This is a genomic window from Neobacillus niacini NBRC 15566, from assembly GCF_001591505.1.
GTDB lineage: Bacteria > Bacillota > Bacilli > Bacillales > Cytobacillaceae > Neobacillus > Neobacillus niacini.
This window is the reverse complement of record NZ_BCVA01000005.1, coordinates 173,014-228,602: the sequence shown is the minus strand read 5'-3', so window position 1 is coordinate 228,602 and position 55,589 is coordinate 173,014. Positions and strand designations below refer to the sequence as shown.

The 55,589-nt window shown below is 39.0% G+C and carries 55 protein-coding genes, 2 pseudogenes and 2 other annotated features; of the genes and pseudogenes, 12 read left to right on the top strand and 45 right to left on the bottom strand.

All coding sequences use genetic code 11. The annotated features are described in order from the left end of the window. Positions 1 to 80: 80 nt before the first annotated feature. The 5 genes from BANA01_RS07215 to BANA01_RS07195 form a co-directional block, all read right to left on the bottom strand. Positions 81 to 722 (bottom strand): response regulator, encoded by a 642-nt coding sequence (locus tag BANA01_RS07215; protein ID WP_034674923.1) that lies wholly within the window; start codon positions 720 to 722, stop codon positions 81 to 83. Between the two features lie 12 nt (positions 723 to 734). Continuing rightward, a complete protein-coding gene (locus tag BANA01_RS07210; protein ID WP_034674927.1) occupies positions 735 to 1,844 on the bottom strand; it encodes a GAF domain-containing sensor histidine kinase in 1,110 nt (369 codons plus the stop codon). A gap of 91 nt (positions 1,845 to 1,935) precedes the next feature. After that, entirely contained in the window at positions 1,936 to 2,307 is a 372-nt protein-coding gene (locus BANA01_RS07205) for a VOC family protein (RefSeq protein ID WP_034674930.1), read from the bottom strand. Positions 2,308 to 2,319: 12 nt separating this feature from the next. Continuing rightward, the gene (locus BANA01_RS07200) at positions 2,320 to 3,348 is read right to left on the bottom strand and encodes an S-adenosylmethionine:tRNA ribosyltransferase-isomerase (RefSeq protein ID WP_034674933.1); all 1,029 of its coding nucleotides are present in this window, start codon (positions 3,346 to 3,348) and stop codon (positions 2,320 to 2,322) included. Further along, positions 3,348 to 4,070, bottom strand: a complete 723-nt coding sequence (locus BANA01_RS07195) for an SDR family NAD(P)-dependent oxidoreductase (protein WP_411833780.1) — start codon at positions 4,068 to 4,070, stop codon at positions 3,348 to 3,350. Before BANA01_RS07195 ends, BANA01_RS07200 begins: the two co-directional genes overlap by 1 nt. 98 nt (positions 4,071 to 4,168) lie before the next feature. Here BANA01_RS07195 and BANA01_RS30525 point away from each other — a divergent pair, with 98 nt between their 5' ends. Beyond that, positions 4,169 to 4,303, top strand: coding sequence for a hypothetical protein (locus BANA01_RS30525; RefSeq protein WP_268875056.1), 135 nt, complete (start codon positions 4,169 to 4,171; stop codon positions 4,301 to 4,303). Between the two features lie 273 nt (positions 4,304 to 4,576). Here BANA01_RS30525 and BANA01_RS07190 read toward each other — a convergent pair whose 3' ends face one another. The 3 genes from BANA01_RS07190 to BANA01_RS07180 all read right to left on the bottom strand — a co-directional run bounded on the left by BANA01_RS07190 (position 4,577) and on the right by BANA01_RS07180 (position 7,056). Continuing rightward, the gene (locus tag BANA01_RS07190; RefSeq protein WP_034674939.1) at positions 4,577 to 5,128 is read right to left on the bottom strand and encodes an intercompartmental signaling factor BofC; all 552 of its coding nucleotides are present in this window, start codon (positions 5,126 to 5,128) and stop codon (positions 4,577 to 4,579) included. 130 nt (positions 5,129 to 5,258) lie between these two features. Continuing rightward, a complete protein-coding gene (locus tag BANA01_RS07185) occupies positions 5,259 to 5,960 on the bottom strand; it encodes a YhcN/YlaJ family sporulation lipoprotein (RefSeq protein WP_034674941.1) in 702 nt (233 codons plus the stop codon). Positions 5,961 to 6,063: 103 nt separating this feature from the next. Continuing rightward, positions 6,064 to 7,056 carry a phosphotransferase gene (locus tag BANA01_RS07180; RefSeq protein WP_082799422.1) on the bottom strand — a complete coding sequence of 331 codons (993 nt, stop codon included), beginning with the start codon at positions 7,054 to 7,056 and terminating at the stop codon, positions 6,064 to 6,066. 1,517 nt (positions 7,057 to 8,573) lie between these two features. On the opposite strand from BANA01_RS07180, the pseudogene BANA01_RS30760 reads away from it, so the two are divergent. After that, positions 8,574 to 8,753: pseudogene (locus tag BANA01_RS30760) on the top strand (pentapeptide repeat-containing protein); the annotation flags it as partial. A gap of 164 nt (positions 8,754 to 8,917) precedes the next feature. Here BANA01_RS30760 and safA read toward each other — a convergent pair. From safA to nadB, 4 genes and pseudogenes are all read right to left on the bottom strand, one after another. Continuing rightward, positions 8,918 to 9,073 (bottom strand): annotated as a pseudogene (safA, locus tag BANA01_RS30755) (SafA/ExsA family spore coat assembly protein); the annotation flags it as partial. Positions 9,074 to 9,213: 140 nt separating this feature from the next. Next, positions 9,214 to 10,311 carry a quinolinate synthase NadA gene (gene nadA / locus BANA01_RS07170; RefSeq protein WP_034674944.1) on the bottom strand — a complete coding sequence of 366 codons (1,098 nt, stop codon included), beginning with the start codon at positions 10,309 to 10,311 and terminating at the stop codon, positions 9,214 to 9,216. Between the two features lie 5 nt (positions 10,312 to 10,316). Continuing rightward, positions 10,317 to 11,162 carry a carboxylating nicotinate-nucleotide diphosphorylase gene (gene nadC, locus BANA01_RS07165; RefSeq protein ID WP_034674946.1) on the bottom strand — a complete coding sequence of 282 codons (846 nt, stop codon included), beginning with the start codon at positions 11,160 to 11,162 and terminating at the stop codon, positions 10,317 to 10,319. After that, the gene (gene nadB, locus BANA01_RS07160) at positions 11,131 to 12,708 is read right to left on the bottom strand and encodes an L-aspartate oxidase (protein ID WP_034674949.1); all 1,578 of its coding nucleotides are present in this window, start codon (positions 12,706 to 12,708) and stop codon (positions 11,131 to 11,133) included. The genes nadC and nadB overlap by 32 nt, the downstream gene beginning before the upstream one ends. Before the next feature lie 110 nt (positions 12,709 to 12,818). Between nadB and BANA01_RS07155 the strand changes: the two genes are divergently transcribed. Both BANA01_RS07155 and BANA01_RS07150 read left to right on the top strand, forming a co-directional pair. Next, positions 12,819 to 13,949 (top strand): IscS subfamily cysteine desulfurase, encoded by a 1,131-nt coding sequence (locus tag BANA01_RS07155; protein ID WP_034674952.1) that lies wholly within the window; start codon positions 12,819 to 12,821, stop codon positions 13,947 to 13,949. A gap of 39 nt (positions 13,950 to 13,988) precedes the next feature. Further along, a complete protein-coding gene (locus tag BANA01_RS07150) occupies positions 13,989 to 14,528 on the top strand; it encodes a transcription repressor NadR (RefSeq protein WP_034674954.1) in 540 nt (179 codons plus the stop codon). A 348-nt stretch (positions 14,529 to 14,876) separates the two neighbouring features. Here BANA01_RS07150 and pheA read toward each other — a convergent pair whose 3' ends face one another. From pheA to BANA01_RS07100, 10 genes are all read right to left on the bottom strand, one after another. Continuing rightward, on the bottom strand, positions 14,877 to 15,725 hold the full coding sequence (gene pheA, locus BANA01_RS07145; RefSeq protein WP_034674957.1) for a prephenate dehydratase: 849 nt from the start codon (positions 15,723 to 15,725) through the stop codon (positions 14,877 to 14,879). Between the two features lie 47 nt (positions 15,726 to 15,772). After that, positions 15,773 to 16,228, bottom strand: a complete 456-nt coding sequence (locus tag BANA01_RS07140) for an ACT domain-containing protein (RefSeq protein WP_034674960.1) — start codon at positions 16,226 to 16,228, stop codon at positions 15,773 to 15,775. Between the two features lie 89 nt (positions 16,229 to 16,317). Further along, positions 16,318 to 17,607, bottom strand: coding sequence for a GTPase ObgE (obgE, locus tag BANA01_RS07135; protein ID WP_034674963.1), 1,290 nt, complete (start codon positions 17,605 to 17,607; stop codon positions 16,318 to 16,320). A gap of 43 nt (positions 17,608 to 17,650) precedes the next feature. Continuing rightward, positions 17,651 to 18,181 (bottom strand): sporulation initiation phosphotransferase B, encoded by a 531-nt coding sequence (locus BANA01_RS07130; RefSeq protein ID WP_034674965.1) that lies wholly within the window; start codon positions 18,179 to 18,181, stop codon positions 17,651 to 17,653. 212 nt (positions 18,182 to 18,393) lie between these two features. Then, positions 18,394 to 18,687 (bottom strand): 50S ribosomal protein L27, encoded by a 294-nt coding sequence (rpmA, locus tag BANA01_RS07125; protein ID WP_034674968.1) that lies wholly within the window; start codon positions 18,685 to 18,687, stop codon positions 18,394 to 18,396. A 12-nt stretch (positions 18,688 to 18,699) separates the two neighbouring features. Further along, the gene (locus tag BANA01_RS07120; protein ID WP_034674971.1) at positions 18,700 to 19,029 is read right to left on the bottom strand and encodes a ribosomal-processing cysteine protease Prp; all 330 of its coding nucleotides are present in this window, start codon (positions 19,027 to 19,029) and stop codon (positions 18,700 to 18,702) included. 15 nt (positions 19,030 to 19,044) lie between these two features. Next, the gene (gene rplU / locus BANA01_RS07115) at positions 19,045 to 19,353 is read right to left on the bottom strand and encodes a 50S ribosomal protein L21 (protein ID WP_034674973.1); all 309 of its coding nucleotides are present in this window, start codon (positions 19,351 to 19,353) and stop codon (positions 19,045 to 19,047) included. A 12-nt stretch (positions 19,354 to 19,365) separates the two neighbouring features. Then, positions 19,366 to 19,447 (bottom strand) — a sequence feature (ribosomal protein L21 leader region). Between the two features lie 48 nt (positions 19,448 to 19,495). Beyond that, positions 19,496 to 20,956 carry an Rne/Rng family ribonuclease gene (locus BANA01_RS07110; protein ID WP_034674974.1) on the bottom strand — a complete coding sequence of 487 codons (1,461 nt, stop codon included), beginning with the start codon at positions 20,954 to 20,956 and terminating at the stop codon, positions 19,496 to 19,498. A gap of 45 nt (positions 20,957 to 21,001) precedes the next feature. Next, positions 21,002 to 21,868, bottom strand: coding sequence for a M50 family metallopeptidase (locus BANA01_RS07105; RefSeq protein ID WP_034674976.1), 867 nt, complete (start codon positions 21,866 to 21,868; stop codon positions 21,002 to 21,004). Continuing rightward, positions 21,861 to 22,646, bottom strand: a complete 786-nt coding sequence (locus BANA01_RS07100; RefSeq protein WP_034674979.1) for a M23 family metallopeptidase — start codon at positions 22,644 to 22,646, stop codon at positions 21,861 to 21,863. Before BANA01_RS07100 ends, BANA01_RS07105 begins: the two co-directional genes overlap by 8 nt. A 310-nt stretch (positions 22,647 to 22,956) precedes the next feature. On the opposite strand from BANA01_RS07100, the gene BANA01_RS07095 reads away from it, so the two are divergent. The 4 genes from BANA01_RS07095 to BANA01_RS07080 all read left to right on the top strand — a co-directional run bounded on the left by BANA01_RS07095 (position 22,957) and on the right by BANA01_RS07080 (position 26,935). Further along, on the top strand, positions 22,957 to 23,922 hold the full coding sequence (locus BANA01_RS07095; protein WP_034674982.1) for an SMP-30/gluconolactonase/LRE family protein: 966 nt from the start codon (positions 22,957 to 22,959) through the stop codon (positions 23,920 to 23,922). Between the two features lie 245 nt (positions 23,923 to 24,167). After that, on the top strand, positions 24,168 to 25,931 hold the full coding sequence (locus BANA01_RS07090) for a spermine/spermidine synthase domain-containing protein (protein ID WP_034674985.1): 1,764 nt from the start codon (positions 24,168 to 24,170) through the stop codon (positions 25,929 to 25,931). Between the two features lie 147 nt (positions 25,932 to 26,078). After that, positions 26,079 to 26,459, top strand: coding sequence for an adenosylmethionine decarboxylase (speD, locus tag BANA01_RS07085; RefSeq protein ID WP_034674988.1), 381 nt, complete (start codon positions 26,079 to 26,081; stop codon positions 26,457 to 26,459). Between the two features lie 29 nt (positions 26,460 to 26,488). Further along, positions 26,489 to 26,935, top strand: coding sequence for a hypothetical protein (locus tag BANA01_RS07080; protein WP_034674991.1), 447 nt, complete (start codon positions 26,489 to 26,491; stop codon positions 26,933 to 26,935). A 51-nt stretch (positions 26,936 to 26,986) separates the two neighbouring features. Here BANA01_RS07080 and minD read toward each other — a convergent pair whose 3' ends face one another. The 18 genes from minD to BANA01_RS06990 all read right to left on the bottom strand — a co-directional run bounded on the left by minD (position 26,987) and on the right by BANA01_RS06990 (position 43,915). Continuing rightward, on the bottom strand, positions 26,987 to 27,790 hold the full coding sequence (gene minD, locus BANA01_RS07075) for a septum site-determining protein MinD (RefSeq protein WP_034674994.1): 804 nt from the start codon (positions 27,788 to 27,790) through the stop codon (positions 26,987 to 26,989). 1 nt (position 27,791) lies between these two features. Continuing rightward, positions 27,792 to 28,472, bottom strand: a complete 681-nt coding sequence (gene minC, locus BANA01_RS07070) for a septum site-determining protein MinC (protein WP_034674997.1) — start codon at positions 28,470 to 28,472, stop codon at positions 27,792 to 27,794. Between the two features lie 135 nt (positions 28,473 to 28,607). After that, positions 28,608 to 29,126: a rod shape-determining protein MreD gene (mreD, locus tag BANA01_RS07065; protein ID WP_034675000.1), complete on the bottom strand. Its 519-nt coding sequence runs from the start codon at positions 29,124 to 29,126 to the stop codon at positions 28,608 to 28,610. Further along, positions 29,123 to 30,004 (bottom strand): rod shape-determining protein MreC, encoded by an 882-nt coding sequence (mreC, locus tag BANA01_RS07060; RefSeq protein ID WP_034675002.1) that lies wholly within the window; start codon positions 30,002 to 30,004, stop codon positions 29,123 to 29,125. The genes mreD and mreC overlap by 4 nt, the downstream gene beginning before the upstream one ends. Positions 30,005 to 30,080: 76 nt before the next feature. Further along, on the bottom strand, positions 30,081 to 31,103 hold the full coding sequence (locus tag BANA01_RS07055) for a rod shape-determining protein (RefSeq protein ID WP_034675007.1): 1,023 nt from the start codon (positions 31,101 to 31,103) through the stop codon (positions 30,081 to 30,083). Between the two features lie 156 nt (positions 31,104 to 31,259). Then, the gene (gene radC, locus BANA01_RS07050) at positions 31,260 to 31,949 is read right to left on the bottom strand and encodes a RadC family protein (protein ID WP_034675010.1); all 690 of its coding nucleotides are present in this window, start codon (positions 31,947 to 31,949) and stop codon (positions 31,260 to 31,262) included. A gap of 44 nt (positions 31,950 to 31,993) precedes the next feature. After that, positions 31,994 to 32,563 carry a Maf family protein gene (locus BANA01_RS07045; protein ID WP_034675012.1) on the bottom strand — a complete coding sequence of 190 codons (570 nt, stop codon included), beginning with the start codon at positions 32,561 to 32,563 and terminating at the stop codon, positions 31,994 to 31,996. Between the two features lie 228 nt (positions 32,564 to 32,791). Further along, positions 32,792 to 33,865 carry a hypothetical protein gene (locus tag BANA01_RS07040; RefSeq protein ID WP_034675015.1) on the bottom strand — a complete coding sequence of 358 codons (1,074 nt, stop codon included), beginning with the start codon at positions 33,863 to 33,865 and terminating at the stop codon, positions 32,792 to 32,794. 111 nt (positions 33,866 to 33,976) lie between these two features. Further along, a complete protein-coding gene (locus BANA01_RS07035; RefSeq protein WP_034675017.1) occupies positions 33,977 to 34,744 on the bottom strand; it encodes a hypothetical protein in 768 nt (255 codons plus the stop codon). Then, a complete protein-coding gene (locus BANA01_RS07030) occupies positions 34,741 to 35,529 on the bottom strand; it encodes a PilN domain-containing protein (RefSeq protein ID WP_157411736.1) in 789 nt (262 codons plus the stop codon). The genes BANA01_RS07035 and BANA01_RS07030 overlap by 4 nt, the downstream gene beginning before the upstream one ends. Then, on the bottom strand, positions 35,526 to 36,521 hold the full coding sequence (pilM, locus tag BANA01_RS07025; RefSeq protein WP_034675019.1) for a type IV pilus biogenesis protein PilM: 996 nt from the start codon (positions 36,519 to 36,521) through the stop codon (positions 35,526 to 35,528). The genes BANA01_RS07030 and pilM overlap by 4 nt, the downstream gene beginning before the upstream one ends. 12 nt (positions 36,522 to 36,533) lie before the next feature. Then, positions 36,534 to 37,307 (bottom strand): prepilin peptidase, encoded by a 774-nt coding sequence (locus BANA01_RS07020; protein ID WP_063252278.1) that lies wholly within the window; start codon positions 37,305 to 37,307, stop codon positions 36,534 to 36,536. Between the two features lie 4 nt (positions 37,308 to 37,311). Next, complete coding sequence (locus tag BANA01_RS07015) at positions 37,312 to 37,761, bottom strand: prepilin-type N-terminal cleavage/methylation domain-containing protein (RefSeq protein WP_063252276.1); 450 nt, start codon at positions 37,759 to 37,761, stop codon at positions 37,312 to 37,314. A gap of 140 nt (positions 37,762 to 37,901) precedes the next feature. Further along, a complete protein-coding gene (locus BANA01_RS07010; protein ID WP_063252274.1) occupies positions 37,902 to 39,107 on the bottom strand; it encodes a type II secretion system F family protein in 1,206 nt (401 codons plus the stop codon). Continuing rightward, a complete protein-coding gene (locus tag BANA01_RS07005) occupies positions 39,100 to 40,149 on the bottom strand; it encodes a type IV pilus twitching motility protein PilT (RefSeq protein ID WP_063252272.1) in 1,050 nt (349 codons plus the stop codon). The genes BANA01_RS07010 and BANA01_RS07005 overlap by 8 nt, the downstream gene beginning before the upstream one ends. Before the next feature lie 13 nt (positions 40,150 to 40,162). After that, the gene (locus BANA01_RS07000) at positions 40,163 to 41,824 is read right to left on the bottom strand and encodes a GspE/PulE family protein (protein WP_063252270.1); all 1,662 of its coding nucleotides are present in this window, start codon (positions 41,822 to 41,824) and stop codon (positions 40,163 to 40,165) included. 18 nt (positions 41,825 to 41,842) lie between these two features. Then, positions 41,843 to 43,132, bottom strand: coding sequence for a G5 domain-containing protein (locus BANA01_RS06995; RefSeq protein WP_063252269.1), 1,290 nt, complete (start codon positions 43,130 to 43,132; stop codon positions 41,843 to 41,845). 24 nt (positions 43,133 to 43,156) lie between these two features. Beyond that, positions 43,157 to 43,915 (bottom strand): hypothetical protein, encoded by a 759-nt coding sequence (locus BANA01_RS06990; RefSeq protein WP_063252267.1) that lies wholly within the window; start codon positions 43,913 to 43,915, stop codon positions 43,157 to 43,159. Positions 43,916 to 44,161: 246 nt separating this feature from the next. On the opposite strand from BANA01_RS06990, the gene BANA01_RS06985 reads away from it, so the two are divergent. Genes BANA01_RS06985 through BANA01_RS06975 form a run of 3 tightly spaced genes read left to right on the top strand, consistent with a single transcriptional unit; the run spans position 44,162 to position 46,425 of the window. Further along, complete coding sequence (locus BANA01_RS06985; RefSeq protein ID WP_235847075.1) at positions 44,162 to 44,653, top strand: type IV pilus modification PilV family protein; 492 nt, start codon at positions 44,162 to 44,164, stop codon at positions 44,651 to 44,653. 12 nt (positions 44,654 to 44,665) lie between these two features. Beyond that, complete coding sequence (locus BANA01_RS06980) at positions 44,666 to 45,145, top strand: prepilin-type N-terminal cleavage/methylation domain-containing protein (RefSeq protein ID WP_063252263.1); 480 nt, start codon at positions 44,666 to 44,668, stop codon at positions 45,143 to 45,145. Further along, positions 45,145 to 46,425, top strand: a complete 1,281-nt coding sequence (locus BANA01_RS06975) for a hypothetical protein (RefSeq protein ID WP_063252261.1) — start codon at positions 45,145 to 45,147, stop codon at positions 46,423 to 46,425. The genes BANA01_RS06980 and BANA01_RS06975 overlap by 1 nt, the downstream gene beginning before the upstream one ends. Positions 46,426 to 46,520: 95 nt before the next feature. Here the strand turns inward: BANA01_RS06975 and BANA01_RS06970 are convergent, their stop codons facing one another. From BANA01_RS06970 to BANA01_RS06955, 4 genes are all read right to left on the bottom strand, one after another. Beyond that, on the bottom strand, positions 46,521 to 48,236 hold the full coding sequence (locus BANA01_RS06970; protein ID WP_174524404.1) for a sensor domain-containing diguanylate cyclase: 1,716 nt from the start codon (positions 48,234 to 48,236) through the stop codon (positions 46,521 to 46,523). A gap of 71 nt (positions 48,237 to 48,307) precedes the next feature. After that, positions 48,308 to 49,630 carry a bifunctional folylpolyglutamate synthase/dihydrofolate synthase gene (locus BANA01_RS06965; protein ID WP_063252259.1) on the bottom strand — a complete coding sequence of 441 codons (1,323 nt, stop codon included), beginning with the start codon at positions 49,628 to 49,630 and terminating at the stop codon, positions 48,308 to 48,310. 69 nt (positions 49,631 to 49,699) lie between these two features. After that, on the bottom strand, positions 49,700 to 52,345 hold the full coding sequence (locus BANA01_RS06960; RefSeq protein ID WP_063252257.1) for a valine--tRNA ligase: 2,646 nt from the start codon (positions 52,343 to 52,345) through the stop codon (positions 49,700 to 49,702). A 70-nt stretch (positions 52,346 to 52,415) separates the two neighbouring features. Beyond that, positions 52,416 to 52,650 (bottom strand) — a binding site (T-box leader). Positions 52,651 to 52,737: 87 nt separating this feature from the next. Further along, positions 52,738 to 53,805, bottom strand: coding sequence for an O-antigen ligase family protein (locus BANA01_RS06955; protein ID WP_218008383.1), 1,068 nt, complete (start codon positions 53,803 to 53,805; stop codon positions 52,738 to 52,740). A 480-nt stretch (positions 53,806 to 54,285) separates the two neighbouring features. Here BANA01_RS06955 and BANA01_RS29050 point away from each other — a divergent pair, with 480 nt between their 5' ends. Beyond that, on the top strand, positions 54,286 to 54,483 hold the full coding sequence (locus BANA01_RS29050; protein WP_082799419.1) for a hypothetical protein: 198 nt from the start codon (positions 54,286 to 54,288) through the stop codon (positions 54,481 to 54,483). Between the two features lie 18 nt (positions 54,484 to 54,501). Here BANA01_RS29050 and ysxE read toward each other — a convergent pair whose 3' ends face one another. Next, complete coding sequence (gene ysxE, locus BANA01_RS06950; protein WP_063252290.1) at positions 54,502 to 55,539, bottom strand: spore coat protein YsxE; 1,038 nt, start codon at positions 55,537 to 55,539, stop codon at positions 54,502 to 54,504. Positions 55,540 to 55,589 lie beyond the last annotated feature (50 nt).

Genomic DNA, 55,589 nt, shown 5'->3' with positions numbered 1-55,589 from the left:
CTTCTCCACTTGACCGAAACATTCACTTTTTTCTTTTTCAGTCAGATGGAACCCTCTGTTGGCTACGATAGATTCCCAGGTTATTCTACGAGTTGGTTTTTAACAGCAAAAAGAGCGGCTTGCGTTCGGTCTGCTAATTCAAGCTTCGACAAGAGGTTTGAAACATGCGTTTTCACCGTTTTTTCTGTAATGAATAGTGAGGAAGCAATTTCTTTATTACTTTTGCCTCTGGCAATTTCCCTCAAGACATCTAATTCTCTTTTTGTTAGCTGTTTAATTGAATTTTTTTCATTACTTTCTTTATTCGATAGGTTAGCAAGCAGATGGGAGGTGGCTTTTGGATGAAGCTGATTTTCGCCATTTATGATTTTATTAATACAATTAATTAATTCATCCGGCTCGATGTCTTTCAATTGGTAGCCTGAGGCACCAGCTTCTAAAGCTGGAATCACATGGTCTTGATCAGAAAAACTTGTCAACATCATGATTTTGATTTCTGGCAGTTCATTTTTTATTATTTGGGTTGCCTGTATTCCGTCCATTTCTGGCATTACAAGATCCATTAAAATAAGGTCAGGTTTCAATGTTCGTGCAAGTTCGACCGCTTCTCTGCCATTTCCCGCTTCGCCAATAATCTCTATATCTTTTTGTGTTTTTAGAAAAAAAGCCAGTCCTCTTCTTACAACATGATGATCATCTGCAATTAATATTCGAATCCCCATTGTTTCTCCCCCCTAGATTGGTATTTTTATTTGAATTTCTGTTCCTTTTCCTAGTTCACTATCTATATAGAACGTCCCGTTTAAAGCCTCTGTTCGTGCCTTCATGTTTTTTAAGCCGAACGACGGCAGTTCAAGCCCCCCATCATAAAAAAAACCGCAGCCCCTATCTTGAATGGTCATTGTTACAGAATCGCTACTCCGATACAAAGATAACGACACATGAGTGGTTTGAGAATGCTTTTTACAATTGCCAAGCGCCTCCTGTCCGATTCTCCATAGTGCTTCCTCCACTTTTTCAGGAAAGCTTGAGATTCCAGTTAATTTTGCTTCAATGGTTAAACCCAGCATTTCCGCATAGCTGCTTAATGCACTTACTATTCCGTTTTCAAGTCCCTGTGGTTTTAGCTGCCAAATTAGTGCTCTCATTTCACCAAGTGCTTCCTGGGCGAGATCCTGGATATAGGAGAAGGTTTCCTTTACTTCTTCGTTTTCTGTCATTTCTCTGCCGGCTCTAGCAGTCAAGCTTAGCGAGAAAAGTAACTGATTAACAGAATCATGCAGATCCCTGGCAAGCCGATTCCGCTCAGAAATGAGTGCTGTCTCCTGCTCTCTTTGAGTTAATTTTATTCTTTTTAGTGCGGTGCCAATTTGAAAGGCTACAGCCTCGAGTAATGCCAGTTCATCTTTCTGAAAGTGAGTCTTATTCGGTGATCCGACATTTAATAAGCCAAATCGCTCGTTCCCCGCTCTCAATGGGACAGTTGCATGATGTGTCAGCCCCCCTGTATCACCTGCTTCTTCAAGAATGACATTCTCTATTCGCTGGCATTCAATAATATTCACTGCCTTGTTCAATTTCCGATTATTGTAGCGGCTTACACACCAGCAATCACCCATACACATTCTTTTGTTTCCGTTCTCTGCTAAGACCTCTGGGAGTGACACTTTGGCTGCCAGCTGATGTGACCCTTTTTCATCAATTAAAAAAATCCAACCGGTTTGAAGTCCCGTCAAGTTTAATAGTTTTTTTAATACCGCTGCTAAAACGGTCTTCGAATCTGTTCCTTCATTCAATAATTCAGCAATTTCTTTTAAGATCCCGATTTCTTCATTTCTGGACATTTATACCTCTCCCAAATTTATATCTATTGTTTAAATCATAGTCTCACCACAATCTTATAGGCAAGCAGAAAGTAACGAAAAAGCTGACGTATCATTTGTCAGCTTTTCCGCCAATCTGTATGAACTCGATTACCTCATTATCAGGACCCTGATAAAAAACAGTTTCCCAGCCATTTTCAAGCTTATAGGGACCTTCAATAGAAAAAATGCCATTTTCATTAAACCGAAAGATAACTTCATTTATGCTATCTACCTGAAAGCATAAGTGAACGGATGAAGGGTTACTAGTTGGCTGCTCTGAACTAGAAATGAGTTCCAGCCGAAAGTCCTTTTCTTTTAGAAAGACAATTTTCTCCCCAGAAAAAAGAAAACTGCTTTCTTCTTGAAGACCAATATATTTCTGATAGAATGCAGCGGATGTCTCTAAATCTTTTACTTCAATCCCAAAATGGTGCATGTGCATAGGAATTCCCCTTTATAGAATTAGATTCATATCCCCAAATTCGTGCCACAAGTAACGCTGGGCAATCGCTTCTTCATAGGCATTCCATAACAAATGTTGCGGTACGAATGCAGTAAGCATATCCAAATGGCTCGCCTTCGGTTCATGGAGACCTGTAATGATGCCATCTACCATTTTCAACCTAAAATTTTTATTGATGTAAAGATTCGTTACACCATTCAAGTCACCAGTAATACCTGCACTTTCTATTGCTCTTACCACCGTTGTCCCAACTGCAATGACCCTGCCGCCAGACGCTTTTGTTTTCCGAATTTTTTCAATGGTATTTTCGGATAAATGATATTCTTCGTAATTATCAGTTGGCGATGTCTCCAACTCGTCATCCAACAGATAGCTAAGCCCCGTATGAAGCTGAATAAAATCCAGTTCGATCCCCTTTCTCTGAAGGTGAAATAGCAGTTCCCAGCTGAAAGCTCTGCCCGCAGAAGGCATTTCGACTGAGCCTGGATGGCTCGCAAATACCGTTTGATAATAATCCAGCCCCCATTTGTTATGAATATATTCATAACGAACCGGTTCTCCGATTGCATATATACAATTAAACAATTCTGTTCCTTTTTTGGAGAAAAGGATCGTTTTGAGCGGGGAATCTTTTTTTATATCCATTACCATCGCTGATAGATCAGATGAAAATTGTAGAATATCACCCAATTGAGCATCATCTGTTACAATTAGTGCGTCCCAAGTCTCTTCATTGCATCTTCTTGCAAGTCTGATTTCAACTTGTTTTTGGATACGTTTTGTGTGTCTGTATAAGCTGGCATTTAAGATTGCAGGCACAGTTCGGCTGTTGTTCATGACAATCAAATCTCCAGGATTGAGATAATCAGCAAGTCGAAAGAAGTTATCATGGCTGACAAAACCTGTTTTTTTATCTAAAACCATCATCCTAACATGGTCTCTTCTAATGCCCCTCCGTTCAGGCGGATGAGAAGCGTTTAACTCAGAAGGTAAATAGAAATCAAATGCAGTTGCTCCCATCATAATCCCTCCCTTGTAAACTCTTGAGCTTCAAACCGTTGTCCTGTTATTCCAGATGACTTATCTGAAGCTAAATATAAAAACACACCGATGACATCGTCTGGTTTTGCTAATGGATAATCAGATTCAGGAACCGCTAATCGGTGCATTTCTGTATCCATTTCTCCCGGATCCACCATATTGACTCGTACATTCGTTGCGCTTAATTCATCTGCCCAGGTTTCAGTTAGTCCCTCAACAGCAAATTTTGAAATACCGTATGCTCCCCAGCCTGCATAACCAACATGCCCTGCTTCTGACGTTACATTAATGATAGATCCCTGATTGCGCTGCAGCATTCCAGGAATAACTCTTCTTGTTACGAGGAATGGCGAAATCGAATTTACTCGTAAGACTTCAGCAAAGTCTTCTTCAGGATAATCGAGTAACAGCGGCATTGGACTTGGACCGAGAATCGAAGCATTGTTTATGAGAATATCAATTTGACCAAACGCCTCTTCTGTCAACGCGACAAATCGTTCTACATCTCTAGTCAATGATACGTCTGCTGTGACAGCAAGTACTTCTGCACCTAATGCCTCTGCTTCTTCCTTAACTGCTGACAACCCTTTCGCTGTTCTCGAACAAATCGCTAACCGTGCTCCTTCTCTCGCAAATGCCAGTGTTAACGCTTTTCCTAAGCCTTTAGACGCACCTGTAATCATAACTACTTTTTTCACTATAATCGCTCCTTTAAGTGTTTAACTTGATGTCTTTAGCTTAAAGGATATTGGAAATACTTCCCTCCGAAAAAAGCTTGAAGTTTATCTACAACTTTAGGATGAGAAAAATAGATGATGTTGAAGTCATGAAGCCTAAGATTCTTTTTCATACGCCCAAAAGGACCTCATGGATGGCTCATGAAGACCAAAATCTAATTGAAATCGTAAAAATGGGCCTCATGAATCGTTCATGAAGCCCAAAATTCTTTTTTATTCACAAAAAAGGACCTCATGGATGGCTCATGAAGACCGGTATCTCATTGAACAGTAAAAGTGGCCTGGGAGCGTTCATTAAGCCTATGATTCTTTTTATACGCCAAAAAGGACCTCATGGATGGCTCATGAAGACCAAAATCTTATTGAAAACGGAAAAATGGGCCTCATGAAGCGTTCATGAAGCCCAAAATTCTTTCGGGTAATCAATATTTGTCCTCATAAACCATATTCCGGTCCAATCTCTAACCGTATTATTCTTGCAGCGAATAGGGTTTAAACGTTTCTAGTACTTCTACATAGCGATCTCTTGTCTTAATGGGAATACCTTGAATCAGTTCTTCTTGCTTTTTACTTTCGAGTTTTTTCACATCTATCTGAAAAAAAGATTGGATGATTCGGGATGGATCTGGACGGCCATTATAAATGGTCAACACACCATCATCCGTAATTCCAAAATAACCATTCGTTTTTAGTAGTGGTGATATGTCATCCACTTGTTTTCTAAACACCATAGTTGATTCATCAATGTCAACTAGCTGCCATTGATCATACTTAGCCCAAAAGTTTTCAATAGACCAGTAAGAATCAAAAACTACTTCCTCACTTATTTCACCATCAAGATAGATTCTTTCCAAAATAATGGTCAATTGCTGAGGTTCCGAATTTTGTTGATCCTGATGGTTTTCCATTTGTTCGGCGAAACCAGTTACTAGTACTCCTGGCACCATTCCGAAAGACATGAAGAGAACAACCGTAACAAAGGCTAAACCAAGCCGATACTGAGCTACCCAATTGAACCTCATGCATAATCACCTCTTATTATTAGAGATCTAACTCTGCTTCAGTACTAGTTTAGCCTTATTTTCCCTTTTTATCCTTTTAAGTAAAAATGAAAAGAGACAAAGCTATTTTCAGCTTTGTCTCTTTAACATTTTAACGTTTACGGCTATTAGGTTCTAAAGGCTGGGAATCATTGTTTCTGTTACCTTCACGTCCAAGTGCACCATCATCAAGGATGACTTGAACAGATCTGCCGCCAGCTAATGGCCGAACGGCGTCCTGGATAGCTCTTTTAGTTTCTTCAGTATTCTTACTGTTTTCTAATTTAACCGAAACCATAACAGAATTCCCATAAACAACGGAGCGGACTTCACGGACGTTTTCAACGTCTGCCACTCTGCTTTTAATTCTTTCTGTTATACGATCTTGTGATTCCGGTTTTGTGGTGGTACCTGTGTTCCCTAATCTTTGATTCATATGACCATGGTAATTCGCGTCACTAGTGCTAAACTTATTGTCTCTTTGGAAAAAGTTATGGTCATGGTTTGCGAGCGGTTTTGTTGGGTTCGGTGGATTTCCATTTTCATCTCTGTTATTAAATTGCTTCCTGCGTTCTTCATTATTCGTTTGGTTTTCAACACCAAGAGTGTGATCCATTAATTCTGTGAATGGACCATCGTTATCCCCAGGCATACCATTAGAGCCATTTTTATGATTTTCATCGGAATAGTAGCCCACCGGCTGTCCCATACTTTTGTTATTATTGTTTCTAGCAGCACTGTCATCATTAGTACAACCTGACAGCCCAACAGCTAGTAAGGCGGACAGAGGAATCATCCACTGTTTCAAATTCAAGCGAAAAACCCCCTCGCTAGTTTCATGAGCATAATTAAATATGCTCATTGTTAGGTTGTGAGCTTTGAGGGGATTTCATGTCTTCCAGAATAGACCATGAAAATTAGTTCGTCATCACTTTTAACTCATCAATAAATTTTTTCCGTGAATAAAACTGACCAATTGTTAATTCCATGACTTGTTTATATTTTTGATGATCTCTATACGAACCTTCACGAATAAGCCTGTTCCATTCACGGAAAATATCAGCAGGATAGGCTAATGCGTGTAGAAATGCCTTCTCTTTTAACAGTTCTTCATATTGTGAAAACTGGGCAAGTCTTTCAAATGACCAGTCCAAACTTGGAAGAATTCGATTCGCATATTGTAAATAATCTAAAGAGGCTGGACCAATACTAATTAAATCAAAATCAATTAGATTTAATACCCCATGGGAATCACGCAAGAAATTATGATGTGCCACATCTCCGTGAAGAATGCAAAATGGTTCATTTGAAAAAAGAGACCTGTTTTTTTCCATCCCACTTAGGGACCAGTTTGCCCAACCAATCATTTCCGCCAATATTTTATCATTAATAAAATATTTTAAGGTAGAAATGTTCGATGTGAACGTTTTACCTCTGTCTTTATATTTTTCAATAATGACCCCTTTTGGAATTAGTGTTCGATAACGTGATTCAAACGTTGAAGTTACTTGATGAAACTGCTCTAGAAGTTCAAGTCCCTCCTGTCGATTTTTCTGAGATTGAAATGAAAAAGGTATTTTATTTGGAGTAATGTATTCCATACATCCAAAATAGGCCCCCTCAAAAAAGAGTGGTTCTTTTAATTGGGGATGGACAAAGAGATAGGTTTTTGAAAATCCTTCTTTTCTAAGGGTTGAGGTAAAGGCCTCTTGGAGCCGAAGACGTTTATTTGTGTAAAACCCTTTAAGCATATACGAACTTTTATCGGTTTTTATCCAAATTACACTTTTCCGATAAGGTACCATTTCCACAATATTTTCTTTAAATTGCGAACGTAAATAAGAGAGGAGACGAATGAAATAATCATCGTCTCCTTTTTGATTAAAAGTCATACTCATTGCTTTCGTCATCGTAACGCATTCCATCCATCGGTCCCATTCCATATGGGTTCATAAATGGAGGGTGCGCTACATTAGCTGGTCCTGTATACGGCGCACTGTAAATAGGCGGCGTCGGCGGCACAAAGGGTTGCGCCTGTATAGCTTGTGGTTGTGGTCCACCACAGCCGCAGTCACCACCTGCCCCAACTGGTATGCCTCCCTGAGCAGGAAATTGCTGGTGCATTGCTGGCATATGCCCGCCAGAATATGACATTCCCATATCTGGGGACTCAAAATCTTGTGCTCCCATCACCTGGGGAGAAGGACCCGTTTGCGGGTATCCGAAAGGCATTTGACTATATGGAGCTCCCATTCCTGGCTGGCCGAAACCTGGATTCATCATTGGCGCTCCCATTCCCGGCTGGCCGAAGCCTGTTCCCATTGGACCTCCCATTCCTGGCTGGCCGAAGCCTGGATTCATCATTGGCGCTCCCATTCCCGCCTGGTCGAAACCTGGATTCATCATTGGAGCCCCCATTCCTGGCTGGCCGTAGCCTGGGTTCATCATTGGCGTTCCCATTCCTGGCTGGCCGTAGCCTGGGTTCATCATTGGAGCTCCCATTCCTGGCTGGCTGAAGCCTGCTCCCATTGGACCTCCCATGCCCGGCTGACCGAAACTTGGGTTCATCATTGGAGCTCCCATTCCTTGCATTCCTGTTGATCCTACAGGTACATCAGCTGGACTTTCATCAAAATAAGGCATTTGACCATCTGCTGGCATTTGAGCACCCATTGGCATTTGGCTCATTCCTGGCATTTGACCACCCATTGGCATTTGCCCCATTCCTGGCATTTGACCGCCCATCGGCATTTGGCCCATTCCTCCTGGCATTTGACCACCCATTGGCATTTGATCCATAGCTGGCATTTGACCACTCATTGGCATTTGACCGCCCATTGGCATTTGCCCCATTCCTGGCATTTGACCCCCCATTGGCATTTGGCCCATTCCTCCTGGCATTTGGCTGCCCATTGGCATTTGCCCCATTCCCCCTTGCATTGGGTTTGTCATCGGTAATTGCGGCATGAAAGATGAAGATTCATCATCAAATCCATGTGGCATATATTGCGCACCTGCTACTCCTGGCATTGGCCCAGCTTGATTCGGTAACATATTAGGTCCCTGTGGCATTGCCGCTCCTTGAACTTGAGGATATGGCATAACCGACATTGGCGGACAAGGAGGCGGCGGACACCATTGTGGTGGTGGCGGACAAAACCCTGCTCCAGGCATGATTGGTGTGATAGGTACACAATAATCTTGCGGCATTTGCTGTTGTACAGGCAGCTGGTTTTCCATCGGGGCTTCATGTACAGGCATGACTGAATATTCTTTTATCGGTTCTTTTACCGGTTCTTTTATCGGTTCTTTTACTGGTTGTTTTATTTCAGGAAGTATGTTTGTTGGTTTTGGCGGCAGTTGAGGCTGTTTAACCTCAATATTCGTCATGTTGTTTAGATAATAGTTGTTAATATCGATTTCTGGGATGATTTGCAGAGGCATTTTTGGAGTATATGGTGTTTTAGGTGCTTCTTTTATTGGAGCTTCCTTAATCGGTACTTCTTTTATTGGAACTTCTTTTACTGGTGCTGTCTTGATCGGTACTTCTTTTATTGGTGCTTCTTTTATTGGTGCCTCTTTGATTGGTGCCTCTTTGATTGGAGCTTCTTTTATCGGAACCTCCTTTTTTGGAGCTGGTTTAATCGGCATTTCTTTTGGTTTCTCTTTGGCAATCGGCATTTCCTTTTTGGCGCCTAAGTTGATTGTGGCCCCCGGCTTTGTTCCCATAGGCGCTTCTTTTTTTATATTTCCACCTGTTGTTGGGACTTTTATTTTCATACCGGGCATAATCATATCAGGGTTGCTGAGCTGTGAATTCATCTTTTTCAGCTCTTCAAAATTCACGCCGTACTTCTTGGCGATTTTCCAAAGAGTATCCCCTTTCTGTACGATATGGATCTTCACTCTGATTTCCCTCCTATGCATAAGTCCATATATTCTATGTGATGATAGGCAAAGTGCTAACATTCTTCAGAAAAACTTATGCTTTTTTTCCCAAAAATATGAATCAACCCTTCAAATATAAAAATAGATGCAATTTTTTAAAAATTGCACCTACCCTATCATTATGCGTTTTGTAGCATACGATTTAGCGCTAATTTAGCATTTGCGGCAATCTCCGCGTCCACTTTAATCGTATTATTTGTCTCTTCTAATGTATCCAAACTCCACACTAAATGCGGCAAATCAATACGGTTCATGGTTAAACACGGACACATTGCAGGATTTAAAGAAATAATTTTTTTATCAGGATGACTTTGGATGAGGCGATTAACTAGATTCATTTCCGTTCCGATTGCCCATTCAGAGCCTGGCTCTGCCTTTTCAATGGCATTAATGATATAACTTGTTGAACCAGCCATATCCGATAATTCCACGACTTCACGGCGGCACTCAGGATGAACTATGATTGTCATATTTGGATATTGGCTGCGCGTATCGTGGATATTCTGAACCGTAAAGTTCTCATGTACAGAGCAGTGACCTTTCCAAAGGATGACTTTTATTTTTGAAGAATCGCCTTCGTATTCAAGCTTATTCGTAATTGGATTCCAAACTGCCATTTCATCTAAACCAATACCCAAGTCATACGCAGTATTACGACCTAAATGCTGATCAGGTAAAAATAAAATCCGTTCTTTTTGGGTAAATGCCCACTTAACCATTGTCTCCGCATTTGAAGAGGTCACACTGGCACCGCCATGAGCACCTACAAAAGATTTAATCGCTGCAGTAGAATTCACATATGTTAATGGAAGAATACTGTCACCAAAAATCCCCTGTAGGATTTCCCATGCCTTTTCAGTTTGATCAATGTCTGCCATGTCAGCCATTGAACAGCCTGCACGCATGTCTGGGAGAATAACCTTTTGGTTATCATTTGTAAGAATATCTGCCGTTTCGGCCATAAAATGAACGCCGCAGAAAACAATATATTCTGCTTCGGTATTTTCAGCAGATAGTTGTGCAAGTTTTAAGGAGTCTCCAGTTGCGTCAGCGAACTGGATTACCTCATCTTTTTGATAATGATGACCTGGGATAAAAAGTTTTGAGCCTAGCTTATTTTTCACTTCAATGACTCTAGCCTCTAACTCTTCCTTTGACATTTGTTTGTATTTTTCAGGAATCATTTTATTCTTTTGCATCGCTGCTAAAATACTCACGTTTATTACTCCCCTTCCCTAAAGAGAACTTTTACACTTATATCGAGTGCTTTATATGAATGTGTTAAGAGTCCAAGTGAAATATAGTCAACACCGGTATCACGATAACTAGCTAAATTGGTTAATTGAATCCCGCCTGAAGCCTCCGTTATAAATCCTGAAGGAACTAGTTTAATCAACTCTTTTATCTCGTCTGGAGTACGATTATCAAACATAATCACATCTGCACCGGCGCTGACAGCTTCTCTCACCTGAGCCTCCGTTTCAACTTCAACTTCTACCTTCACCATATGACCTGCTTTTTTGCGAACACTTTCTACTGCATTGGTAATTGAGCCGGCAAATGAAATATGATTATCTTTAATCATAATTCCGTCATATAAACCGAAACGATGATTGAAGCCTCCTCCAGCAGTAACAGCATATTTTTCAAGCATCCTTAAGCCCGGTGTCGTTTTCCGAGTATCACAAATTTTGGTATGGCCACTATCCAATGTGGAAACAGCTTTACGTGTAAGAGTCGCAATCCCACTCATTCTTTGAACCAGGTTTAGGACAACTCTTTCACCTTTTAATAAATCAGCTATTTTTCCAGAGGCTGTTGCAAGCTTCTGGCCGAATTCAATGTTTTGACCGTCCTTCACAAAAAGCTGCGTTTCAATATCAGGATTCAAAAGTTTAAAACCCGTTTTAATAATTTCTTCTCCACAAAAAATTCCGTTGTCTTTTGAGAGAAAGACGATTTCCCCTTCTGTATCGTCTGCAAAAATTAAATCAGTGGTAATATCCTGTTCCCCAATATCTTCGATAAAAAATTGCTCAAGTAGCGAGCGCAGTTTCAATGTATTCATGGTTACTCTCCATTCCCCGGCTAATTTTATGAATAATGGTTTTGTTTAACCAATAATGGTCGTCTTCCATTGGGTAATCACTTCGAAAATGACCTCCACGGCTTTCTGTTCGTTGTAGAGCAGCTTCGGTAATTAAAGTTGCGATAATCAGCATAAAAATCTTTGTTATCTCTTCTACAGAATAAAGATCAAGATTATTTATTTGTTGGGGCTTAAAGGTATCTAACCAAACTTTCTGGTTTTGAAGATTTGCCTCGTTTCTGACGATACCAACCCGTTCCATCATCGTATCCTTTATTTCTTGTACGTCTGGTAATGTTACTTTTTCATGCGGGTGGAATGGACAAGTGATTGCAGTCCAGAGTATATCTTCATAGACATCCTCATTTAGCATGGATGATAACTTTTCTCCCATATATAACCCCTCTAACAAGGAATTACTGGCAAGACGGTTGGCACCATGCAATCCTGTGCATGCAGCTTCACCAATCGCATATAGCCCTTTTATTGAAGTCCGGCCAAATAAATCTGTTTTAATTCCTCCCATTAAAAAATGACTGCCGGGAGCAACGGGAATTCTCCCCTCTGATAACTGAAGACCGTTATCTTCACAAATGGCTGTTATCGACGGGAATCTCTGCTTAAAGTTTTCAATTTTACTAATATCTAAATATACTTTGCAGCCTTTTTTAAGATATTCATAGATTTTCTGCGATACAACATGCCTTGGGCCAAGGTCCTTGAGTGGATGAACACCTTCCATAATCGGATTGCCATCTTCCGTGACAAGAACCGCACCTTCGCCCCGTACAGCTTCAGAAATTAACCCTCTTGTTTCACCATTTAAATATAAAAGTGTAGGGTGGAACTGGATAAATTCCATATCAACGATTTCAGCACCTGCTAAATAGGCCATTGCGATTCCATCACCACTTACTGTATCGGCATTAGAAGTATAGGTGAACAATTGCCCGCAGCCGCCTGTTGCTAGAATCGTATTCTTGCTATAGTAGTTCTTTATTGCACCCTCTGGCATTTTAGCTTTTACACCAATGCAACGTTTCTCTGAATTCATCAATAGCTCATAAGCATATACTTCTTCCTCAATAGTGACATTTTCCTTCAACGTGCTAATAAGGAATTCGACAACGTTTTTGCCCGTTGCGTCTCCGCCGCCATGAACAATTCGCTTTTCACTATGTGCCCCTTCCATTCCAAGCAGCAATTCACCATCTTGATTTTTATCAAAGACAGATCCTTGTTCAGAAATGAACTTAATCAATCTAGGTGCGGCACGAATGATTTGTTCCACCGCCTCTTGATTATTGTGATATCTTCCTGCTTCAAAGGTATCCGCAATATGTTTAGTTGGATGGTCATGCTCACCGATAGCTGCGGCAATACCGCCTTGAGCAAGATAAGAATTGGCTGTTCTTATTTTGTCCTTTGTGAGTATCCTCACATTCAAATCCTTATTTAAAAGCGAGGCTAACTGTAGTGCAGCGATCCCACTTCCTAAAATTAAAACATCATCATTTGTTGTCATCTTGACTCCTCCTGGATTAACAGGTGTCTTGACATCTATATTTACATAGATTTAAACTAATATCAAGATTTTTTTTGGTAATAAAAAAATGAGAGTATGGGAGATTACTAATGATTTATTTTGATTTTGCAGCTACTACTCCGTTAGATTCTGAAGCAGCAGAGGTGTTTGTGCAGGCTTCAACTGAGTATTTTGGAAATTCTAGTTCCCTCCACGATATTGGCGGGCAGTCACTGGACTTGTTAGAGAATTGCCGTGAAGAGCTGGCGAATCTATTAGGAATTAATAAAAAAGGGTTATACTTTACAAGCGGTGGTTCTGAGGGCAATTTTTTAGCGATTGAGGCGCTGTTGTCAGCTCCTAAAAAAGCTGGGAAGCACATCATTGCCGGCATGGCTGAGCATTCATCTATCCATGGTGTTCTCAACCGATTAGAAGGATACAGCATTACGTATTTACCGCTTCCTGCTTCTGGTCTCATTGACGTAAAAGAATTGGAGCGTGCCATTACCTCTGAAACGGTTCTAGTAATCGTGCAGCATGTTAATTCAGAAATAGGTACGATTCAGCCGATTGCAGAAATTGCTCGTATTTGCAGAGAGCATGACATTCATTTTCACAGTGATTTTGTTCAATCCTTTGGAAAAGTCGATTTAAAAAAGATTACTCCGCTTGTGAGCAGCTTCTCCTTCTCTGGACATAAAATATATGGTCCAAAAGGTATTGGCGGGGTGTATGTGGATCCAGCAATTTCTTGGAAAGCCTTTTTTCCGGGAGGATCCCACGAAAGTGGTTTCAGACCAGGTACGGTTAACGTGCCTGCAATCGCTTCTATGACTGCAGCAGCTCAAAAATTAAATGACCAACTTGTACAAAGCCACGATCGATTTTTAGAGCTTCGTACGATTTTGTTGGAATCGCTTGACCCTATCAAGGAATATGTTCATGTTTATCAAGCTGATACAGGCTCACAGTTGCCATCTATTATTGGGTTAAGGGTTTCTGGTATTGAGGGACAATGGATAATGCTTGAATGCAATCGCTATGGGTTCGCGATTTCAACCGGAAGCGCCTGTCAAATTGGCATGCAGGCTCCTGCCAAAGTGACCGTTGCTTTAGGATTAGGTTCACAAGAGGCGAAGGAATTTATCCGTATTTCTTTTGGGAAGACAACCAAGAGGGAAGATGTTGTGAAGCTTGGGGAAACTATTGTCGATATCGTAAAAGAATTTAAACGTTAGAATTATGTTAAAATAGGGTAGAAATACGAGGTGGTAATTATGGGTGAACAAAAAAAGATACTTGGAGATGAAAGGAGAGCTTTCATTCTTCAACTGTTAAAGGACAGCTCGGTGCCGCTTACAGGAAGCGAGTTAGCAACACGCACAAATGTAAGCAGGCAAGTAATTGTTGGAGATATTACACTCCTTAAAGCAAAAGAGGAGCCAATCATCGCAACCAGTCAAGGCTATTTATATTTCAAGCAAAATGCAGGCGCACCAACAATCGAGCGTATCATCGCATGTAAGCACTCACCAGATGACACGGTTAATGAGCTAAATTTAATGGTCGATCATGGTGCATTAGTAAAAGATGTTAAAATTGAGCATGCGGTTTACGGGGATTTAACCGCTTCTATTATGGTATCCAATCGCCAAGAGGTAAAACAATTCATGGAAAATATTCAAAATACAAAGGCATCATTATTATCGGAATTAACTGGCGGGATTCATCTTCATACGATTGCGGCGTCTAGTATCCAAACCCTTGACAAAACGGAAGCGGCTTTGAAGGAAGCTGGTTTTTTAATTGAATACTAAACGCAATAAATGGTGGCCAAACGAAGATTGGCTGCTTTTTTTTGATGGTTTATTTTTTGGCTAAACAATAACAATTCAATTGCCTCCTAGTGTTGTTATGAAGGACAGTTCTTCTGAGTTTTGTCCTTCATCCGGGGTATGAAGGACTAATCCTTCCATACATCCTGAAGTTTTGTCCTTCATCTGGGGTATGAAGGACTAATCCTCCAATTCATCTTGAAGTTTTGTCCTTCATCCAAAGATTGTCCGATTTTGTAGCAACACATTCTCAAATTGAACATAAATTTAACAAAAAAAGGCATGATTCCTTATGTGAAATCATGCCCCTAAAAATATTTACACCCAATTTTATTTAATCATTTTAGATGGATAGCTACCTAATAAAGTAACTCCGCACCCTAGTGCTTCGAGCTCGGCCATTGCGCCGGGAATTAATACCTCATCAAGCTTCATTTCCAAATCAATTATAAAGAAATAATTGCCAATTCCTGTTTTCATAGGTCTTGATTCGATTTTTGACAGGTTTATTTTTCGCCACGCAAAAGCAGATAGAACCATATGCAGCGTTCCGGCCTTATCTGTCGGTAGTGTGACCATAAGAGTTGTTTTATAATGGGATGATCCGCTAAACTCCTCAAAATTAATTCCCTTTTCTGATAGGACAAAAAAGCGAGTATGGTTATGGTCAAAATCATGAATGTCACGTTGAACAATCGATAATCCGTATTCTTCAGCGGCCAATTCGTTCGCGATTGCAGCAATACGCTGTTCAGGGTGATCCATCACCATCTTCGCTGCCGCAGCAGTCGAACTGACACTTTCATATGGAATTCCATGGAACTGATTATGTAAGAACTTATGACACTGTGCAATCGCATGAGAATGACTGTACACCTTATGAACATTCTGCCACATGTCTTGGTTATCAGGGTGAACCATCAAATGCTGTTTAATAGGAATGGTGATTTCCCCGACAATCGGCAATTGAACCACATGGGTTAAATAATCCAATGTAATATTGACTGTACCTTCAAGGGTATTTTCAACAGGAACCACGGCCAGCTCCACTTTTTCACTCACAACCGCATCCATAGATTCAGGAATGGTACGGTATGGTTCAAGCTCAAATCCAGGAAAAACCTTTTTTACCGCTAATTCGGTAAAGGTTGCCTTTGGTCCTAAAAAACCAACTTTCATGATTTCACACACTCCCTAACAAAAATCTCTCTGTTGTTAAAATTTCATTATGCTCCTGTTCCAAGCACTTCAACTTTCTCTACGAATTCCAGCTTACGCAGTTCTGAAAGCAGTTCATCTATATCGGTAGAAATCTCGGTGGTATTCAACGAAAGTGTAACGTTTGCCCTTCCTTGCAATGGAATTGTTTGATGAATGGTCAACACATTGCAGCCAGAAGAAGCAACTACACTAAGAAGCTTAGACAAAGTACCTGAACGATCTTCGAGATGAAAAAAGAGCGTAACTAATCGTTCCTTAACAATCGTGGAAAATGGAAATACCGTGTCCCTATATTTATAATAGGCACTTCTGCTTAAGTCTACTTGCTGCACCGCATCCCAAATAGACTCAGCCTTACCCCTTTCGAGCATTTCCTTCACATCGAGTGTTTTCTTCATCGCTTCAGGCAAGACGTCTTCTCTAATTAAGTAAAATTTTTTATCAAATTTTTCATTTTTCATCTCTCTACCCACCCGATTTGAAAAGCACAAGCGCCCGTGTAACGAAATCGGGGCGCTCTAGCTAGAATTTCTCAAAGACATGTTATTATTTAGTCAACAAATTCAAATTCGAAGTCTAATAATTTTACGGTATCCCCATCTTTTGCACCTTTTGCCCGTAAAGCCTCGTCTACCCCTAAACCACGAAGCTGTCTAGCAAAACGACGAACAGATTCTTCCGTTTGGAAATTGGTCATCTTAAATAATTTTTCAACCTTTTCCCCTTGAATAACGAATGAGCCATCTGGTTCTCTGGTAATATAGAACGCCTCAGGATCTGCCTCATGTTTATAAAGAACGCGATTAACTCCTGTTTCCTCTTCCTCATGATCAAGCGGAAATTCTGGAGTCTCCTCGATTTTGTCGGCAATCGCATATAATAACTCTCTTAAGCCTTTTCTTGATAAAGCAGAAATTGGGAAAATTGGGAAATCCTCTTCAAGGCGCTCTTTAAATGTTCGCAAGTTTTCTTCTGCTTCCGGCATGTCCATTTTATTGGCAACAATAATTTGCGGACGTTCTGTTAAGCGAAGATTATACTCTTCTAGCTCTTTATTGATGGTCAGATAATCCTCATAAGGATCGCGTCCTTCCATCGCAGCCATATCAATGACATGAACGATAACCCGTGTCCGTTCAATATGACGTAAGAATTGATGTCCTAGTCCAACACCTTCACTCGCACCTTCAATCAATCCTGGAAGGTCGGCCATGACAAAGCTTCTGTTATCTTCTGTTTCCACCATCCCAAGGTTTGGCACGATCGTTGTAAAATGATATTCAGCAATTTTAGGTTTGGCTGATGAAACAACCGATAATAAGGTTGATTTCCCAACGCTTGGGAATCCAACTAATCCAACGTCAGCAAGCAGCTTTAACTCAAGGATAACATCGCGCTCTTGACCTGGTTCACCATTTTCAGCAAGTTCTGGCGCAGGATTTGAAGGGGTAGCAAAACGGGAATTTCCTCTTCCTCCACGTCCTCCCTTGGCAATGACTGCACGCTGACCATTCTCCACAAGATCGGCAATGACTTCTTTTGTTTCTGCGTCCATAACTACTGTGCCTGGCGGTACCTTAACAATCATATCTTTGGCGTTTTTCCCGTGCTGATTTTTGGACATTCCATGCTCACCACGTGGGGCTTTCCAATGGCGTTGATAACGAAAATCCATTAACGTACGCAAGCCCTCATTTACTTCAAAAACCACATTGGCACCCTTACCGCCGTCTCCGCCAGCAGGTCCGCCCATTGGAACATATTTTTCACGACGAAACGCAACCATTCCATTACCGCCGTCTCCGCCTTTTACGTAAATCTTCGTTTGATCGACAAACATGTGAATCCTCCTGATTTGACTGATAAACGAACGAAATAAAAGCCTACATCACCGACATAAAGACTTCTAACCCAAGTTCGTTCTCTGAGAATTCCTTTACTGTCACTTCTATTTGAGATCCAGTCAGGAATTGTTCAATCAGTTCTTTTTTTATTATTATTCCGCTAAAATCAAAAAAGAAACGAACTCCATCTGATTGCGGTTGAATTGTGATTGATAAATGATTTTCTTGAAAGGCCTCAATCGCCTGATCCAAGCAAATAAAAAAGGATTTTGTCCAATTAGACAGAATGTCATCATTTATTTCCACTGCTTCTAAATCGTTAAGAACCTCATATTCAAGCTGAAATAGATGATTTTCCCAATTTGATTTCAAAAGCAAGGAGGCAAATAGTGGCAAACGAAAGTTCGACAGCTTCGATTCATGCTGTGCTTCAATTACAATTTCATTTATATATGCTTTCGCCCGATCAATTCTATCTAAATCCAAGTTCCCTTTGATTAACTGAAGTCTATTCAGCCAATCATGCCGTGAGTGCCGCAGCACTTCAACGATATCCCATTCTTTGTCCATAATCGCACTCCTAGCTTAAGTGTCGAAAAAACTATTTTCTGTTAGTATATCAAAAAAGTTCACATGAGTAAGCAATTTTGCGCGAATGTTTTCCAATTGAGGTACTTTGAGGCTATTTTCGGGAGATCAAATTGGAGTTTTATTGGATAATTTTACCTTATTTTTCAAAAAAGAAAACCCTAACCAATCAGGTTAGAGTTTTCATAGAAAGCTTACGCTTCTTGAGCTGTTGGATATACGCTCACTTTTTTACGGTCACGACCTAAACGTTCGAATTTAACAACGCCGTCGATTTTCGCAAATAGAGTGTCGTCACCGCCACGGCCTACGTTTTCACCTGGGTAAATCTTTGTACCGCGTTGACGGTAAAGGATTGAACCACCAGTTACGAATTGACCATCTGCACGCTTAGCGCCAAGACGCTTTGCGATAGAGTCACGTCCGTTCTTTGTAGAACCTACTCCCTTTTTAGATGCAAACAACTGAAGATCTAATTTTAATAACATGTATTCCACCTCCTACTTTTTGAAGGTTATTTTTATGTGTTCTCCGTACTCTTCTTCAATCGTCTGCAATGAAATAATCATTCCTTCTAGAAGAAGCTGAACCTTCTCATGAGTGCCATCCGGAAGTTTATCTGGAACAACACAGCGGAGAAAGCCATCTCCTTGCTCAATCAGAGGCGTAACACCTGTTAAGGCATGTACCGCATTGATTGCGCCGATGGATACTGCGGATGCGCCTGCACAGACGATATCCTTTCCCCTATCAGCAAAGAATGCATGACCACTTATTGTAAATGATTGAATTGAATCGGACTCAGAACGATTAATTTTAATAGATATCATCTATTGTCCAACACCTTATGCGTTGATCGCTTCGATCACTACTTTAGTGTATGGCTGACGATGACCTTGCTTTTTACGGTTGTTTTTCTTCGCTTTGTATTTGAAAACGATGATCTTCTTAGCGCGGCCTTGTTTTTCAACTTTAGCTGTAACAGTAGCGCCTTCAACTAATGGGCTTCCTACTTTTACGTTTTCTCCGCCAACGAATAAAACCTTATCAAATGTAACTGTTTCGCCTGCTTCTGCGTTAAGCTTCTCGATGTAGACAGCTTGACCAGCTTCTACCTTGATTTGCTTACCACCTGTTTCGATAATTGCGTACATACTTGCACCTCCTTATAAACTCAGACTCGCCAAATACAGGCGCTAATGCGAACGCATAAGTCTTACTACCTGTTCTGTGCGGTTGTAGCACGGGTGCTACAAACATAACATTGAAAAGTTTATCATGTTATAGGCAAAAGTGTCAATAGGATTCTCCAGCTTTTTGCGCTATCTCGTCAAGATTCCCAAATTGTTTTATTACATAGTAATGTGTCGCAGATGACTGAATCGAAAAACACACTTTAAACTTCATCCATTCTTCTATCATATCAAGGTGTGGTTCGATCGCCAATTTTACCTCTAAGGTAGTTTCAATTAATACTGCTTCTGCATCAGAATTTCTATGTTCTAACAATTCCCGTTCCAATCGAAATGCAATCGTATCTGCACTTAATATTTTTCCTGTCCCTTCGCAAACAGGACATTTTTCTTGAAGCGCTTCTGAAAGTGAGACTTTGGTTTTCTTTCTCGTTAGCTGCAGAATACCAAGTGAGGTAAAACCCATGATTTTAGTTCTAGTTTTATCCTTCTGGAATTCCTTCTCAATGGTTTCTTGTATGTAACGCTTGTCCTTTTCGTTTTTCATATCGATAAAATCAATCAGGACGATTCCGCCTAGATCACGCAGTTTCAACTGACGGGCAATCTCAATTGCGGCAAGGGTATTGGTTTTTACCACGGTATCTTGATAATCATTTTTACCCGAGAATTTCCCGGTATTAACATCAATTATGGTTAAAGCCTCTGTCTCATCGAAGATCAGATAGGCCCCATTGTCGAGCCATACGATTCTCTTTAGTGCTTTATCAATTTCATGCTCAATTCGATGAAGGGTGAAAATATTTTCTTTCCCATTATAATAAGTAACTTTTAGGTTAGGATTTCTCGATTGTATAAGTTGTTTTATGGAAAGGTCATCAATAAACACTTCGCCTGATGACATTTTCATGACGTATTCAAGTACCAATTCGGTAAAGGTATCTTTTTGATATAGAATCCCTGGCTTTTTAAAAGAAGCAGCTTTCTCCAGTAATTCTGTATACTGGCTTCGTAAGGTACTTAGTTCGTTTACCATTTCCTCATAAGTGGCTGAGGTACTTGATGTACGAAAAATCAGGCCTTCTTCTTCACTTTTCAGTTTCGTCCCATAACTGCGAAGATTGTCTTTTTCATCAACAATTTTTTTAGAAACTGCCACATAGCGACCTTGAGGCATATAAATAAGGTTGTCCCCAAGCAACTCAACAATCCCCGTCACTCTAGCACCTTTAGGACCTGTTGCATCCTTATCTACTTGCACGATTAACTTTTCTCCCTGGTGAACGAAGGATGATACACTTTTCTTCTCTTTTTCGATACTCCGATCCGGTGACAAAACATATGACGCTAGCACATCACGATGGAGGTAGGCATTTTTCTCTTCGCCTATATCGATAAATGCTGCATTCATTCCGGGCAGCACCTTGGTTACGGTCCCATAATAAATATCACCGACCAGAGATCGCTGCTCTGGCCGGTCAAAAATAATCTCTTCAACTGTATTATTCTTAACGACTGCAAATCTTTTCTCTCTTGAAATGGCATTAATAATTAGTTTATCCAATCCGGCTTCCTCACTTTTTTTACTAATAGTTTATATTATAACCCTTTAGTAAGAAAAAAGAAGGTCACTGATTTTATCTGTTAATCGTTTTTCCGAAAAATACGCATGCAGCAGTTCATTCTCATCCAACATCCCTTTTTCTTTGCCATCACTCTCAACAATAATCGGGTGCTTGCATCCGCGTTGGAATTTTTCTAACACATCAATGAGCAAGTCTTGCTCATTGGCTTGGATGGGCTTTAGGGCTTGTAGGTCGCTATTTTTACCATAGTAACGTTCGAGAAGAAATCTCATAAAAATATAACGGCGCTGCTTCCATTCATGGTAAAGCGAGAATAATAAGAAGCCGACGATAATCCAGACGTTTAGTTGTTGCGGAGCTGCTAGGAGCGTTACTGCAGAAAAGATTCCAACACTAAAGAAAGAAATGATTAATGTTAGCCGGTGAGCTATGGGAAATGACTTTTTTAAAGAAAGAAACATAAAGATCAACTTTCCACCGTCGAGCGGCCAAACTGGAAACAGATTGAAGATAAAAATCATAATGTTGTAGTAAAAAAATAATTGAAACAAATCCTCAGATATCAAATCAAATGAGAATAGCGCAAAAGCTAATGCCACCATCCAAATGTGCTGAAGCGGTCCAGCGAGAACAACAATCGCCTCTTCCTTTAATGGCCGATTCCCGTGCTCCTCCATTTCAGCCACCCCGCCAAATGGGAGGAGAGTGATTTTTTTTATACGCCATGAAAAAAAAGAAGCCGCAGCAGCATGCCCCATTTCATGGATGAAAATGATGCCAATTAGCAGGCATACTTCGAGGAAATGTGCTGTAGCAATCGATATTGCGATGACAAACCATAACAAAGGATGGATATAAACATGTTGTAATAAATATATGATTCTATTCAAAGCGAATCACCTGAATCGGGTCGATGAAATCATCGCCCTTTTTGATCGAAAAATAATACTTACCCTTCGTTTTGTCTTCACCCGTTGATTCTGAAGCTGTGCCGACGACCGTTTCCGTTTCAATAAATTCATATAAACTAACCTTAATTTCCTCTAGATTCCCGTAAGTAGATTGCGTTTGATCTGCGTGCTGGATGATGACGGTTTTACCCGTGTCTTCCTTAACACCAGCAAACATGACATTTCCTTCTTTCATGGCTTCCACTGCTGCACCATTTGCTGTTTCAATCATAATGCCCTGTCCATTTTTCTCGAAATTTTCAAGGACTTTCCCTGAAAACACCGGTATATCGTGGTTTTTCTCGACTACGTTTTTCTCGCTGCCTTTTTCTTCCTCTGTAAATGGCAGCAGAGCTAATGGCTTACCGAATTGGTCTTCATACCATTTTGATACTGTGGCAAATTTAAAATCCTGTTCCATGGTTTTCATAACAAAATCCTTAGCTGGAGCAAATGTTGCTGAGTTTTCACGGAACATAATGGCAATGACTAAAAATAAGACAGCTGATGCTAAAATCTTAAAAATAAAAACTTCCTTTTTAAACAAGGGATGAATGCCATCGTCCTTGCCTGCTTCGTATGAGGAATAATGATTAAATTCGTACTTTTCATCATCCCCCGGCCAATTAATTTCACGCTCTGGACCTGTTCCTGATGACCCTTTTTCTCTTTTCCGCTTTGCGATTCGTCGCCGTATTTCTTCAGGAGTAGACCGCATTATCCCACCAACCTTTTAGAGACCTTTTTGTACAAGTCTATGAGGTTGTCCTCAAGAGTATGCCTACTCGGTAATTTTTAAGGAGACTATGGTTTGTGCTACTCACATTTTTCGGTTAGCACCTTGCCTTATACTGAACTTAACAAAAGAATTAATTTTACAGAATAGATTTCCTTGATACCAGAAAAATGTTACTACTTTCAACAAAAATTCAGATAGTTTTTACCGTTGTTTACACACTTATTAAAGTGCTAGTTTAATATTCAGATAGCGTTTTCACAACACAAGTACATAAGGAGGAAATATTGAAATGAGAAAAAGATTAGGTGCAATAACACTATTAATTATTATCTCCCTTGTAACTGTAACAATGGCTGGTGCAAAATCATTATATCCTTCTAAGCCTGTTCCAACTAAGGACAGACACACTATTTCTGAGATTGTTCATCCTAATAGCAAGTGGGAAAAGGTAGCCACTGGCAACGGATTTATGGAAGGGATTAACTTTGACCGTAACGGCCAAATATGGATGGTCAGTCCGGCCACGGGCGAAATTATGAAGGTTGAGGGAGATAAGGTTTCAATTGTGGAAAAGTATAAATTTCCTATCGGGGCAAAGTTTCATAAGGACGGACGCCTTTTTATCACCGATGGCACAGGAGAACTTTATGCTTATAACACCGAAACCAAAGAGCGTACGACCATTGTTAATTCATACCAAGGCTCGCCTTTGAAAGGACTTAATGACCTGGTATTTGATGAAGCGGGAGGGCTTTACTTTACCGAGCCATTTGGATCAAGCGTAACAAATCCTGTTGGCCGTGTCTTCTATTTGCCGCCAAACGGTACCGAGCCTCAGCTATTTCAAGAGGGCATTGCTTATCCAAATGGTATAGCCATTTCTGCTGATGGACAGCGTGTATATATCTCTGAATTTGCCAGCAACCGAATTATCTCCGTTCCATCGAAGACTGCGAAAGACCAGCGGGAAATGGCATTTGCTTTCGCTCAGTTTGAGGGTGGAATTGGACCAGATGGACTAGCTGTGGATAAAGAGGGTAATCTTTATGTGGCCCATTTCCAAGCTGGTGAAATTGTTGTAGTGGATGCGAGTGGATTTAAGTACGGTAGTATTCGCCTGCCTGAAGATGCAGGAACATTTACTACTAACCTGACTTTTCATAATGGCTATCTGTATGTTACCGAATCATCGAAAAATGAAGTTTGGCGCATCAAGGTTAAAAAAGAAGGTTTGCTGCCATACGGTTTGCAATAGACCTAGGCAAGAAATAGGTATCCCTTCAACATATCTCTCGGATGATCGGAGGCTGTCGCAAAATAAAACTTTTGTGGTAGCCTTCTTTTTTGTACATTTTTCAAAGGGGGATTGTAATTCATACATATATTACCAATTATTTTAATTAAGTGACTTTAAACTACCTTGGTATTATGGATAAGCCACACGTTTTTACTGCTTATCCATATAATGGCTGTAAGTTAAATAAATAGAGGTGAATAATTTTGTCTGCCAGTGACAAACATGATTCTTTTCGTGGTGATGTCTACGATTTAATTGAGTTAGAGCAATTAGTAAAGGGTCCTCACCAAGTACTGTTTGAGGGTAAGAGTCCCTATCAGGACGTGCTCTTACTAGAAACGAAAAATATACGATTGTACCGGAACGATCAACTAGTATGGAATAGTTTGGATGAACGAATCTATCATGAAGCACTTGTCCATCCAGCTTTTGTTTTATCAGACCAGCCTGAACGCGTTTTGATTATCGGGGATGAATGCGGATTTGCACTGCGAGAAGTCCTTAAATATTCAACGGTATGCCACGTCAGTCATGTGTCTCTTTCTCCAGCAACCTTGGTCGCTGCAAAGAATACACCTGAAATTCTCGAAATGAATGAGCGTTCTTTTTTCGATCATCGCGTTCAAATAATCCAGAGCAATATATATGAATTCCTCCTAACCGAACAGCAGCCATTCGATGTAATAATCGCAAATCTTCCAGAGCCTGAAACCAATCAACTTAGCAAACTTTACTCAAAAGAATTCTTCAAAAAATTGTCCACTCTCTTAACACATTGCGGAATCATGGTTATCCAATCTGCGTCACCTGAAGATACTCCGTTGGTATTCTGGAGTATTGATAAAACGTTACAGAGTGCTTCCCTACACACTCTTAACTATCATGTTAATAGTCCTTGGTTTGGAGATTGTGGATTCCATCTCGCTGGGAAGAAAGTTTTAAAATGGAATGATGAGAAAAACCCGTGTGTAGAAAATCGATCTCTCCCTAAAAATCTAAAAAAATGGTTTACCTTTTCCCAGCGAGTGAGGTCAGTTCAAAAACAGGCTGTTGTTCTCTCCATTAGGTCCTTAAACCTAAACTCCTATTCAGAACAGGACCCTGAAGACACGAAAGAACTTCGTCATCTTCTCTCCAACCCCCACCGTGTACTTTATGAAGGCGGCACAAAAGGGGACTGTGTGAAAATTTTAGAGACTAATGATGTACGTCTATATCTAGACAAACAACTTCAATTTAGTTCGTTAGATGAGCAAATCTATCATGAGGCTCTTGTTCATCCGGCCCTTTCCATGGTTAGAAAGCGAGAACGCATTCTAATTGCCGGAGGCGGGGATGGTTTTGCGATTCGGGAGGTTCTTAAATACCGAGATGTGAAGCATATTGACTTAGTGGACCTTGACCCATTAATGATTCACTTGGCGGGCGATTTACCAACAGTAGCGTCACTAAACCAACGTGCACTCCACGATAAGAGGGTGTCCGTCCATCAAAAAGATATTCAGGTATTCCAAAAAGAACAAAGTGTGCCCTATGATGTCATCATTGTGGACTTGCCAGACCCAGGCGATGAAATATTGAGTAGATTGTATACCGTAGAATTCTTTTGTAAATTATCTAATCTTCTAACTGAAGATGGTATTCTTGTCTGTCAATCTCATTCACCAGAATATGCTCCATTTGTTTACTGGAGCATTGGCTTATCGTTAAAAGGAACTGGAATGCATGTTAAGAGTTACCATACCGAAGTTCCTTCTTTCGGGGACTGGGGATTTCACCTTGCCTCAAAAAAGCCGATACATCTACCAAATAGGAAAGTAGTCGTCCCTCATCAAACACTCCCTGAAGACCTGTCCACTTTATTTGTATTTCCGTCACACTTCCGTTCAGTTCAGGAAAATTCACGAATGAATACATTGTCGAACCTAACATTACATGAAATTTATAAACAAGAACTTCGAAGGTAACCTACCAAAGGCTCTGCTCGGAATTGCTGAATAAGCAGAGCCTCTTTTTAGATACTATTTCGGGAAAGCATGGACAACCGTACAATTTATTTTTACTAAATCCCATACGATAACTTACATAGGAAAACGGAGGGGAATGATGAAACTTTGACCAAAGAAGGAAAGCATATAATCATTGACGCATTTGAGTGTGATTCTACCCATTTAAATGACATTAAATTTTTAGAAGAAATGTGTAAAAAGGCAGCACTTGACGCAGATATGGAGATTTTATACTCTTACTTCCACCAATTTGAGCCACATGGAGTAACAGGGGTAATCGTTTTATCCACTTCGCATTTATCCATTCATACATGGCCAGAAGAAAAGTATGTATCCCTAGATTTTTATACGTGTGGGACGCTAGAACTTACAGCTCAAGTGGAATATCTGATCAAAGAATTATCTTCAAAGCGAGCACTGGTATATTCTATTTCACGAGGCGTTTCCTATCCTCAACTAATACAAAGTGAAGAATTAGGCGGTTGATATTGCCTATTTAACCAAGGTGAAAACATATGAGAACGAAAAACGTAAAGCCCTTTACTTATGGGTCTTTATATAAACAAGATTTGCCTGATGGTAAAATGACTCCACTTACGGCTGGAAACCTAATTGAATTTACAATAGCAGGACCCTATCAAAATACTTGGCCGGAAATTTCAGCAAATAGAATTATCGTTTACAAGTCCGGTGTTTATCAGATTACAGCGGATGTATCCGCCCTATTAGAAGAAGAACAATCGGCCGTATTCAACCTCAACCGTCTGGCTGATGGATCCGACCCACTCGTAGGTTCTACCTTTGACGCAAAAGGGATAAGTACTGTCACTGGAATAAATGTTCAAGCTTATTTGTATGCTGGTGATGCAATTGGTATTTTTATTGCGGACACCTATGCACCTAGAGGAAGATTGCCACGTTATAATAGAGCAGCACTCACTGTTCATTTACTTGAGTATTAATCGTTTTAGAGCATACTAAAAGCCTGTCCGTTTAAATGGACAGGCTTGTTATTATCGAACACCAAAGAACTGTTTAATTTTACCAAAGACACTTTTATTTTTGTCTTCTAACGGCTGCAATGGAATAGATTCGCCGAGAATACGTCTAGCAATGTTACGGTATGCAATCGACGCTTTACTATTTGGATTTAAGGCAATGGGTTCGCCGTGATTAGAAGCTTTGATAACTTCCTCATCATCTGCAACAATACCAATTAACTCAATCGATAAATGCGTAGTGATTTCATCTACATCTAACATATCGCCGCTTTTCATCATATGATTTCGGATTCTGTTAATAACTAATTTCGGTGACTCGACCGTCTTAGTCTTCTCCAGCAGACCGATGATTCGATCAGCGTCTCGTACTGCCGAAACTTCAGGAGTCGTAACGACAATCGCACGGTCCGCCCCGGCAATCGCGTTTTGGAAACCTTGTTCAATTCCAGCAGGACAATCGATAATAATATAGTCATAATCTTGTTTAAGTTCATTAATTAGTTTGTGCATTTGTTCAGGCTTAACAGCGGATTTGTCCACTGTTTGCGCTGCTGGAAGCAAATACAATAAATCTTCGAATCTTTTATCTTTAACGAGTGCTTGGTGGATTTTACATCTGCCTTCCACGACATCCACAAGATCATAAATAATTCGATTTTCCAGCCCCATCACAACATCTAAATTCCGAAGGCCAATATCAGTATCTACTAAACATACTTTTTTGCCTTGAAGGGCCAACGCTGTACCAATATTAGCAGAAGTCGTGGTTTTTCCGACGCCGCCTTTACCGGATGTAATTACTATTGCCTCTCCCACATTAATGTCCCCCTTCGAATCTATTTAAATTAGGCCTTAAATTTATTAAAACTTGCAATCTATCTACGATGATTTGATGGTTATCGTCGATGTACGCACATTCCATTTCACGTTTTTCAGCGTTTTGAGCTTTATCAGGTGCACGATTAAGGCAATCGTGAATCCTTAGCTGTGCAGGCTGCATACTTGAAGCGGTAATAACGGCTTGATCATTACCAAATACTCCTGCATGGGCTATTCCCTTTAAGGAACCCATAATAAAAATATTCCCGCCAGCAATTACCGTTCCACCTGGGTTTACATCCCCTATAAGCAATAAATCTCCCGGAACTTCTAATACCTGTCCAGAGCGGATAATTCGCGAAACCGTTACGACTTCGTTTTCCGCTTTAAGCTTGTCCACTTCTGCTCTTGTGACCACGTTTGATTCAATATCATCGACTACTAAATTCTTTTTTTGACGGATGAGATTTTTTATTTCTTCACGTTGAGCGTCATTCAAGTACCTATTGCCGACATCGACTTTAACAGGCGTTAAATGCCGCTCACCTTCATTTGTTTGATTTGCCGAAAGTTTTTCATCAAGCTCCTTCTTCAGTTCCTCATAGGAACAGCTATCATCAAGATGAAGGACAATTCCATCCTTCGTACCTTTAATCGTAACATTTTGCCGCTTTTTCATGGAGAAAACTCACCTCAAATAATAAGAAACACATACGTGCGATAGAAATAGGCATTTTCAAGCCATAGACACACTTTTATTATACAATTCGACACGCTTTATGTATTCTCCTTTTTTTAAAAAGAAATACAACCCTCATTCATCTCGCAAGCCTTGTGCAACACTTTCAAAATAACGCTTTAATGGATACGCTGCAATCAAAAGGTAAACGGCATTTAAAATGAGAGTAGGATAAAAACGCATTTTAATAAAACTGATAAATTCAAGTGTGGTGATATGGATTAAAAAGTCCATTTCATAAACACCTAATTCCAGGAGAGCAATCCCCACTAGAGACACCAAAAACGCGACAATAATATTCGTTTGGAGCACGTGCATGATTTTCGAAATAAGGTATGTAATGAACGGAAATAGGAAAAGGTATATGCCTATTATTTCAATCCACACAATATCAAATAAAAGTCCAAAGATGGCAGCATAAATGATTCCGTATTTTCTGCCTGTATAGATGGCTAGGAACAAAAGCCCTCCGAAAAGAAAACGAGGCGCCAAAATGTAATTGTCACCAAAAACTTCAGGTGGTGCATATTGCGCAAACATGCTCTCTAGTAAGAAAAGGAATAGAAACAAAAGAGGAAGCAGGAATTTCTTCACAAATCCTCCTCCTCCCCTGTGCCCATTTCCGCCTGTGTGGGCTGAGTCATGGTTCTGGTAATCACAATAATATTTTCCAAATCATAAAAGTCCGCACCTGGTTTAACTAAAGCAGTTTGATTCAGTCCGTATTGGTCTGGCTTAACATCAATGACCTTACCAATTTGTAAGCCCTGCGGGAAGACCCCGCCAAGACCGGAGGTAATGACGTTTTGTCCTTTTTTAATTTCTACTCCTGAAGGAATCGCTTTGATTAATAATGCTTTTTTCTCTTTATCATAGCCCTCGACTAGACCATTTACATTTGTTTCGCCTTGGACGATGGCGGAAATTCGATTCTTTGGATCCATAGCACTCAACAATTGAACGGTTGAGCTAAATTGATTGACTGTCTTAACTTTGCCTATTAAGCCATGCGCGGTTACAACGGCCATATTTTTTTTAATTCCGTTTGTTTTCCCTTTATTGATAATAATCATTTCATGCCAGCGATCAGGGTTTCTACCTATTACAGTTGCTTGTAAAGGTTCAAAATCTCTCAGGGTATCTTGTTCACCGAGAATATCACGCAGCTCTTTATTGTCCTTTTCCAGCTCCTGTACCTGTGCTTCAAGGCTAACAAGTTTCTCCATCCGTGATTTTAATTCTTTATTCTCTTCATATGTATTTTGCAAGTCCTGGAGATTTTCAAAAAAACCTGCAACCAAATGAGCAGGTTTTGAAACCAGGGATTGAACAAGGCCTGCAGTATCCTTTAAGAACTGCTCCGGCCAGGATAGTTTACTTCTCTCCCTTAACGAAAACCCAATCAATGCCACGAGAACAATAATGCTAACCAGCAAAACGATCAATCGTTTATTCAAAAAGAACTGTGGCATGATTATACACCTCTATCTTTATACATAATGTGTCAAGCCTACAGCGCCAATAGACATGGCGCTTTCGCTTTTCTTTTTATCTAGATTCTTTAGCTTTATTTTTGAATAACTGAATATGATCCAAAGCTTTTCCAGTCCCGATAGCAACGCAATCCAGCGGGTTCTCAGCAATTAGAACTGGCATATTCGTTTCTTCACTAATTACCTTGTCCAAGTTTCGAAGCAGAGCACCACCGCCTGTTAAGACGATTCCTCGGTCCATAATATCCGCAGCAAGCTCTGGCGGTGTTTTTTCTAATGTATTTTTTACAGCCTCTACAATCGCATAGACCGTATCTTTTAGAGCAACACCAATTTCTTTCGCAGTGATTTCAATGGTTTTTGGAAGACCAGTTAACAAATCACGTCCGCGAATTTCCATATTATCGATACCCTCAGAGTCTCCTGCTGAACCAACTTCCATCTTAATGGCTTCAGCTGTACGTTCACCAATCATGAGATTATAATGTTTTCGGATGTACGTAACAATTGCATCGTCCATTTCATCACCAGCAACGCGAATGGAAATGCTTGTAACAATTCCACCTAATGAAATGATCGCTACTTCGGTAGTACCGCCGCCTATATCAACTACCATGCTGCCAGTCGGCTCCCATACAGGCAGGTTTGCCCCGATAGCAGCTGCAAATGGCTCCTCAATCGTATAGGCGTCCTTCGCACCAGCTTGACGTGTTGCGTCAATAACAGCTCTTTCCTCAACCGCGGTTATTCCTGATGGAACACATACCATTACATACGGCTTACCGGAGAAAATACTCTTACTTTTAATCGCTTGACGAATATGATGTTTCATCATGATTGCAGTTATTTCAAAGTCCGCAATCACACCATCCTTCATTGGTCTCATCGCTACCACATTACCTGGTGTACGGCCAATCATGTTCTTTGCATCATTACCAACCGCAACAATGGATTTCGTGTCTGTCTGCATCGCCACAACAGATGGCTCTCTTAATACAATCCCTTTACCTTTTGCATATACAAGGGTATTTGCTGTCCCCAAGTCAATACCAAGGTCTCTTGTCCCAATTCCAAACATAGTTGTATCTCCCTTTCTGATACGAAAATAGCTAAAGGTAAGTAAATATACCTTCTATTCATGTAATTTTTCTAGTAAATTTATATGATAATCTCGAAAGATGTCCTAAAAAATCATAAACATTATTATATCCCAACGATTAAAAAAATCATAGTATTATAAATATCCTTTTTCTTTAAGAGAGACAAATTTATTTTCGCCAATAATAAGGTGATCGAGCACGTCGATGCCTATCATTTTTCCGCATTCTACAAGCCTCTTTGTTACCTCGATATCTTCGCGGCTTGGGGAGGGATCCCCAGAAGGATGATTGTGAAGACAAATAATAGAAGCAGAAGAACGTTTTAATGCTTCACGAAAAACCTCTCTCGGGTGTACTATGGAGGCATTTAAGCTTCCGATAAATATAGTTTGTTTATGAAGTACTTGATTTTTTGTGTTGAGGTATAAACAAACGAAATGCTCTTGTGATAGAAAACGCATGTCGTTCATCACGTAATTTGCACCATCTTCTGGTGAGCGTATCACATAGCGGTCAGTGTAGTTTAAGTTCGTAATTCTTCTGCCAATTTCAACTGCTGCTAGTATTTGAATCGCCTTTGCCTGACCTATTCCTTTAATTTCAGTCATTTCTTCTAAGGTGGCATCTTTTAAAAGCCGCAAGCCTTCAAAATTTGTAAGCAACCGGTTGGATAATTGAAGAACACATTCATCCTTTGTACCAGTTCTAAGTAAGATGGCGATTAATTCATGGTTCGATAAACTTGCTGGACCATTTTGAATAAACCGCTCTCTAGGTCGTTCATCTTGAGGAAAATCACGGATCATTAATGAATTGGTTGACATTCTACTTCCTCCCTATGATAGGGAGTTAAAGAACTACATAGCTGTTACGACAACTGGTAGCCCAGCCTTTTTAATTCGCGGTAGGTTTTCGCAACCGGCAGGCCGACAACCGCAAAATAATCTCCATTAATTTTTTTGACAAGCATGCTTCCAAGCTGCTGAATGCCATATCCACCTGCTTTATCAAGCGGTTCACCACTTTGTACATAAAAATTGATTTCCTCGTCCGTTAACTCCCAAAACCAAACTTCTGTTCTTTCAAAAAAACGTGCTGTCCCCTTTGGAGATAATATGGACACACCGGTGTATACTTCGTGCTTTCTTCCTGAAAGCTTTTCTAACATTCTTTTGGCGTCTGCCTCGTCTTCAGGCTTTCCTAAGACCTGACCATCTGAAACAACGATGGTGTCAGAGCCAATGACATAGGCATTAGGATTTTCTTTAAAAATCACCTGTGCTTTTCGTTCGGCAAGATCCATAACTACATCCTCTGGTGAAAGCGTTGGATCAAAGCTTTCATCTACTTCACTGCTAGAGATCGTGAATGATAATCGGAGGTTTTCTAGAAGTTCTTTTCGCCGTGGAGAAGAAGAGGCTAAAATGAGGTTTTGCATTTCATCACCTTACCTTTTGCATCATTTAGGGAGATACATGTTAATCGTATCAGAATTTGTAGAAGCAAACAATTTTTATATCATTAAAGTTTGAAGAAATATGACAGATTATGCGGAATTTTTCTTGAGGTTAGACAGATAATGATTTTTAATCATACAAAAGGCCCGTCTAAATAGACAGGCTCGTTATTCAAAAATAATTTCCCGGAAAATATCAGCTTTTGTCGACTACAATGAATAATAGATACTGAGATAATTTAATAAGTGCTGTTGTGCCTCAACCAAACTATCTTTTTTCTTCTTTTCTTGGAATGCTTCTACACTTTTCAACGCACTGGATAATTCCTTGTTTAAATTTTTTACTTTCTCATTTTTCAATTTTTCTCCTGTCAGTTTTTCACCAAAAGCTGTGACTTCTTCACTAGCTTCTGATGATATATTCCCAGAAACAATGGCGTTAGAAGTGACTTTTGATAGCTGTTGAAAAATGGCTGGTGCTGCTTCTAAAAAGCTTTTTTCGGTCTCATTTATATCTGATACCGTCTTTTCCGCAATAGGGATTTGTTTTGGCAGTACATCATCAAAGCCATTTGCTTCGTAATGTCCTTCCATTTTCTTTGCATTTTCAATCGAGTCTGTCACACCTAAGAACAAAAATTCTTTATCATTCATTGTTAGTGTTTGAGCAGGTGTGCCTTTCCCTTTCGCCTCATTCGCTGCTCCAGACGCAGCGTCTTTGGTCGAAAAAGCTCCACCTTGGACAATGAACACTGTTTGAGCTCCAATGGCAATAGAACTACCCTTTCCAGCGGTTACATCTGAACCTTTATCAGTCCCCTTATCAACTACCACCGGCTCAGTTACTGCAGGTTTACTATTTTCACTAATGACTAACTTAAGCATAAGGACCCCGAGACTTGTCCCAATCAAGATAGCAAATACAGCTGTTACAAGTATAGATTTTAACACACTACCATTACGCTTCATTGAAAAGGTTGTAAAAGTAGCAGTCTTCTTTTTTTCGCCATTTTTCTGCTTCTGGCTGCTGACAACCTTATATTCCTGAATGTCGTTTTCCGTAGATTCAGGAATAATCCAATCAAAACTTTCATCGATTGGATCCTTGGCGGCAGCAGTCTCAAGAAAAACATCCTGATCATTGAAATCTTCGTCGATGTTTATCACTTTAGTAAAAGAATCTTTGCTAGATTCTTGTTCTTTCTTAATGGGCTCTTCTGTGAAAGTCTGGTTTTCTCCATTTAGTTTTATTTTGATGGTATTGCCACGATTCGGCTTGTCCACTAACCCGTACTCCTCCCTCTACCAATAGCAATTTCTACCATCCTATCATAAAGACAAAAAAAAATAACAAGACTTTTGTCGTCTTGTTATACAATGCTTTCGTCAATTTTTTTAATTGTCCTGGTTAACATCTGAAAAGGCGTTTAATGGATTTTTCTTATTTGCCGGTGCTGGTGAATCGATTTGCGGAAGTTCAGCAATTAAATCATCTAATCCTGGCAAGTAATAAGCGGAAACAGTAAGAGAATAAGATAATGGTTTATAAACTGTATCCGTATCAAGCGAAGTAATTTCTCCTCCACCGGAATAATTGATAGATTCCACTACAACAATTCGTTTTAAAGATTCAAGAGTTGCAATAAACTTTTCAATATCTTCGTACCTAGGTGATTCAATACTTAAATTTACAGTCAGTTTCTTTAAAGCAGTTGTAGGTCCTGGTGCAGCTTGTTCTGCCTGTGTTTCCTGAACAGGTTTAACCTCAGGAACTTCTGAAGTCTCGGCACCCTCAGTAGCAGGAGGAGTTGCTGATTCCATCGGAACATCAATATCTTTTGAAAAACCCATGCTCAGAATCTTACTATTTGAAACATTCTCCGCCTTTTCAAGATCTAAAATAAACTGTTCTTGTAAAGGGCTAACAGGAACCTTTTTCTGTAATTCTCTTGTATCTTCAGATACCTTTGTTGTTTCATCCAGTTTTTTTTGATTTATCGTTTCTAGTAGTTTTTGTTCAGAAGCAAGTGTTTGTTCTTTTGATTCTAAGTCTGATTTCAATGGTGAGAGCTTAAAGAATTGTGCAAAGGCGACTAGGAATACAATGAGTAGAAAGCCAACCAATAAAGTAAGTTTATGCTTTTTAGAAAAACTTAGTTTCATGATTGTTTCACTCCTTCCCCATTAACGCCGCCTTTATTAATTAGCTTTTTTATTGTTTCTTTATTAAGAGTAATTTCATATTGTCCAAAATACCTTGGTAGTACATCCATTTCCTGCTGCTTAACTACAGTTGTAGTATCTTCCGTAGTCTTCGTATTAGGGTCAACGGGAGTTATTATAATACTATTTGGGTTATTGGGATCCGTGGTGACAACAATGGATTGTTTATTACTTTCTGTACTTGTTGGTTGTCCCTCTGTAACTTGGCTAGATGTAGATAAAGTAGTTTCATCTGTTAATTCTTGTTTCTTTACTGTTAAAGAACTAAGATTTGCTTCCTCTATCCATTGGGATTTATTTAGATTATCTAAGAAGTATGCAGCTTCCCGCGCACTATCCAATTGAACAGTAATCGTAACTGTCCCAGCCTCAGTATATCCAAAAGTTTGGATAAAACCACGTTCTGGCAATAATCCTGTCAAATGCTGCATAACAGGAATGGTCTGGATTGGATAACTATTTGCCCACTCAACCGCACTTTTTAAAAGAGTAACAGACATGGCAGACTCACTTGTTTGTGAATTCTTTTCTTCTATCGCCGCCAAGTCTTTGGTCATTTTTATTTGACTTTCCATATTCGCAATATCATTTTTCGTCGACTGTATTTGCAAGATATAATAGGTCCCAAGAGCTAGAAAAATTACTGCCATGGCAGCAACTACAATTAGAAAACTTGTTTTCCTCGGTTCTTTATGTGGAAGCAGGTTAATTTCTACTAACATCATTTCACCTCTTTTAAAGCGAGACCTAAAGATAATAATAGATTAGCCGGTACGCTTCCTGATTTACCAGTTTCAACTCCGTCTTGCTCAATTTGTTCAACAGGAATTTCAAATCTTTCGTTCATTTCATCAAAAATTGCCGTTAACATCGGATGGTCACCATTTAATAGAAACTTTGTGATATCCCTTTTTTCGTTCGATAGTGTGTAGCGATAAAAGTCTACTAACTTAATAATTTCATTCAAGATATCTTCAATCTGGAGAGCTAATTCTTCTGTATCCCCACTGTATTTAAACGTCATCATACCAGCACTGTCTTGTTTGATATCCCATTTCTCAATATCAAAAGGAAGTGGAAACTGCCTCATAACAAGAGGAACTGTATCATCAAAGATGCATAAATTAACACTAGTTAAGTCAAATTGCACCGTAAACAAAACCTCATTTTCACTGGCTTGACCGTTTTGATGAAATAAACGATATAGTGCTAGCGGCGAAATATCTGCTGCAATGGGTTTTAGCTTCAAATCAGAGAATAACTTTGCATATTCCATTACATATTGTTCCGGGGCAGCAAACAAAAGCAGATCCTTTGTTTTCCCGTTACTAGCGAGTGGAAAATAATCAAAGACTGGCTCTTCAAAAGGTAAATGGATACTAGAACCAAGTTCCAAATATAAATATCCCTTGATTTCATCATCCTGAATATCGGCAGGTATGGAGACTTTACGGATAATCACTAGTGGGTCAGGAACAAGAAAACGAACCTGACGACCTTTAATTTTCCATTCATCGATACGCTCTTCCAATATATTTGCCAGCGAATCAATATCCGTAATCTTCCCTTCGGTAATCACTCCAGGGGGAAGGAAGCGTTCGCACCATTTTTGTACAGCAGGGGGGTTCGCTTGTTTTAGTTCAACAAAACGAACCGAATGGTCATTTACTACCAGGTTAACTATTCGATTTTTTGATGAAAAGAGGGAAAATGCCATATTAATTACCCCTTACTTAAAAGCTGTATTAAGAAATTGTAAGTATAAATCGATGAGTTCCGAACCCCAATAATAAGCCGTCAATGTCCCGGCTGCAATAAATGGACCGAACGGAATCGGCTGTTTTCTTTTAACAATCTTGAAAATAAGCAACAAACCGCCAATGACGGCTCCAAATAATGTAGAAAAAAAGAAGGATAAAAGTACTAGTTTAATACCCAGAACAAAACCCAGTAATGCATATAATTTAACATCTCCCATCCCCATGCCGCCTTTACTAACAAGCGCAACGATGAGCAAGAGCACAAAGCCAGTTATGGCGCCAAGCAAGCTGTCCCACCACGGGGAGAGCGGCCAAACAATTCGTTCCAATAAAAAAATCCCTGCAAACCAGATTAAGATCTTATCAGGGATGATCATATAGTGAATATCAGATACTACAATTATGATAAACATTGAGATTAGTGTCAGTGTAACCACTAATTCTCCGGACCATCCAATCACAAGTGGGGCTGTTGCAAACAAAATGCCAGTTAGCAATTCAAAAAAAGGATAGATAGGAGAAATCCGCGACTGACAGCCGCGGCATTTTCCTTTTTGAAACAAGTATGAAATTACTGGTATTAGTTCGTACGGTTTCAATTGGTGCCCACACGTTGGACAAGCAGACCGAGGTGCAACAACTGATTGTTTTATTGGTATCCTTAGACCTACTACATTATAGAAAGAACCAAAAATGACACCATATAAAAAAGTAAATAATATTATTAAAGTAGTCTCAGGCAATTAATTAATTCCTCTTCCAACTAACTAATTCTTGCTCGGTTGCACCATTTGTTTTTATATCGGTTGTTCCACCAGTTATATCGTTGGCTTCGTGAGAAGTTAAAGTATAAAGAAAACCACCTGATGCCTTTGCGCTTACAAGTACTTCAAAACTAGAATCATTAACACGATCTAAATATGGAGCTAAATCAGTTGAATCTAAGCCAGTACCTGCTGTTGCTAAGGCAGTTAGTGCTGTCCCAGATGGATTTTTCTCATTCATGTAATACTTTGCAGCATTAATAATTTGTAGTCCTTCTTGTACTTGTGCTTTTTCCTTTGAATTATTAATAACATTCCCAATCGCTGGAATTGCAATGGCAGCAATAATCCCTAAAATAACAATAACTGCTAGTAATTCAATTAATGTAAAACCTTTTTGTTCCTTAAGTTTTGAACCTAATTTTTTTAACATATTCCATCTCCTTTTGGTCCTAAGAACCTAGTAATATTTCTCTATGAGTATACAATAAATGTAAGCTATTGAAAAGAGAATTTAATCACATTTTGTCTTATTTTTAACATGATTGTAATATTTCCTGATATTTTGTTACATTAGCTCATTTGATCAAACATTGAGAACATTGGCATCATAATTGAAAGGACAATTACTCCTACTACACCTGCTAGGAAAACAATCATAATTGGTTCAATTAAAGATTTAAGTCGATCTGTTCCTTGTTCGACTTCTTTCTCATAAAACTCAGCTATTTTAGATAGCATCGAATCTAGTGCCCCTGTGCTTTCACCAATGGATATCATTTGTGTCACCAGTGGTGGGAATGCCCAGTGATTCATCATCGGTTCTGTCATCGAACGACCTTTCTCAAGTGAATTTCGAGATTCGCGAATTACTCTGGCAATAACTTCATTTTCTACTACTTTTTCAACAATCGACATTGCTTGCAAAATAGGTACTGAACTTGAGAATAACGAGCTAAGCGTCCGCATCATTCGAGCCAACGCCGCCTTTTGCAGCATATTGCCAAAAATCGGCATTCGTAAAAGAAAATAATCTAAATAATATCTGGTTTTTTTATTTTTCTTCATATAGATAATGACGAAACCAAATGCAAATACAATCAGGAAAATCAGCCACCAAAATGACTGCATAAATCCACTTGCATTTAAAACAAATTTCGTTATCCCTGGAAGTTCAGCTCCCATATCCTCAAACATTGTTACAAATGTTGGAACTACTCCAACTAATAAAAAGATAACTGCCCCAATTGCTAGAATCCCGATTACAGCAGGATAAGTTAAGGCTGATTTCACTTTGGCTACAGTATCATGCTGCTTTTCAAAATCATCTGCGAGTTTCTCTAAAGTTTCATCCATGTTTCCAGCTACTTCACCAGCTTTAACCATGTTGATAAACATTGAATTAAAGATTTTTTTATGCTTTGCAACTGACTCTGAATATGGATTTCCTTCGCGCAGATCCTGTTCAACAGCCATTAATGCTTTTTTTAGCGCTTTACTTTCTGTCTGAATTGCAAGAATCTCAGTTGCTTCAACAACGGTCACACCAGCTTTTATTAACGTTGCAAACTGCCGTAAATAGATTACAAAATGCTGCAGCTTTACTGGGTTTCCGATTGTTAACTCCATCGTCATCAGGGTTTCAGGTACTTCCGCCATTTCAATAACTCGGATACCATCTTCTTTCAATTTGGCCATTGCCTCTCTTCTTGAAGCAGCGGTTACCGTCCCCTCTTTTTTTCCTCGTTTGTCGCGTCCTGAATATTTGAATCTAGCCATCCAGCATCATCTTTTCTTGTAGATATTTGGTAGCAGCTTCTTTTTGAATTAGATTACGGTCAATTAAATCTCGGATACTCATTTCAAGCGTATGCATTCCTTGAGCACGTGAGGTTTGCATGGTGCTCTGGATTTGGTGGATTTTTTCGTTACGTATTAGGTTAGCAATTGCCGGGTTATTAACGAGAATTTCTGTTGCCGCTTTACGCCCTTTTTTATCTATGGTAGGGAATAAGCGCTGAGAAATAACACCTACTAAAACAGAAGCCAATTGAACTCTGATTTGCGGCTGCTGCGCAGGTGGAAATACGTCGATGATACGGTTAATCGTTGATGGAGCACTGGATGTATGCAGTGTTCCCAATACAAGGTGACCTGTTTCGGCAGCGGTAATGGCAATCCCGATAGTTTCTAGATCACGCATTTCCCCTACTAAAATGATGTCTGGGTCTTGTCGAAGTGCGCCTTTTAAACCATTTGCATAGGATTGCGTATCAAAGCCCACCTCACGCTGGTCGATAATCGAATTTCCATGCTTGTGTAGATATTCGATTGGGTCCTCTAATGTCACAATATGTTTACGCATGGTCCGATTTACATAGTCAATCATAGAAGCGAGTGTTGTTGACTTACCACTACCAGTTGGACCAGTAACCAAAATCAGCCCCTGTGGTCGCTCAACAAGCTCAGGTATAATTCTGGGCAAATCTAGATCTTCGATCGTAGGTGTTTTGGAGGCAACTACCCTGAGGGCTAAAGATACACTTTTCCGTTGATGGTAGGCATTAACACGGAATCGCGATACTCCAGGAATACCATAAGAGTAATCGAGTTCTCCTTTTTCCTTAAATAAATCATACATATTTTCAGGGATTGTTATTTTTGCAATCTCTTCTGTGTCTGCAGGAAGTAATATGTCCTTCCCATAACGTTTGATATCTCCATTTATACGAAAGATGGGAGGAACACCCACTGTAAGATGGATGTCCGATGCCTTAAATTCCAGCGCCGCCCGTAATATATTCTCTATTCTTTCTCTCATCATGTCTGTTCTCCTACTCCAAGATAGCTACACGTAATACTTCTTCTGTGGTAGTTAGACCTTGTTTTACCTTTAATAAACCATCGTCAATCAAGAAAATGGTTTTATTTTTTATCGCAAGCTCTTTTAATTTATGAGTTGAGTCTTCATTCATAATAATCCTGCGCATATCGTCATTCAGGACAAGGACTTCGTGAAGGGCAACCCTTCCTTTGTAGCCGGTCATATTACAGGATTGACATCCTTTTCCGCGAGTAATCTTTTCAATTTTCATTCCCCGTCGGGCAAATATTTCGATTTCACGTTTAGTTGCTTCTTGAACCTCAGCGCAATCACGGCAAACCTTACGCACTAACCGCTGAGCGACAATTCCAGTAAGGGAGGAGGCAATTAAAAATGGTTCCACTCCCATATCTATTAACCTTGTCACGGTACCAAGTGAGTCATTGGTATGCAGCGTACTTAGCACTAAGTGCCCCGTTAACGAAGCACGTACAGCAATCTCTGCAGTCTCTTTATCACGAATTTCTCCGACCATGATAATATTAGGATCTTGTCGAAGTATCGAACGCAATCCTGCCGCAAAGGTCATGCCCACATTGGTATTTACCTGAATTTGATTAATACCTTCAAGCTGATATTCAACTGGGTCCTCAATCGTAATAATGTTTACTTGTTCACTGTTTAATCGATTTAGAGCGGCGTAAAGAGTTGAAGACTTACCTGAACCTGTTGGCCCTGTTATTAATACAATCCCTGTAGGCTGCTCTATCATTTCAGAGAAGCGCTTTAGGTTAAGGGCATTAAAGCCGATTTTGTTTAAATCATTTAGCGCAGCACCCATATCTAATATCCGCATAACAATTTTCTCGCCGTACACGGTCGGTAATGTAGACACACGAAGATCGATGGGATGGAAATCAAGATTCATTTTAATCCTTCCATCTTGAGGAATACGATGTTCGGTAATATCAAGATTGGACATAATTTTTACTCTAGCGGTTAATACACTGCGCATATGTCGCGGCAATACACGTTCAACACGAAGTACCCCATCTATACGATAACGAACAACTACTTTTGTTTCCTGAGGGTCGATATGAATATCACTCGCCTTTTGGATAACGGCATTTGTGAGGATTTGGTTTACTAATCTCACAATTGGAGAATCAAGGTCGTTAATATCATCGTCTCTTCCCCGGTCACTTGAAGAAAGTTCATCAAATAGCTCCTCTAGGCCTTCGTCAACATTGTAATATTTATTAATTGCCCTAACGATTGCCTCTTTTGTTGCTATTGCCGTTTCGATTTGAAAGCCAGTCGATAGACGAAGGTCATCTATTACGATGAAATCCATCGGATCGACCATTGCTACGTATAGTTTATTACCTTCTTTTTTAAGAGGAACAATTAAGTTACGGCTAGCAGTTTCTTTTGATATTAGTGAAAAAAGGTTGGTATCAAAAGGATAATGCATCAGGTTAATATGTGGAATTCCTAATTGATACTCTAATACTTCCGCCAACTGCTGATCCGTTATTAAGCCTCTTTGCAGCAGGGCATCACCTATTTTCTGATTTGGTGCTTTTTCATCCAATGTTAATTGGAGTTGTTCAGGGGTAATTAACCCTTCTTCAATTAACAAATCTCCTAGTCGTCTCCGTGTTTGTTTCATTTATAATCACTACTAACATTATTTTGGTTGTTCATTTGGTTTCCCCCAAAGGTCATCATCCGAATCTTTTTCGTTTATCTCCGTAGATGTTGTTGGATTTCCAGAAGGATTAGATGGTTCTGTGCTAGTTGTTGTAGAAGATGATTGTTGTGTCCCCGTCAAACCGTGCACTTCCACACGATATACAGGTGGGTAATAATCTTCTGATACTATCTCACTCGTAATCATTTGTTCACCTTGATAGGTTTCACGAAGAATCTTAACGATTTGTCCATCAATACCGTTCGTTTGCACCTTAATCTGCCCAGGCAGAAGTAAAGGGCTAAATTGAACAATTGTTCTTGGTTTCAATAACTGTTCCTCTTTTTTGCTAATGATATAATTGTAAAGGAGCTTTTCGCCCTTTAAAGTGACGATTAACTCTTTATCCACCAGTTGCAAGTGTAACTTATATGAAGTGGTATTAGGATTAAAAATAATTAGATCTGTACCGTTGGAAACATTAACCTTCGCTTCAAATCCTATGCCTGTATAATTTGGAAGTGCACTGCTGATATTTCTTTCCGTTATCTTAAAATTTGTTGGCAAGATGGATTGATATATTCCCGTCGCAATCATGCTTAGAGCGGTTGAACTTTCAATCTTCTGTTGTTTTGCGAAGTCGACCATGGAAAAAGTTGTACCTTCAGCAATCTGGATTTCTGGGTTTGCAGAGATTATTGCACCTATATCATTAGGGATATCTGTCAACTTTATAATTGCTTTACTGATGACATTGGCATTATTACTAGCGTCAGTAATTAAGTAATCCTTATTCAAATTGAATAAATAAGAACCTTGTTCAAACTTTGCAGCCGTATTTACTATGTCTGCTTTTAGTTTTGTAAGTTCCAGTTGATTGCTGTCCACTTGTGGAAACTGAAGTTGAATTTGATCTTGAACAGGCAAAATATTTATGTTCATTGATACTGTATTACTTTGACCGTCCTTGATTGAGTAAACCGATTGTGTAGAATCAAAAGTAATTAGGTTTACATCGAATGGTACAATTTTCTCACTATATTGCAGTTCAAACTTTGTATTTTTTACCCATTCCACATACTTTTCATCTAACAAAGAAATTACTTCACTATCAGTCTTTCCAGAAACATCAATCGAACCAATTGAAGTACCTTCTGAGTATTTTCCATTAGAAGAATGGGCGAAACCTTCAAATGCTTTAACACCAAAGTGGGACGAACTAAAAATAACTGCTGTGCTTAAAAAAAGGACAACAAATAATTTAATGAATGATTGATGCTTACTCAAACTTTATGCCTCCCTTCCTAAATATTACTTTTGTAATTCTAGTACTTTCTTGGGTTTGATTTCTCCATTATCTGTTGCTGCCGCAACCTCTTTTTCAGCAAATAATTCTTCTAACACAAGTTCATCCACTTGAGATTCATCTACAGTTTCCTTATCTTCGTCCTTCAAAATAGTTAATTCCGCAAGCTCATCTAGCCAGCTCTCTTCATCAATGGAATCTACCTTATCAGTGTGAGATTCTGTAAAACTTTCATCTAGTAAGTTTTCAATATCTGATAAATAACCAACCTCGGGTTCGTTAGCTTCTATTAATTCCTCATTATTACTTCCAAGCTCCCTGTCCTGTAAGAAAGAAATATCTTCGACTAGAGAATCAATAGGAATGATGTCTACTTCTGTATTTTTTATGGAAGATGAAGAGGAAATTTCCAATTCAGAATCCATTAAATCTATATCTAGTGTTTTATCTGTTTGTTTTGTTACGTTAAATGAAGAGTGACTCTCCTCAAAATCAATTTCTTCTACTAAATGCTCTTTTGTCAAATACAAGCTTTTTGCCATTCGGCTATCCATTAAATAGGCTGCAAAAAAAGAAAGAACTAGTAGCATTACCATTGCTTGCCACACAGGAATGGCTATCGTTGCTGCAAGTCCTCCCGATGCTAACAGGCCACTTAACACAACAAGAAAAAACTTTCCTTTTGTCGTGTATCCAAGTGGTATTAAAAAATGAATCAATAACATTAAAAGCATAGTACCTAATACCCAAATAACTGTTAGCATTCATTCACATCCCTTTTACCCGTTCTATGTTCTATTAAACAACAATTTCTTCCAAAAGCTTATATTTTTTTCAGCAAATACTAAAAATAGACAAAAAACGTCTATTAGATATTGTATAATACTTTTGGATAGTTTGAAAGAAGCTGTAAAACATTTTATAGGCATTATCTACTGAAAATTGTTATTTTTTGTCTAAATATTTTGTTCAGATATATCCATTAACCTATATTTTGCTCCCAGAAGGGAATGAGTAAATTGAAGAAATTGAATTGTGAAAAAGGTATAACCTTGGTTGAGGTTCTTGCTTCTGTGACTATTTTATCCATTATTCTAATATCTTTAATGGGTTTCTTCACCCAAATGGGGATGATGAATAAGAATAACGGAGATAAGTCTCAAGCCATCAATACAGCTAAACAAGTATTATTAGAATGGAAGGATTCTTCTACATTAAAAAATAAACTAGCAAATTCAAATCCTAGTTCTGTCCTTTCACCAGAAGTAGAAATTAATAGTGTAAAATATAACTTTTCGGAGGATTCTACTTTCTTTAAATTTGAAAGTACTAATAGTAGTCGTAAACTTTCTATTAAAGTAAAGAAAACTCCCGAAATTCCAAATGATCCTAGCAGTCCTTACTATTCGACTAGCCCTTATAAATTACACTACATTCACGTAATGGTTCAAAATGATAAGAAAAATCAAATAAGCGAAACATATGGGTTTATTGTTAGATAGGAGCTGAGTAAATTGAATGAAAATGAACGTGGTGTTACACTTATTGAATTGCTCGCCGTTGTTTCCATTATTTCTATTATTGGAGTAGTGATATGGGGTGTATTTTTTCAAGGGATTCAATATTCTCAGAAATCCTTTTCTAAAAATTTCATGATTCAGGAAACCAACATCATTCTAACAAATTTAATTAAAAATCATCAAACAGTAAAGTCCTACGACATTGAAAACCCAAGTTGTAAAATCGTTATTAAGAGCAGATTAACTGCTGATCCTACCGTCTATGAAACAGTAGAATACAGTCATCCTAAAATATGTATTAATTTAGAAATTAAACAGGCTGATGGCAGTGTAATAAAGAGCAAATCGAATATTATTCCAAGCCAGGCAAGCGGTGATACCACATTAACAATTATTGCTTCTGACAAGGTTGACCCAGCAAATAAAGTTTCTATTGAAGCACAATTGTATAGGTTGAAAGGAGCTGATTATTAATGAAGATTTTAAAAAATGAACACGGATATTCTCTCGTTACTGTGTTAATGATTATTACTGTCTTTATGACTCTTATTCTAGCATTTATGGGCCAATCTTTTAGTAGTGTCAAACAAAATAAAGTGGTTGAATCCTCTTCACAATCGGTTGCAATTGCAGAAATGGGAATATCCTATTACCATGTAGCAGTTAAAAACGTATATAAAACAAAACAGCAGGAATATAAAAACAAGTACCTTACTGACCCAACTATTACAGTGGAAAAGATTGCAACGGATATTAAAGATACAATAAATAATGAGATAAGAAAGGGATTAACAAAAACTACAGTTGCTGGAAGTGACACATACTATATAGTAAATGAAAAAAAGATTTCTGGAAAAGCAGATAATCTATTTGCTGAATATGACAGTGCTAATAAAAAAATAGTGGTTAATTTCACCGTAACAGGAACTAATGGTACCGATACTTCTAAGCTAAGTACAGATATGAGTATCGATCTTAGTGCTATAACTATTGTTGCGGATATAGCTCCAGTAATATCCGATATACCGAAAGTTGATAAACCTACGTTAGATCCTAATATAGATACAAAATGTATTGATCCACAAAATACTGTTTATTTCTTACAAGGTGATTGCCCAAATGGCATTATCATTACAAGCCCCAATATGACTTTTACTACCAACTTTCAAAGCTATCCTGGAACCATTTATGTCTCGGAAAGTGCTACTGGGACACTTACAATGGATGGTGTAGGTAATAAATCAAAGTTAAAAGTCTATAGTGATAACCTAGTATTAAGTAAGAACTTAATCAATGTTACTGAGGTAAATATCGAAGCGAAGGGGAATGTTACTTTTGGTAGCCACTTCGTAGCTGCAGGGAAAACGAATCTCTTAGTTGGAGGAAATCTCATAGCTGAGGGTAGACTTGAGTTTAATGATAATACGGATAAAACGTATTTTTCTCTCATTAGAGGCACCGTGACCGCTAAACTAAATCATGATATCCTTATTGGGGCAAAAAATACAATGTGTGTAAAAGGGAAATTAACAGCTGGTAATGCTATTATTAGAGGGAAATTATATATTTACAAAGCGAATCAAAATTTCAATACAACAGATTCAAACAATATCGTATATGTTGACGAAAATCTTACTGATGCAAAACGTCAAGATATACAAAAGAATTGTGGTACAACATTTGATAGTGATACTAAAACGCTTCAATGGGGCGACAATATCGATGCTTTGGTTGACGATGTTGTTTACAATTAAAGTTATCTGAAAAAAAGTAAAAAAGAACAAGACCCTTTCTTGCACCGTCAGTCCAGGGTCTTGTTCTTTATAATTAATAAGCAATTTTTATGATTTTAGCATGATGAATACTCCGCCACCCGATTCCTTCCAGCCCTCTTCGCCCCCACATACAACGCCCTGTCTGCATGCCTCACCAAAGCAAGTGGATCCTCCGCATCCTCAGGAGCAGTCGCCACTCCAATTGATGCGGTAATCTTCACCTGCTGTTGTGTTAGCTCTAAGGATTGCTGCAAGGTAAATGGCCAGTTGGCGATAGATTGTCTTATCAATTCTGCAAGATGATAGGCCTCTTTTTTATCAGCCTCTGGCAGCAACACCACAAATTCCTCACCGCCGTATCGGGCGACTGTTCCCCGTGAACCTACAAGATTACTTAACCTAGCTGCCAACTCACAAAGGATTTCATTTCCGCTCTGGTGCCCATATGTGTCATTGACTTCTTTAAAATGGTCGATATCAAGAATGATTAACGACAGGACTTTTCGTTCGAATTGGAATAGCTTATCGAATTCCTCCGTTAGTAATTTTTCGAAGTACCGATAATTATATAATTTCGTTAAGGCGCAGCGTTCACTCTGCGTTTTTGTAATTTCGTAATGCTTTGCATTATCGATGGCAACTGCAAAATACGAACATAGGATATCAACGATCATCAACTGTGATCTCTCATAAGCTCTTTTTTGCTTTGAAGCAAGTAATAAGACCCCAATGACTTTTTTATTTCTGACAATCGGAACCGCTAATACACTTTCTGCGTCACTAGGAAGATATCCCTTCGTAAACGGCTTCCAATCTTTTTTTGAATGATATAAGTAACCTTTTTTCTTCTCCCATACAAAACCGCTTATGCCCTGATTTTTTTTGATTTTAGCATTCTCCGTAGTAATTCCAGTCCCACACTGAATGCGGCGGACTAATTGAAGCTCGTCATCACTGATGACATCAAAAATGTAGGCATAGTCAACGGGAAGCATTTCACTTAGTTTCTGCATAAAAAGGTCAATAACTCCATCCACCTCAAGGCGTTCAGCCATTTGGTGACCAATTTCAGCAGCCTTCTGTAAATATTCGTTGATTTTTTGACTTGAATAATAAAGCTTGAATATGATTGATAAACTTGCAAATGGAACAGCTACAATAAATAGCGCTAATAGTCCTTGAAAGTTATAAAACATATAGAGTACAAAGCCAAGCGGCAAAGTCATAAATGTGGTAACTGTCTCCACAATGAAATCTTTGCCAAAGTAGGATTCCTTACTTTTATAGATAAAATATAAATAAAATGAAATAATGACCTGATTTAGGAAGTAATTCACTACAGCATAAACTGCTGCAAGTGCAAGAGAATGCAGATTATTTATAATGGTAGGACCTGTTTGTCCACCAAGTGCATAGTAAACGACACCACTGACTAAAGAAACTAGAAAAAACATGATCAAGTTTAGCGGTAAACGGAAAAGTTGCTCCTTTTGTAGACGCAGCCTGAGTAATAACACAATGACTGCAGCCTGCGCAAAAATCATTTCAACAAATATTCCGAAACTTAAGAATGTAGCGAGTGATACCCATTGAATTAAGAAAATAGGCGTATTATTTATGACCATCGGCATAAAGGCAACAACCGATGTTAAAATCAAAAATGCTGCAATATCTAACCATTTACCTGAAATGTGAGGAGGATAAGTTTGATAGGTAAACCACAATCCTGCTGGAACGAGCAAGAGCCATACTAGAAATATATTTCGTTTTGTTTTTGCGGCAACTGTCAATCTAGCCCCTCCTATCAAAAGGTTATTTTGAAATCAAGATAATTCTATTTTACCAAAAATTTAGGAGCCTGTCATAGTGAAATCGTCTTGTTTTTCAAAAATTCACTCAAATAAAGTTTAACCTCAGAAATGAAATACAAAGAGCCTGTTACGACTAGAATCTGATCATTCTTTAAAGAATTAATAATCTCTGCTAGATGTGTGTCCCATTTGTCTTCCATTGCTTTATTTTTGGATTTACTGATTCCAAATAAATCCTTTGCTTGAGCAGCACGAGGAAAGTCAAATGACACGAAGGAGATTCTATCTGCAACTTGATCCAATTGGGCAATCATTTGGTCCAACTTTTTATCTTTTAAGGCTGCAAATACAATATTAATATGATAGTTAGAATAACGAGTAGAAAGTTCCTTAACCAGTACCGAAATTCCCTCATCATTATGAGCGCCGTCAATAATGACAATTGGACGATGAGAAAGGATTTCGAATCTTCCTGGCCAATAGGCTTTCTTTAAGCCTGTCCTAATGTCATCCTCGCTTATGGAAAAATCCCCATCTTGATTGATAGCTTGAACAGCCATTACCGCTAAGGCTGCATTTTCTGTTTGATGTTGACCAATCATGCTGATTTGCAACTGTTCGATTTTATCGATATTGCTTTCTAATGAAAACATCTCTCCATTAGCTTGTGGGCTGTGGGAGGTAATGGTAAAATCCTGATTCAATCGAAATAGTGGGGCATGCTTTTTTCCAGCCTGTTCCTCTATGACCTTCATTGCTTCTTCATTTTTTACGGCAGTATAAGTAGGAATCCCTTCTTTAATAATGCCTGCCTTTTCAAAAGCAATTTCTCCGTAGGTGTGCCCTAGTATATTTGTATGATCTAACCCAATGTTTGTAATGATAGAAGCGATTGGCTGAATAATATTAGTAGAATCAAACCTTCCGCCTAAGCCCACTTCATAGATAACCATGTCCACTTGATTGATATTGGCAAAATAATAGAAAGACATCGCTGTAATCACTTCAAACTCGGTTGGTCCGCCAAGCTCGGTTTCTTCTAATTCATCTGCAAGGGGACGAATCACATTGGTTAACTCCAGGATTTCTTCGTCACTGATGGGCTTCCCATTTACAGAGATTCGCTCATTAAATTGTTCAATATATGGTGATGTAAACGTACCTACGGTATAGCCTGCTGCTTCGAGAATATTGCGTAAGAAGGTTACAGTTGACCCTTTCCCATTTGTTCCGCCAATATGAACAGTTTTCATTTTCCGCTCTGGAGACCCGAGCTTTTCCATCATCCATTCCATTCGGGAAAGTCCTGGTTTAATCCCAAGCCTTAATCTTGCGTGTATCCATTCAAGGGCTTCGTTATAAGTTGTAAACATTTTGGCCACCCCATCTTTATTTTCTAAAAGAAGACGAATCCTACTATAGGACTCGTCTCGATATCTTTATTATAATCCTTTTAACTCATTTATACGAGCCTCTACTAGCGCTCTTTTTTCACGATAGTCTTTTTCCTTTGCCCGTTCTTCGGCAACTACACTCTCCGGTGCCTTTTTCATAAAGCCTTCGTTGTTTAGCTTCTTTTCAACTCTGTCTACTTCTTTCGTTAACTTGTCGTATTCTTTCTGTAGACGAGCAATTTCTTCGTCAATGTTAATTAAACCTTCTAGTGGAAGATAAATTTCCAAGCCGGTAATAACAGCCGTCATTGCCTTCTCTGGTGTTTCAAGGTTTGTTCCCAATTGTAATTCTTCTGGGTTACAGAATTTTTCGATATAGTTCCGGTTCTTTTCAAGTGCTTTTAGTACTGAATCATCCTTCGCCTTTACAAGCATTTTAATCTTCTTGCTCATTGGCGTGTTTACCTCAGCACGAATGTTTCGTACGGAACGAATCATTTCCATTAACATCTTCATTTCTTGAGCGGCTTGTTCATCAGAGTAAGCTGGAATCACTTCTGGCCACTTAGCAGTTGTGATTGACTCTCCATTATGAGGGAGGTTCTGCCAGATTTCCTCGGTAATGAATGGCATGAACGGATGTAACAAACGCATTGTCTGATCAAGAACGTGTGCAAGAATCGAACGAGTAGTTTTCTTTGCTGCTTCATCCTCACCATATAGCGGAAGTTTTGCCATCTCAATGTACCAATCACAGAAGTCATCCCAGATGAAGTTGTATAGTGCACGGCCGGCTTCTCCGAATTCATAACGCTCTGAAAGTTTGGTAACACTTTCAATGGTTTCATTTAATTGAGTTAGAATCCATTTATCTGCAACGGACTTTTCACCGCTAAAATCGATTTCATCATATGTCATGCCATCCATATTCATCAATGCAAAACGAGAAGCATTCCAAATTTTATTGGCAAAGTTCCAAGTCGATTCAACTTTTTCAAAGCTAAAACGTAAATCCTGGCCTGGAGAGCTTCCGGTTGAAAGGAAGTAACGCAATGAATCGGCACCGTATTTTGCGATAACATCCATTGGATCCACACCGTTACCTAGGGATTTACTCATCTTACGTCCTTGTTCGTCACGAACCAAACCATGGATGAGAACGTCTTTAAATGGTCGTTCACCTGTAAATTCCAAGCTTTGGAAAATCATCCGGGATACCCAGAAGAAGATGATATCATAACCGGTTACGAGTACATCGGTTGGGAAGAAGCGCTTAAAGTCCTCTGCTTCTACATTTGGCCAGCCCATTGTGGAAAATGGCCATAGTGCCGAACTAAACCACGTATCCAATACGTCTTTATCCTGCTCCCAGTTTTCGCTGTCTGCAGGAGCTTCATGACCAACGTAAACTTCACCAGTTTCCTTATGGTACCAAGCAGGAATGCGGTGGCCCCACCAAAGCTGTCTTGAAATACACCAGTCGCGAATGTTCTCCATCCAATGCAGGTAGGTTTTTTCGAAACGATCTGGTACAAAATTAACTTTATTTTCCTTACTTTGTAGGGCGATAGCTTCGTCTGCCAGCGGCTGCATTTTAACAAACCATTGTGTTGAAAGGTATGGCTCAACTACTGCCCCGCTGCGCTCAGAATGGCCAACAGAGTGCAAATGCTCTTCAATTTTGAATAGAACGCCTTGTTCTTGGAGGTCCTTAACAATTTGCTTGCGGCATTCAAAACGGTCCAACCCTTTGTACTTTCCGGCTCTGTCATTCATTGTGCCATCTTCGTTCATAACTAGAACGCGCTCAAGATTATGACGGTTCCCAATTTCAAAATCGTTCGGGTCATGTGCTGGTGTAATTTTAACGGCCCCAGAACCGAATTCCATATCCACATAGTCATCGCCAACAATCTTAATTTCACGGCCAACGATAGGCAGGATAACGGTTTTGCCAATTAGGTGCTTATAGCGCTCATCTTCTGGATGAACAGCAACTGCCGTATCACCTAACATGGTTTCTGGACGAGTTGTTGCTACTTCAATGTGTCCAGAACCGTCCGCTAACGGATATTTCATATGATAAAAAGCACCTTGAACATCCTTGTAGATAACTTCGATGTCTGATAAGGCTGTTTTTGTTGATGGATCCCAGTTGATGATATATTCGCCGCGATAAATAAGACCCTTGTTATATAAAGTGACAAATACTTCACGTACCGCTGCTGATAAACCTTCATCAAGTGTGAAACGCTCACGGCTGTAGTCTAAACCTAAACCTAGTTTTGCCCACTGTTGGCGGATATGGGAGGCGTATTCTTCCTTCCACTTCCATGTTTCCTCAACGAACTTTTCACGTCCTAGGTCGTAACGGCTTTTGCCTTCGCCACGAAGTTTTTCTTCAACCTTCGCTTGTGTCGCGATTCCAGCATGGTCCATACCTGGCAGCCATAGTACATCATAGCCCTGCATCCGCTTCATACGTGTAACGATATCTTGTAATGTTGTATCCCAAGCATGCCCTAAGTGCAGCTTCCCCGTTACGTTTGGCGGTGGAATAACGATTGTATAAGGCTGTTTTCCTTCATCATTTTGCGCTTCGAAAAACTTACCTTTAACCCACCAATCATATCGTCCCTGCTCAATCGACTGTGGATCATATTTCGTCGGCATGGTAATTTCTTTTGTTTCCATTTGACCATCTCCTTAGTTTCTTTTTCTGTCATTTAAATAAAACTAGACAAACAAAAAACCCCATTCGTCATAAAAGGACGAATGGAGTTTGCTTCGCGGTACCACCTTTTTTCCAATCATAAAGAAACTGATTGGCGCTTAAATGGATAACGGATTTGATCCGTCCTCAACTAGTGGGATGTTAATCCGTTCGCTGAAGAAGCTCAAGGGCGACCTTCCGAGTGTCTGCTTAGGAATCCTTTCAGCTAATGGTTCCCTCTCTTTAAGCAGATTAACGTCGTACTCTTCCCTGTCGTGGCTTTTTTTTTATTATATTGTTTATACTACCCAAAAAGTGTTCTAGACGTCAATAATGATAACCAAAATTTTTGTTATTTATACTATATGAGTAATTAAGCAGTTTGGTTTATGATCTCTACCTTACCTACTTCCCCATTTTTACATTTTGCATTATTAATGACAATTGTTGATTTTGCTAAAGTAATCCCAAGTATTGACCAGAAAATTGGTGCTACAGGAACCGTACTTATATTAAAAAATGCTTGAACAAGATAGCCAATAATTGTTGCAATTAAGCCATAAAAGATTACTTTTTCTTTGCCTTCAGTCAATTGAACTGCCTGAAATGCTCTTCTTAGAATTAAATAAAGAAAACATAAGTAGGTTAAAAGTGCCGGAACACCAAGTGTAATTGCAATCTGTAAATATTCGTTATGTGCCTTATCTACAATTGAATTATTCATAAATGCAATGTTCTTTTTATTATTAGGAAACACAAATTCAAAAGAATCAGGTCCGGAACCTACCCAAAAATATTCTTTTACTAAAGGCAATGAGTTTTCCCAGATAAATAAGCGCGATGAGCCTTCATGACCAGAACCTTGGTTGGTTGCGAGCCTATAAGAGTCCTTAAACACAGAATTTATCCGATTTGCATAATACCCCTGTTCGCTAGTGTTTATTAAAAATAAGAGGAAAATAAATGTAAATGCTAATATTATCCACTTCTTCCAAAGGTGTTTACGTCTTATTACAACAGTAAATGTAAGAAAAACCAATCCAATGAGCACCCCCAGGTATCCACTCCTTGTATTCGAAAAAATAAGAGCTACAAACGATAAACAAAGCGAGATAAAATAAATAAACTGGAATATTTTATTTTTAGAATTCAAATAGAATGGTATTGTTATCAGCATAACCAACACAAGATACGATCCAAAGAAGTTAGGATTATCGAAGAAAGTATAAGTCACCCCTTCATAATTCCTCATTGAACTATTCCTTGGAAATATATCTAAACTATAATGCTGCAATATTCCATATATTGATACAATCAAAGAGACCAAGGCTATACTAGAAGAAACTTTATTTAATTTCTCCTCATCAATTAATCGATAAGAAAAAAGGAAAACGCTGAAATAGCAAAAATAAGATATAAGTCCTTCTTTACGATCAATCAAACCGTACACAGATGTATATTTATTTGGGGAGAATACTGTTGAAATTTCTATTAAAGTTAGGAACACTAACAACAAAGTAACAACAACTGAATCACCCTTATCAGGCTTTAACGTTTTGTACTTTCTCTTGAACAGTATGTATAGCCACGTACAAAGGACAAATGCATATAAATATCCAGTCTTTGTCGATGTATAGTATGGATCAAAGCCCCATGGATAAATTAATAGCGGAAAAAGTATGATGAACCAGAACATTTTTTATACTCCTTATATTGCATAGATAGATTATTACCCTCAAAAAATTTATCTCCTAGGACTTTATTATTATTTCATTTTTCCTATTCTGGTTCAATAAAAGAATTATGGATAATATAAAGTTCTTTAAGGTCATTTTTTCTAATAAATGGTTATTTTATGAGGAATTTACACTACATAAAGAATATACATAAAAGAAATGCCATTTTGGAGAGGATGGTTGCAATGAAGCGGAGGAAGTTTATCACCAAGTATGCTTATACTCCATGGTTTCGAACCACCAGGAGAGTGTGTGCGCAGTTGATCTTGCCGTTTACGATATTCCAATTAATACGTACATTGTTTATTCCAACCGTATTTGATGTCCTTTTATTAACGGTTTTTATTGCGATTGCCGTATCAATCTATTTCGAAATTGTTTAAGAGCCCAAAAAGCAAAAGTTATTGCTGCTGGGCTCCTTCTTTTGCCTTTTTCTCCTGCTCATCAATTTCCGTCATTCTCATGACTACATATTCAGAATTCTTCAAATGCCAGTATTTGCGTTGCAGCATTCGGACAAATTTCAACTCATTTTTAGGCTGTTCTTTTTTATAATAACGTTCGGCCACCTGAATGATTGGAATTGGATAAGCTAAATAACTAAAAAATAGTAGTTTTTCATCCACTTTGAAGGGAAAATATTTATAGTAATGGTAAATCCACTCAACCGCTTCATCATTTCGTGTTGGCGGGCTATTAAAGGAACGTGATAAGTATGGCAATAAATCATGAATGGGTGAGCCGTAGCGGGCATTTTCAAAGTTAATAAAATAACCATAACCCTTGTCGTCATATAGAAAATGCTCGGAAGATACTTTTCCATGGGTAATCACCATTCGTGCTTTTTCTTCTTCCTTTGTTTTTTCATACCATTCTTCGAATTTCGTTTTAGAAAAGCGAAGTGCTTGAGTTATTTCGTTATAGTATAAACAAAACACCAATTCAAATGGCGACATGTACGTCTTTTTTTCACATTCATCGATAAACCCATCAAGAAACTCCTGATTCTTATCAAGTACGGCAATCGTTTTTTCGTAATGCTCTGTCCGCTCCTCCTTATTCACGGTGATCTCTTTGGCAGATAACGTGTGAAGCCTGGCTAATTCGCGAAACAGCTGCTGGTGTTTCTGTGTCCTGTCTTCCTTTACTTCATTCGGCATCCAGGGCATTAAGTAATACAAGGCTTTATCATGAAGAACAGCATATCTTCCGTCCATAGTTGGGTAAATAGGGACAATTCGATTGTAGCCCTTTTGGTAAAGAAGATGAACATGACGAATAAAGTCTGTGCCATTTGTCGGGTCCATTTTCTTTAATGCAAAGGTCCCTTTATTGGAATAGATTTTCTTAATATTGCCGTGTTCTTCAATAAAATTAGGCGTTACTTGGTAGTGATTTAAAATGGGTATGAATAATTCTACCTGATTTGCGTCGCGCATCGACATTCATCTGCCTTTCAGCCAGAGCAATATCCTTAAAAAGATGTGAG

Bases quoted from the DNA above. Each gene is read 5' to 3' on its own strand.
- BANA01_RS07080 (WP_034674991.1), top strand. From the start codon at position 26,489: ATGAGAACGAAAAACGTAAAGCCCTTTACTTATGGGTCTTTATATAAA.
- BANA01_RS07155 (WP_034674952.1), top strand. From the start codon at position 12,819: ATGATTTATTTTGATTTTGCAGCTACTACTCCGTTAGATTCTGAAGCA.
- BANA01_RS07140 (WP_034674960.1), bottom strand. From the start codon at position 16,228: ATGAAAAATGAAAAATTTGATAAAAAATTTTACTTAATTAGAGAAGAC.
- pilM (WP_034675019.1), bottom strand. From the start codon at position 36,521: ATGGCATTTTCCCTCTTTTCATCAAAAAATCGAATAGTTAACCTGGTA.
- BANA01_RS07045 (WP_034675012.1), bottom strand. From the start codon at position 32,563: ATGCAAAACCTCATTTTAGCCTCTTCTTCTCCACGGCGAAAAGAACTT.
- BANA01_RS07200 (WP_034674933.1), bottom strand. From the start codon at position 3,348: ATGGGAGCAACTGCATTTGATTTCTATTTACCTTCTGAGTTAAACGCT.
- nadC (WP_034674946.1), bottom strand. From the start codon at position 11,162: ATGAATACATTGAAACTGCGCTCGCTACTTGAGCAATTTTTTATCGAA.
- obgE (WP_034674963.1), bottom strand. From the start codon at position 17,607: ATGTTTGTCGATCAAACGAAGATTTACGTAAAAGGCGGAGACGGCGGT.
- ysxE (WP_063252290.1), bottom strand. From the start codon at position 55,539: ATGCGCGACGCAAATCAGGTAGAATTATTCATACCCATTTTAAATCAC.
- pheA (WP_034674957.1), bottom strand. From the start codon at position 15,725: ATGAAAGTTGGTTTTTTAGGACCAAAGGCAACCTTTACCGAATTAGCG.
- minC (WP_034674997.1), bottom strand. From the start codon at position 28,472: ATGAAAAAGCGGCAAAATGTTACGATTAAAGGTACGAAGGATGGAATT.
- nadB (WP_034674949.1), bottom strand. From the start codon at position 12,708: ATGACAACAAATGATGATGTTTTAATTTTAGGAAGTGGGATCGCTGCA.
- BANA01_RS07120 (WP_034674971.1), bottom strand. From the start codon at position 19,029: ATGATATCTATTAAAATTAATCGTTCTGAGTCCGATTCAATTCAATCA.
- BANA01_RS07100 (WP_034674979.1), bottom strand. From the start codon at position 22,646: ATGCGGTCTACTCCTGAAGAAATACGGCGACGAATCGCAAAGCGGAAA.
- BANA01_RS07015 (WP_063252276.1), bottom strand. From the start codon at position 37,761: ATGTTAAAAAAATTAGGTTCAAAACTTAAGGAACAAAAAGGTTTTACA.
- BANA01_RS29050 (WP_082799419.1), top strand. From the start codon at position 54,286: ATGAAGCGGAGGAAGTTTATCACCAAGTATGCTTATACTCCATGGTTT.
- BANA01_RS06965 (WP_063252259.1), bottom strand. From the start codon at position 49,630: ATGTTTACAACTTATAACGAAGCCCTTGAATGGATACACGCAAGATTA.
- BANA01_RS07205 (WP_034674930.1), bottom strand. From the start codon at position 2,307: ATGCACATGCACCATTTTGGGATTGAAGTAAAAGATTTAGAGACATCC.
- BANA01_RS07005 (WP_063252272.1), bottom strand. From the start codon at position 40,149: ATGAGAGAAAGAATAGAGAATATATTACGGGCGGCGCTGGAATTTAAG.
- BANA01_RS07190 (WP_034674939.1), bottom strand. From the start codon at position 5,128: ATGAGGTTCAATTGGGTAGCTCAGTATCGGCTTGGTTTAGCCTTTGTT.
- BANA01_RS07035 (WP_034675017.1), bottom strand. From the start codon at position 34,744: ATGAAACTAAGTTTTTCTAAAAAGCATAAACTTACTTTATTGGTTGGC.
- BANA01_RS07130 (WP_034674965.1), bottom strand. From the start codon at position 18,181: ATGGACAAAGAATGGGATATCGTTGAAGTGCTGCGGCACTCACGGCAT.
- BANA01_RS07210 (WP_034674927.1), bottom strand. From the start codon at position 1,844: ATGTCCAGAAATGAAGAAATCGGGATCTTAAAAGAAATTGCTGAATTA.
- BANA01_RS07010 (WP_063252274.1), bottom strand. From the start codon at position 39,107: ATGGCTAGATTCAAATATTCAGGACGCGACAAACGAGGAAAAAAAGAG.
- BANA01_RS06990 (WP_063252267.1), bottom strand. From the start codon at position 43,915: ATGCTAACAGTTATTTGGGTATTAGGTACTATGCTTTTAATGTTATTG.
- BANA01_RS06960 (WP_063252257.1), bottom strand. From the start codon at position 52,345: ATGGAAACAAAAGAAATTACCATGCCGACGAAATATGATCCACAGTCG.
- mreC (WP_034675002.1), bottom strand. From the start codon at position 30,004: ATGCCACAGTTCTTTTTGAATAAACGATTGATCGTTTTGCTGGTTAGC.
- BANA01_RS06975 (WP_063252261.1), top strand. From the start codon at position 45,145: ATGAAGATTTTAAAAAATGAACACGGATATTCTCTCGTTACTGTGTTA.
- BANA01_RS06985 (WP_235847075.1), top strand. From the start codon at position 44,162: ATGAGTAAATTGAAGAAATTGAATTGTGAAAAAGGTATAACCTTGGTT.
- BANA01_RS07150 (WP_034674954.1), top strand. From the start codon at position 13,989: ATGGGTGAACAAAAAAAGATACTTGGAGATGAAAGGAGAGCTTTCATT.
- BANA01_RS07055 (WP_034675007.1), bottom strand. From the start codon at position 31,103: ATGTTTGGAATTGGGACAAGAGACCTTGGTATTGACTTGGGGACAGCA.
- BANA01_RS07215 (WP_034674923.1), bottom strand. From the start codon at position 722: ATGGGGATTCGAATATTAATTGCAGATGATCATCATGTTGTAAGAAGA.
- rpmA (WP_034674968.1), bottom strand. From the start codon at position 18,687: ATGTTATTAAAATTAGATCTTCAGTTGTTTGCATCTAAAAAGGGAGTA.
- BANA01_RS07030 (WP_157411736.1), bottom strand. From the start codon at position 35,529: ATGATGTTAGTAGAAATTAACCTGCTTCCACATAAAGAACCGAGGAAA.
- rplU (WP_034674973.1), bottom strand. From the start codon at position 19,353: ATGTACGCAATTATCGAAACAGGTGGTAAGCAAATCAAGGTAGAAGCT.
- BANA01_RS30525 (WP_268875056.1), top strand. From the start codon at position 4,169: ATGAGAAAAATAGATGATGTTGAAGTCATGAAGCCTAAGATTCTTTTT.
- BANA01_RS07000 (WP_063252270.1), bottom strand. From the start codon at position 41,824: ATGAAACAAACACGGAGACGACTAGGAGATTTGTTAATTGAAGAAGGG.
- BANA01_RS07180 (WP_082799422.1), bottom strand. From the start codon at position 7,056: ATGACGAAAGCAATGAGTATGACTTTTAATCAAAAAGGAGACGATGAT.
- BANA01_RS07095 (WP_034674982.1), top strand. From the start codon at position 22,957: ATGAGAAAAAGATTAGGTGCAATAACACTATTAATTATTATCTCCCTT.
- radC (WP_034675010.1), bottom strand. From the start codon at position 31,949: ATGTCAACCAATTCATTAATGATCCGTGATTTTCCTCAAGATGAACGA.